The 55,197-nt window shown below is 69.9% G+C and carries 56 protein-coding genes, 3 tRNA genes and 1 other RNA gene (1 of these 60 only partly in view); 33 read left to right on the top strand and 27 right to left on the bottom strand.

Annotation, left to right across the window (positions count from 1 at the left end; all coding sequences use genetic code 11):
• From murA to L107_RS00470, 5 genes are all read left to right on the top strand, one after another.
• Positions 1-141: the end of a UDP-N-acetylglucosamine 1-carboxyvinyltransferase gene (gene murA / locus L107_RS00490; protein ID WP_219904114.1), read on the top strand. Its footprint begins 1,152 nt before the window's first position; 141 of the gene's 1,293 nt are visible here — the last part of the coding sequence; its start codon lies beyond the left edge, outside the window; its stop codon occupies positions 139-141.
• Between the two features lie 12 nt (positions 142-153).
• Positions 154-235, top strand: a tRNA-Leu gene (locus L107_RS00485).
• Between the two features lie 38 nt (positions 236-273).
• Positions 274-1,452 (top strand): aspartate aminotransferase family protein, encoded by a 1,179-nt coding sequence (locus L107_RS00480; protein ID WP_159816077.1) that lies wholly within the window; start codon positions 274-276, stop codon positions 1,450-1,452.
• Positions 1,453-1,463: 11 nt separating this feature from the next.
• On the top strand, positions 1,464-2,768 hold the full coding sequence (locus L107_RS00475) for a folylpolyglutamate synthase/dihydrofolate synthase family protein (RefSeq protein ID WP_159815944.1): 1,305 nt from the start codon (positions 1,464-1,466) through the stop codon (positions 2,766-2,768).
• On the top strand, positions 2,765-3,313 hold the full coding sequence (locus L107_RS00470) for a pentapeptide repeat-containing protein (RefSeq protein WP_159815943.1): 549 nt from the start codon (positions 2,765-2,767) through the stop codon (positions 3,311-3,313). The genes L107_RS00475 and L107_RS00470 overlap by 4 nt, the downstream gene beginning before the upstream one ends.
• Positions 3,314-3,331: 18 nt before the next feature.
• Here the strand turns inward: L107_RS00470 and L107_RS00465 are convergent, their stop codons facing one another.
• Genes L107_RS00465 through L107_RS00455 form a run of 3 tightly spaced genes read right to left on the bottom strand, consistent with a single transcriptional unit; the run spans position 3,332 to position 6,487 of the window.
• Entirely contained in the window at positions 3,332-4,732 is a 1,401-nt protein-coding gene (locus L107_RS00465; protein WP_159815942.1) for an FAD-binding oxidoreductase, read from the bottom strand.
• Positions 4,725-5,999: an amidohydrolase family protein gene (locus tag L107_RS00460; RefSeq protein WP_159815941.1), complete on the bottom strand. Its 1,275-nt coding sequence runs from the start codon at positions 5,997-5,999 to the stop codon at positions 4,725-4,727. Before L107_RS00460 ends, L107_RS00465 begins: the two co-directional genes overlap by 8 nt.
• A gap of 53 nt (positions 6,000-6,052) precedes the next feature.
• Positions 6,053-6,487 carry a DUF4359 domain-containing protein gene (locus tag L107_RS00455; protein WP_106220594.1) on the bottom strand — a complete coding sequence of 145 codons (435 nt, stop codon included), beginning with the start codon at positions 6,485-6,487 and terminating at the stop codon, positions 6,053-6,055.
• A gap of 46 nt (positions 6,488-6,533) precedes the next feature.
• Here L107_RS00455 and L107_RS00450 point away from each other — a divergent pair.
• Positions 6,534-6,606, top strand: a tRNA-His gene (locus L107_RS00450).
• 14 nt (positions 6,607-6,620) lie between these two features.
• Here the strand turns inward: L107_RS00450 and L107_RS00445 are convergent.
• Complete coding sequence (locus tag L107_RS00445; RefSeq protein WP_159815940.1) at positions 6,621-7,700, bottom strand: DUF1611 domain-containing protein; 1,080 nt, start codon at positions 7,698-7,700, stop codon at positions 6,621-6,623.
• The gene (locus L107_RS00440) at positions 7,687-8,766 is read right to left on the bottom strand and encodes a dipeptide epimerase (RefSeq protein WP_159815939.1); all 1,080 of its coding nucleotides are present in this window, start codon (positions 8,764-8,766) and stop codon (positions 7,687-7,689) included. The genes L107_RS00445 and L107_RS00440 overlap by 14 nt, the downstream gene beginning before the upstream one ends.
• 79 nt (positions 8,767-8,845) lie before the next feature.
• Here L107_RS00440 and miaB point away from each other — a divergent pair, with 79 nt between their 5' ends.
• The 5 genes from miaB (at position 8,846) to ftsZ (ending at position 14,007) form a co-directional block, all read left to right on the top strand.
• Positions 8,846-10,255: a tRNA (N6-isopentenyl adenosine(37)-C2)-methylthiotransferase MiaB gene (miaB, locus tag L107_RS00435; protein WP_159815938.1), complete on the top strand. Its 1,410-nt coding sequence runs from the start codon at positions 8,846-8,848 to the stop codon at positions 10,253-10,255.
• Between the two features lie 26 nt (positions 10,256-10,281).
• Positions 10,282-11,394, top strand: coding sequence for a D-alanine--D-alanine ligase family protein (locus tag L107_RS00430; protein WP_159815937.1), 1,113 nt, complete (start codon positions 10,282-10,284; stop codon positions 11,392-11,394).
• Positions 11,391-11,801: a hypothetical protein gene (locus L107_RS00425; protein ID WP_159815936.1), complete on the top strand. Its 411-nt coding sequence runs from the start codon at positions 11,391-11,393 to the stop codon at positions 11,799-11,801. The genes L107_RS00430 and L107_RS00425 overlap by 4 nt, the downstream gene beginning before the upstream one ends.
• Positions 11,798-12,691, top strand: coding sequence for a cell division protein FtsQ/DivIB (locus tag L107_RS00420; RefSeq protein ID WP_159815935.1), 894 nt, complete (start codon positions 11,798-11,800; stop codon positions 12,689-12,691). The genes L107_RS00425 and L107_RS00420 overlap by 4 nt, the downstream gene beginning before the upstream one ends.
• A gap of 227 nt (positions 12,692-12,918) precedes the next feature.
• Positions 12,919-14,007, top strand: coding sequence for a cell division protein FtsZ (gene ftsZ / locus L107_RS00415; RefSeq protein ID WP_015108978.1), 1,089 nt, complete (start codon positions 12,919-12,921; stop codon positions 14,005-14,007).
• Positions 14,008-14,077: 70 nt separating this feature from the next.
• Here ftsZ and ffs read toward each other — a convergent pair.
• Positions 14,078-14,174, bottom strand: an RNA gene (ffs, locus tag L107_RS00410) — signal recognition particle sRNA small type.
• A 45-nt stretch (positions 14,175-14,219) separates the two neighbouring features.
• On the opposite strand from ffs, the gene panB reads away from it, so the two are divergent.
• Positions 14,220-15,062, top strand: a complete 843-nt coding sequence (gene panB / locus L107_RS00405) for a 3-methyl-2-oxobutanoate hydroxymethyltransferase (protein ID WP_159816076.1) — start codon at positions 14,220-14,222, stop codon at positions 15,060-15,062.
• On the opposite strand, the gene hemW is transcribed toward panB, so the two are convergent.
• Positions 14,974-16,212 carry a radical SAM family heme chaperone HemW gene (gene hemW / locus L107_RS00400; RefSeq protein ID WP_159815934.1) on the bottom strand — a complete coding sequence of 413 codons (1,239 nt, stop codon included), beginning with the start codon at positions 16,210-16,212 and terminating at the stop codon, positions 14,974-14,976. The genes panB and hemW overlap by 89 nt on opposite strands.
• Positions 16,213-16,305: 93 nt before the next feature.
• Between hemW and L107_RS00395 the strand changes: the two genes are divergently transcribed.
• From L107_RS00395 to cbiB, 6 genes are all read left to right on the top strand, one after another.
• Positions 16,306-17,469 (top strand): PIN/TRAM domain-containing protein, encoded by a 1,164-nt coding sequence (locus L107_RS00395; protein WP_159815933.1) that lies wholly within the window; start codon positions 16,306-16,308, stop codon positions 17,467-17,469.
• 31 nt (positions 17,470-17,500) lie between these two features.
• Positions 17,501-18,172 (top strand): ATP-dependent Clp protease proteolytic subunit, encoded by a 672-nt coding sequence (locus tag L107_RS00390; protein ID WP_159815932.1) that lies wholly within the window; start codon positions 17,501-17,503, stop codon positions 18,170-18,172.
• Positions 18,173-18,247: 75 nt separating this feature from the next.
• Entirely contained in the window at positions 18,248-18,859 is a 612-nt protein-coding gene (locus L107_RS00385) for an ATP-dependent Clp protease proteolytic subunit (RefSeq protein ID WP_094587343.1), read from the top strand.
• Positions 18,860-18,912: 53 nt separating this feature from the next.
• Positions 18,913-19,908 carry a ketol-acid reductoisomerase gene (ilvC, locus tag L107_RS00380; protein ID WP_159815931.1) on the top strand — a complete coding sequence of 332 codons (996 nt, stop codon included), beginning with the start codon at positions 18,913-18,915 and terminating at the stop codon, positions 19,906-19,908.
• A gap of 10 nt (positions 19,909-19,918) precedes the next feature.
• The gene (locus tag L107_RS00375) at positions 19,919-20,971 is read left to right on the top strand and encodes a hypothetical protein (protein ID WP_159815930.1); all 1,053 of its coding nucleotides are present in this window, start codon (positions 19,919-19,921) and stop codon (positions 20,969-20,971) included.
• On the top strand, positions 20,968-21,987 hold the full coding sequence (gene cbiB / locus L107_RS00370) for an adenosylcobinamide-phosphate synthase CbiB (protein WP_159815929.1): 1,020 nt from the start codon (positions 20,968-20,970) through the stop codon (positions 21,985-21,987). The genes L107_RS00375 and cbiB overlap by 4 nt, the downstream gene beginning before the upstream one ends.
• Positions 21,988-22,006: 19 nt before the next feature.
• Here cbiB and L107_RS00365 read toward each other — a convergent pair whose 3' ends face one another.
• Positions 22,007-22,723 (bottom strand): sugar transferase, encoded by a 717-nt coding sequence (locus L107_RS00365; protein ID WP_106220581.1) that lies wholly within the window; start codon positions 22,721-22,723, stop codon positions 22,007-22,009.
• Between the two features lie 65 nt (positions 22,724-22,788).
• Complete coding sequence (locus L107_RS00360) at positions 22,789-23,982, bottom strand: glycosyltransferase (protein WP_159815928.1); 1,194 nt, start codon at positions 23,980-23,982, stop codon at positions 22,789-22,791.
• Between the two features lie 107 nt (positions 23,983-24,089).
• On the opposite strand from L107_RS00360, the gene L107_RS00355 reads away from it, so the two are divergent.
• Positions 24,090-24,332, top strand: coding sequence for a hypothetical protein (locus L107_RS00355; protein ID WP_015108989.1), 243 nt, complete (start codon positions 24,090-24,092; stop codon positions 24,330-24,332).
• 25 nt (positions 24,333-24,357) lie between these two features.
• Here L107_RS00355 and L107_RS00350 read toward each other — a convergent pair.
• Together L107_RS00350 and L107_RS00345 are read right to left on the bottom strand one after the other, a co-directional pair.
• Positions 24,358-24,442 (bottom strand) — tRNA-Ser (locus L107_RS00350).
• Positions 24,443-24,505: 63 nt separating this feature from the next.
• Positions 24,506-26,503, bottom strand: a complete 1,998-nt coding sequence (locus L107_RS00345) for a ComEC/Rec2 family competence protein (RefSeq protein ID WP_159815927.1) — start codon at positions 26,501-26,503, stop codon at positions 24,506-24,508.
• 128 nt (positions 26,504-26,631) lie between these two features.
• Between L107_RS00345 and L107_RS00340 the strand changes: the two genes are divergently transcribed.
• On the top strand, positions 26,632-28,302 hold the full coding sequence (locus L107_RS00340) for a mechanosensitive ion channel family protein (RefSeq protein WP_236550416.1): 1,671 nt from the start codon (positions 26,632-26,634) through the stop codon (positions 28,300-28,302).
• Here the strand turns inward: L107_RS00340 and L107_RS00335 are convergent, their stop codons facing one another.
• The 5 genes from L107_RS00335 to L107_RS00315 form a co-directional block, all read right to left on the bottom strand.
• On the bottom strand, positions 28,303-29,187 hold the full coding sequence (locus L107_RS00335; RefSeq protein WP_159815925.1) for a bile acid:sodium symporter family protein: 885 nt from the start codon (positions 29,185-29,187) through the stop codon (positions 28,303-28,305).
• Between the two features lie 5 nt (positions 29,188-29,192).
• The gene (locus tag L107_RS00330; RefSeq protein WP_159815924.1) at positions 29,193-29,579 is read right to left on the bottom strand and encodes a YidH family protein; all 387 of its coding nucleotides are present in this window, start codon (positions 29,577-29,579) and stop codon (positions 29,193-29,195) included.
• Positions 29,580-29,999 carry a DUF1622 domain-containing protein gene (locus tag L107_RS00325; protein WP_159815923.1) on the bottom strand — a complete coding sequence of 140 codons (420 nt, stop codon included), beginning with the start codon at positions 29,997-29,999 and terminating at the stop codon, positions 29,580-29,582. It abuts the gene before it with no gap.
• Positions 30,000-30,002: 3 nt separating this feature from the next.
• Complete coding sequence (locus L107_RS00320; protein ID WP_236550415.1) at positions 30,003-30,926, bottom strand: formylglycine-generating enzyme family protein; 924 nt, start codon at positions 30,924-30,926, stop codon at positions 30,003-30,005.
• Positions 30,927-31,024: 98 nt separating this feature from the next.
• Positions 31,025-32,530: an arylsulfatase gene (locus L107_RS00315; protein WP_159815921.1), complete on the bottom strand. Its 1,506-nt coding sequence runs from the start codon at positions 32,528-32,530 to the stop codon at positions 31,025-31,027.
• Between the two features lie 64 nt (positions 32,531-32,594).
• Between L107_RS00315 and L107_RS00310 the strand changes: the two genes are divergently transcribed.
• Positions 32,595-33,632 (top strand): helix-turn-helix domain-containing protein, encoded by a 1,038-nt coding sequence (locus L107_RS00310; protein ID WP_159815920.1) that lies wholly within the window; start codon positions 32,595-32,597, stop codon positions 33,630-33,632.
• Between the two features lie 26 nt (positions 33,633-33,658).
• A complete protein-coding gene (locus L107_RS00305) occupies positions 33,659-34,684 on the top strand; it encodes a hypothetical protein (RefSeq protein ID WP_201295752.1) in 1,026 nt (341 codons plus the stop codon).
• Positions 34,685-34,687: 3 nt separating this feature from the next.
• Here L107_RS00305 and L107_RS00300 read toward each other — a convergent pair whose 3' ends face one another.
• The 5 genes from L107_RS00300 to hisF form a co-directional block, all read right to left on the bottom strand.
• Positions 34,688-34,870 carry a hypothetical protein gene (locus tag L107_RS00300; protein WP_159815919.1) on the bottom strand — a complete coding sequence of 61 codons (183 nt, stop codon included), beginning with the start codon at positions 34,868-34,870 and terminating at the stop codon, positions 34,688-34,690.
• Positions 34,867-35,745, bottom strand: a complete 879-nt coding sequence (glyQ, locus tag L107_RS00295; RefSeq protein WP_159815918.1) for a glycine--tRNA ligase subunit alpha — start codon at positions 35,743-35,745, stop codon at positions 34,867-34,869. The genes L107_RS00300 and glyQ overlap by 4 nt, the downstream gene beginning before the upstream one ends.
• Before the next feature lie 99 nt (positions 35,746-35,844).
• Positions 35,845-36,546 (bottom strand): bifunctional demethylmenaquinone methyltransferase/2-methoxy-6-polyprenyl-1,4-benzoquinol methylase UbiE, encoded by a 702-nt coding sequence (gene ubiE / locus L107_RS00290; RefSeq protein WP_159815917.1) that lies wholly within the window; start codon positions 36,544-36,546, stop codon positions 35,845-35,847.
• A 33-nt stretch (positions 36,547-36,579) separates the two neighbouring features.
• Complete coding sequence (locus L107_RS00285; protein ID WP_159815916.1) at positions 36,580-36,903, bottom strand: hypothetical protein; 324 nt, start codon at positions 36,901-36,903, stop codon at positions 36,580-36,582.
• A 79-nt stretch (positions 36,904-36,982) separates the two neighbouring features.
• The gene (gene hisF / locus L107_RS00280) at positions 36,983-37,780 is read right to left on the bottom strand and encodes an imidazole glycerol phosphate synthase subunit HisF (protein WP_159815915.1); all 798 of its coding nucleotides are present in this window, start codon (positions 37,778-37,780) and stop codon (positions 36,983-36,985) included.
• A 43-nt stretch (positions 37,781-37,823) separates the two neighbouring features.
• Here hisF and L107_RS00275 point away from each other — a divergent pair, with 43 nt between their 5' ends.
• The 3 genes from L107_RS00275 to L107_RS00265 are packed head-to-tail and all read left to right on the top strand — an operon-like array spanning position 37,824 to position 41,252.
• The gene (locus tag L107_RS00275; RefSeq protein WP_159815914.1) at positions 37,824-38,036 is read left to right on the top strand and encodes a DUF2862 domain-containing protein; all 213 of its coding nucleotides are present in this window, start codon (positions 37,824-37,826) and stop codon (positions 38,034-38,036) included.
• A 13-nt stretch (positions 38,037-38,049) separates the two neighbouring features.
• Positions 38,050-39,066, top strand: a complete 1,017-nt coding sequence (gene chlG, locus L107_RS00270; protein WP_159815913.1) for a chlorophyll synthase ChlG — start codon at positions 38,050-38,052, stop codon at positions 39,064-39,066.
• Positions 39,063-41,252 (top strand): transglycosylase domain-containing protein, encoded by a 2,190-nt coding sequence (locus L107_RS00265; protein WP_159815912.1) that lies wholly within the window; start codon positions 39,063-39,065, stop codon positions 41,250-41,252. Before chlG ends, L107_RS00265 begins: the two co-directional genes overlap by 4 nt.
• On the opposite strand, the gene L107_RS00260 is transcribed toward L107_RS00265, so the two are convergent.
• Positions 41,249-42,679, bottom strand: a complete 1,431-nt coding sequence (locus L107_RS00260) for a 16S rRNA (cytosine(967)-C(5))-methyltransferase (RefSeq protein WP_159816075.1) — start codon at positions 42,677-42,679, stop codon at positions 41,249-41,251. The genes L107_RS00265 and L107_RS00260 overlap by 4 nt on opposite strands.
• 24 nt (positions 42,680-42,703) lie before the next feature.
• A complete protein-coding gene (locus tag L107_RS00255; protein WP_159815911.1) occupies positions 42,704-43,111 on the bottom strand; it encodes an MGMT family protein in 408 nt (135 codons plus the stop codon).
• A 333-nt stretch (positions 43,112-43,444) separates the two neighbouring features.
• Between L107_RS00255 and L107_RS00250 the strand changes: the two genes are divergently transcribed.
• From L107_RS00250 to trmH, 4 genes are read left to right on the top strand one after another with little or no spacing between them, the layout of a single operon-like run.
• On the top strand, positions 43,445-44,143 hold the full coding sequence (locus L107_RS00250; RefSeq protein ID WP_159815910.1) for a hypothetical protein: 699 nt from the start codon (positions 43,445-43,447) through the stop codon (positions 44,141-44,143).
• 11 nt (positions 44,144-44,154) lie between these two features.
• Positions 44,155-44,817: a hypothetical protein gene (locus L107_RS00245; protein ID WP_159815909.1), complete on the top strand. Its 663-nt coding sequence runs from the start codon at positions 44,155-44,157 to the stop codon at positions 44,815-44,817.
• Entirely contained in the window at positions 44,814-45,665 is an 852-nt protein-coding gene (locus L107_RS00240; protein WP_159815908.1) for a RimK family alpha-L-glutamate ligase, read from the top strand. The genes L107_RS00245 and L107_RS00240 overlap by 4 nt, the downstream gene beginning before the upstream one ends.
• Positions 45,666-45,685: 20 nt before the next feature.
• The gene (gene trmH / locus L107_RS00235; RefSeq protein WP_159815907.1) at positions 45,686-46,375 is read left to right on the top strand and encodes a tRNA (guanosine(18)-2'-O)-methyltransferase TrmH; all 690 of its coding nucleotides are present in this window, start codon (positions 45,686-45,688) and stop codon (positions 46,373-46,375) included.
• Here the strand turns inward: trmH and L107_RS00230 are convergent.
• Positions 46,317-46,595, bottom strand: coding sequence for a hypothetical protein (locus L107_RS00230; protein WP_159815906.1), 279 nt, complete (start codon positions 46,593-46,595; stop codon positions 46,317-46,319). The two genes, trmH and L107_RS00230, sit on opposite strands and share 59 nt — an antisense overlap.
• 60 nt (positions 46,596-46,655) lie before the next feature.
• Complete coding sequence (locus L107_RS00225; RefSeq protein WP_159815905.1) at positions 46,656-47,474, bottom strand: ABC transporter permease; 819 nt, start codon at positions 47,472-47,474, stop codon at positions 46,656-46,658.
• A 494-nt stretch (positions 47,475-47,968) separates the two neighbouring features.
• Here L107_RS00225 and L107_RS00220 point away from each other — a divergent pair, with 494 nt between their 5' ends.
• The gene (locus tag L107_RS00220) at positions 47,969-48,664 is read left to right on the top strand and encodes a response regulator transcription factor (RefSeq protein WP_106220558.1); all 696 of its coding nucleotides are present in this window, start codon (positions 47,969-47,971) and stop codon (positions 48,662-48,664) included.
• Positions 48,665-48,666: 2 nt separating this feature from the next.
• Positions 48,667-49,383 (top strand): response regulator transcription factor, encoded by a 717-nt coding sequence (locus L107_RS00215; protein WP_159815904.1) that lies wholly within the window; start codon positions 48,667-48,669, stop codon positions 49,381-49,383.
• On the opposite strand, the gene L107_RS00210 is transcribed toward L107_RS00215, so the two are convergent.
• A complete protein-coding gene (locus tag L107_RS00210; protein ID WP_236550414.1) occupies positions 49,352-50,797 on the bottom strand; it encodes a sensor histidine kinase KdpD in 1,446 nt (481 codons plus the stop codon). The genes L107_RS00215 and L107_RS00210 overlap by 32 nt on opposite strands.
• 248 nt (positions 50,798-51,045) lie before the next feature.
• Between L107_RS00210 and L107_RS16835 the strand changes: the two genes are divergently transcribed.
• On the top strand, positions 51,046-51,483 hold the full coding sequence (locus L107_RS16835; protein WP_304523528.1) for a type II secretion system protein: 438 nt from the start codon (positions 51,046-51,048) through the stop codon (positions 51,481-51,483).
• Positions 51,484-51,723: 240 nt separating this feature from the next.
• A complete protein-coding gene (locus L107_RS00200) occupies positions 51,724-53,835 on the top strand; it encodes a glycosyltransferase family 41 protein (RefSeq protein WP_159815902.1) in 2,112 nt (703 codons plus the stop codon).
• Between the two features lie 109 nt (positions 53,836-53,944).
• Here the strand turns inward: L107_RS00200 and L107_RS00195 are convergent, their stop codons facing one another.
• Positions 53,945-54,808, bottom strand: coding sequence for a hypothetical protein (locus tag L107_RS00195; protein ID WP_159815901.1), 864 nt, complete (start codon positions 54,806-54,808; stop codon positions 53,945-53,947).
• Positions 54,809-55,197: the final 389 nt, after the last annotated feature.

Below are 55,197 nucleotides of genomic sequence, written 5' to 3'. Positions count from 1 at the left end.
ATGGTGCTCGCCGGCCTGGCCGCCGACGGCATCACCACCGTGCGGGGCCTGGAATACCTCGACAGGGGCTACGCCGATCTGGAGGGCAAGCTCAACGCCGCCGGCGCCTCGATCCGCAGGCTGCCCACCGCCGCCGCCTAGAGTCCACCCTTCGGGAGCGTGCCGGAATTGGTAGACGGACTCGACTCAAAATCGAGCGCCTTCGGGCATGTGGGTTCGAGTCCCACCGCTCCCATCGAGCCCGCACCCGTGGCGCCGCTGGTCGCTCCGGTGATGGACACCTACGGCCGCTATCCCCTGGCGCTGAGCCGGGGCCGCGGCGTCTGGCTCTGGGATGACCAGGGACGGCGCTATCTCGACATGGTGGCCGGCATCGCCGTGTGCACCCTGGGCCACAGCGATCCGGTGCTGCAGCGGCGACTCTGCCGGCAGCTGGGCCGGCTCCAGCACGTCTCCAACCTCTACCGGATTCCGGAGCAGGAGGCCCTGGCCGCGGCGATCACCGCCCGCAGCTGCACCGACCGGGTCTTCTTCTGCAATTCCGGCGCCGAGGCCAACGAGGCCGCCATCAAGCTGGCCCGCAAGCACGGTCACCAGGTGCGCGGCATCGCCGATCCGCTGATTCTCACCGCCGAGGCCAGCTTCCACGGCCGCACCCTGGCGGCGGTGACCGCCACGGGCCAGCCCAAGTACCACCAGGGGTTCGAGCCCATGGTGTCGGGCTTCCGCTACTTCCCCTACAACGACACGGCCGCCTTCGAAGCGTTGCTGGCCTCCTGTGAGGCCGATGGGCCCCGGGTGGCGGCCGTGCTGCTCGAGCCGATCCAGGGCGAGGGCGGGGTCAACCCCGGCGATCCGGCCTTCTTCCGGCGCGTGCGGGAGCTCTGCGATGCCCACCGGATCCTGCTCATCTTCGATGAGGTGCAGATCGGCGTCGGCCGCAGCGGCCACTGGTGGGGCTACCAACAGCTCGGGGTCGAGCCCGACGCCCTGACCATGGCCAAGGGCCTGGGCGGCGGCATCCCCATCGGCGCCCTGGCGGTGAAGGCCGCGGCCGACCACTTCCGCCCCGGCGACCACGCCAGCACCTTCGGCGGCAACCCCTTCGCCTGCCGCGCCGGCCTCACGGTGATCGAGGAGATCGAACGCCGGGGCCTGCTGGAGAAGGTGGCCGCCCACGGTGCCCTGCTCCAGTCCCTGCTCCAGGAGCTGGTGGCCCGGCACCCCGGGCAGCTGGCCGGCGAGCGCGGCTGGGGCCTGCTGCGGGGCCTGGTGCTGAGCGAGGGCGGACCCACGGCTCCGGAGATCGTCAAGGCGGCCATGGCGGAGGGCCTGCTGCTGGTGCCGGCCGGCCCGGGGGTGGTCCGGTTCGTGCCGCCGCTGGTGATCAGGCCCCGGCACCTGCGCAAGGCGGTGAAGCGCCTGGAGAAGGCCCTGCGCAGCCTGGCCTGATCCCTCCGTCCGTGCCGTCCCCGCTGCTGCCCCCCCCGGTCGACCTGGGCGACCTGCTCCAACCCTTCGCCCGCCGCGGCGTCGACCTGGGCCTGGAGCGGCTGGCCGGGGCCCTGGCCGAGGGGGACCACCCGGAGCGGCGCTTCGCGGCCGCCCAGGTGGCCGGCACCAACGGCAAGGGCTCGATCTGCACCTTCCTGCACGCGATCCTGCGGGCCGCCGGCGTGCATGTGGGCACCTACCGCTCCCCCCACCTGGTGAGCTGGTGCGAGCGCATCCAGGTCGATGACGCCTGGATCCCCCCCGCCAGCCTGCGGGACGACCTGGCCCGCTGGCAGCCCATCGGCCGCCGCCACCGGCTCACCCCCTTCGAGCTGATCACGGCGGCGGCCTTCGATCACTTCGCCCGTGAGCGGGTGGATCTGGCGGTGCTGGAGGTGGGCCTGGGGGGTCGGCTCGATGCCACCACCGCCCACCCCCACCGCCCCGTGATCGGCTTCGGGACCATCGGCCTCGACCACCGCGAACACCTCGGCGACACCCTGGCCGCCATCGCCGCCGAGAAGGCCGCCGTGATGGGACCGGGCTGCCGGGCCTTCAGCGCCGCCCAGGAGCCCGAGGCCCGCCGGGTGCTGGAGGCGGAGGCACGCCAGCGCGGCGCCAGCCTGCAGTGGCTGGAGCCCCTGCCCGCCGTGGCCGACGGCGGGCCCCACCTGGGGCTGGCGGGGGAGCTGCAACGCCACAACGGCGCCGTGGCGGTGGCCATGGCCCGGGCCCTGACCGCCCCGGACGGCCCCCTGGCCGGCACGCCCCTGGACGCGGCGGCCATCCGGGCCGGCCTGGCGGCGGCCCGCTGGCCCGGTCGGCTGGAGCGGCACCGCTGGCGGGGCCGCGAGCTGCTGATCGATGGGGCCCACAATCCCCCGGCGGCGGCCGCCCTGCGCCGCGAACTCGACCGGCTTGAGGCTGGGCCGCGCCGCTGGCTGCTGGGCATCCAGCGCCACAAGGAGGGGGCGGTGATGCTGGAGCAGCTGCTGCGCCCCGGCGATCGGGCGGCGGTGGTGGCGGTGCCGGAGCATGTCAGCTGGACACTGGAGGAGCTGGCGGCCGCCTGTCCGGGGAAGGCCGACCAGCTCGAGCCGGCCGGCAGCCTGGCCGCCGGACTGGACAGCCTGCTGCCAGCCGGGCCGCTGCCGGTGGTGGCCGGCTCCCTGTTCCTGCTGGGGGCCGTGCTGCCCCTGTTCGACGCCCCCGAGGCTGACGAAGTCCCCGGGGCGGGCCAGCCTGGAGGGGTCCCCGGCAGCCCCGGTCCATGACGACGGCCCCCGCCTCCGATGCCCCCCCGCCCGCGGGCAGCCCCCGCCGGCCGGGCCTGTGGCTGGCCGTCCCGCTGCTGGGCCTGCTGCTGGGCCTGCTGCTGCTGGCCCCCTCCGGCGCCCTCGCCGACTTCCAGGACCGGGTGGACTACACCCTCACCAACCAGAGCGGCAAGGACTTCAGCGGCCAGCAGCTGGCCGGCAGCTCCTTCGCCGGGGCCACGGGCCGCCAGGCCCGCTTCCGGGACGCGGATCTGCACGGCGCGATCCTCACCCAGGCCGCCTTCCCGGAGGCCGACTTCCATGGCGCCGATCTCAGCGACGCCCTGATGGACAAGGTGGACATGAGCGGCACCGACCTCACCGGCGCGGTGCTGCGGGGAGCGATCGCCTCCGGCAGCAACTTCACCGGCGCCACGGTGACCGATGCGGACTTCACCGATGCCCTGCTCGACCGGGTGGACCAGCGCAACCTCTGCCGCCAGGCCCGGGGCACCAACCCGGTGACCGGCGCCGACACCCGCCTGAGCCTCGACTGCCGCTGATCTTGCACGGGGCGTTCCCTAGCCCGTCCAGCCCCGCAGCTTGCCCGGGTTCATCAGTCCGGCCGGGTCGAAGGCGGCCTTGGCCGCCACCTGATCGGCGTCCACCACCCCCAGGCCGCCATCCTCGACGGTGATCACGTGGGGATCGAAGGGCACCGCCCCCAGCGCGCGGCACTGGGCGACGAGGTCGGCCAGGGCCTCGGGCCCCCGCCAGCGCACCAGGGGCAGGGCCGTCAGGCGGGGCGCCCCCAGGTGGCGCACCGCCTCCAGGTGCCAGAGCACGTCGGTGCCCCAGCGCTCGCGCACGGCCTCCAGCAGGGGCGCCTCCGGCCGGGGCAGCAGCAGCTGCAGGTAGGTCCAGTCCGGTGCCTGGGCCCGCCAGTGCAGGGTGGTGTGGTTCCAGGTGAGCTCCCCCAGGGGCAGGCCCCGCCCCCGACCGGGCTCCGGCCGACGGCCCTGCCAGAGGATCCGGCCGCCCCGGGCCGCCAGCCAGCCCGGCAGGGCCTCGAGGCTGTCGGGGGCGGCATGCAGCAGCAGCCGGTGCTCGCCGGCACCGGCGGCGGGGCAGCCGGCGGGCCAGGGCATGGCCGCCGCCACCGGGGCCTCCAGCAGGCAGAGGGCGTTGAGCAGCAGGGCGGTGGTGGGCAGAGTCCGGGATGCCTCCAGGGCCTCCTGCCAGCGGTCGAACCCCACCACCAGCTGCTCCCAGGCCACGGCTTCGGTGCTGGCCAGCCGCAGGGCGGTGATGATGCCGTTGGTGCCGTAGGCGTGGTTGAGGGGCGCACTGGCGGCGGCGTCAAGCCGCAGCAGCCGCGGCTCGGCCTCCAGCGTCACCACCTCGAGCCCCAGCAGGTGGCCCGGATCCCGCAGGAAGCCCCAGCGCAGGGACCCCAGGCCGCCCGATCCCCCGGCGATGAAGCCCCCGAGGGTGGCGCTGCGGTAGGTGCTGGGCACCATCCGCAGGGCCCGGCCGTGGGCCATCAGCTGGCCATCCAGGTGGGCCAGGGTGCAGCCGCATTCCGCCTCCACCATGCCGGTGGCGGCCTCCACCGAGCGCAGCCGGTTCAGGCCGCCGATATCGAGCACCAGGCCCCCGGCCAGGGGCACGCACTGGCCGTAGTTGCCGGTGCCGGCGCCCCGCACGGTCAGCGGCACCCGGTGGCGGGCGCAGGCCCCGGCCACCGCCATCACCTGCTCCACACGCTCCACCTTCACCGCCAGCTGGGCACGGCGGCCCTTCAGCAGCGGCTCCAGGACGGGGGAATAGTCGTGGAAGTCGGCCGAGAGCCGGCCCAGCTCCGCCGCGGTGAGGATCGGGGTCAGGCCCAGGCCGCTGGCGGCGAGCTCGGCGGCCAGGGCCTGGATCCGTGCCGGATCGGGCGCTGCGGGGAGCTTCCCCGGAAAGGCGGTGTCAGGCATGGCAGGCGGCCAGGGGTGGGCAGGGGTCTTCGCAGGGGGGCGGATCCAGCCAGTGGCCGGCCCGCAGCACCCGCCGCCGGGGGGGGCGGGCCAGCAGTTCGGTCCAGGAGGTGGCCCCCAGCACGACGAGATCGGCCGGAGCCCCCTCCCGCAGCACCCCGTCCCACTCCAGGCCGAGCAGCTGGGCCGCAGCGGTGCTGAAGGGGCTGAGCCCCAGGCGACGCCAGGGCATCAGGTGGCTGGCGGCCAGGCTGAAGCGCAGCAGGGCGATGGGATCGAAATCCCCCCCCGGAAACCAGGGGTCCTGGACATTGTCGGCCCCCACGGCCACGGTCACGCCGGCCTCCTGCAGCTGGCGGATCGGGGCCTGGGGCCGCAGGGACGGGGTGCGGCGATGGTGCTTGGCCAGCAGCCAGAGATTGGTGCTGGGCAGGGCCACCACCCCCACCGCCGCGGCCGCCATCGCCTCCGCCAGGCGGCGGCAGGGCCGGTCGGCCAGCAGGCCCATGCTGCTGGCGTGGCTGCAGGTAAGCGGCACCGCGATGCGGTGCCGCAGCAGCAGCTCACTGACCAGGGCCACGCCCCGACCGTGGTCGTCGGCACTCTCGTCGACGTGCAGATCCACCCCGCAGCCGAGGCGCTCCGCCAGTCGCAGCAGGGCCAGCAGGCCGGCCCGGTCGGCCGGTGTGGAGCGGAAGGGGGCACCGAGCACCCCCCCCAGCAGGCCGCCGCGGGCGGCGACCCAGGCGGCGAAGGCCTCCCCCTCGGCGCTGCGCCAGTGGCCCACCGGCACCAGGGCCACCAGCTGCAGCTCCACCCGGCCGCGCCAGCGGTCGCGCAGCTCCAGCAGCACCTCCCAGCTGGGGGAGGCCCAGGGGCCGAGGCTGTCGATGTGGCTGCGGATCGCCCGCAGGCCGTAGCGCCAGGCCTGATCCAGGGCCCGCTCCCCCCGCCGCCGCACCGCCTCGGCCTGCCGGACGGCCGCCTCCCGGCCGTTCGCCGCCATGGCGCCCGCCATGGTCCCCTCGGGGTTGGGGAACGCCTCGCCGCTGAAGGCCTTGTCGAGGTGGGCATGGGGCTCCACCAGCGGCGTGAGCGCCAGGGGGGCCGCCGGGCCGCCCTCCCCCTCGCCGCCGGAGCCGGCGGCCAGCCCATGGATGGCGCGGATCCGTCCGTCGCCATGCTCCAGCCGCACCGTCACCAGCCCCTGGTCGTCCGCGGCCGGCAGGGGAAGACAGGGATCCAGCAGGAGCCTGGGGATCCGCATCGCTGGCAGGCGACCGGGCGGAAGGGGCGGGCGGCCGGGTGGCGGCGCCCCGCTCACGGCATCGGACTCCCGGGCGCGCTCTCACCGGCGCTGAGGAGCACGAAATGCCCCGCCATCGCCAGGGTGACGGCGTCGTAGCGGGGGATGCTCCAGTTGGGCAGCACCTTCTCACCCCCCAGCCGGGTGCCGTAGATGCTCAGCAGGCCGAAGTTGTAACGGCGTGAATGCTCCCGGGCCAGGCGGCCCAGCACCTTGCGCTGGGAGCGCACCAGCTCCGGACAGTTCTGGATCAGCAACCGGGCCAGCAGCGGCAGCCCCTCGTTGCGGCACAGCTCCTCGCTGGCCAGTTCGGTGAGCTTCTCGGCGGCGAAGTCCTCGAAGGCCGCCGGGCCGGGGTTGGTGACGGCAAGGCCGATCAGGCCCCCCGCGACGGCGGTGAGGCCCAGGAGGCCGGAAACGGTGCGGGTGGCGGTGGTCGGCGGTGGCAAGAGGGGGGGGCCGGCAGGCTCGCTTGATACATTGGCAAAGACCGCGGCGGGCGTCGCCAAGTGGTTAAGGCAGTGGCTTGTGGCGCCACCATTCGGGGGTTCGAGTCCCCTCGCTCGCCCTTCAGGCCCGGCGCTACGGCGTCGGGCTTCTTTCTTGGCTGAACAGCAGCTCCAGCAGGGCCTCGCCACCCTGCCGCACCGGATCGAGACAGGGGAGTCCCGTCTCCCTGGCAGTGGCCGCCAGCGCCGCCGCCGCCGAGGGCCCGTCCAGGTGGGCGGTGTTCAGGGCGATGGCGGCCACCCTGGGGGACGGAGCGGATCCCGCCGGCCGGCCCAGGGCCGCCAGCGCCTCGACGGCGGCGATCACCTGGGGCAGGGGGGGGAGGGGGAAGTCCGCCAGCCGCTGGATCGTGCGCTGGCCGGCACGGTGCACCAGCAGCAGATCGGTGGGCTGGCTGCCGCGGATCAGGGGCAGGGTGGCGCTCGAGCCGGGGTGGCAGAGGGAACCCTGCCCCTCGACCAGCACCAGGGTGTCCGGGCCGCCCCCCTCGGCGGCGGCCAGCACCGCCGCCTCCACCGCTCCGGCCGCGTAGTCGATGCGCACGGCATCGAGGGCCACACCGCCGCCGCTGATCAGGATGCCGGCCTGGCCGGTGCCGACGAAGCGGGCATCGCGGCCGCGGCGCCGGGCGGCGGCCAGCAGCTCCAGGCAGGCGCTCATCTTGCCCACCGACATGTCCGTCCCCACCGCCAGCAGCCGGCGGCCCGGCAGCGCCGCGGCCCGGCCGCTGCCGACACCCAGGCCGGGGGGCTCCCGGCGCAGATCCCAGATCCAGCGGCCCGGCCGCACCAGGGCCGCCAGGGCCGGATCGTCCGCCAGGCGGCTGTGCAGACCGCTGGCCAGCGACAGCCCCGCCGCCAGGGCGGCCGCCACGTCGGCGCCCATGGCCGGCGGCAGCCGGCCGCCGGAGGGGGCGAGGCCCACCACCGCCACCTGGGGGGCGAAGGGCAGGGCCTCCGCCAGGGACCCCACCACCGGCACGGCCCGCTCGATGCCGGTGAGCGCCCGCAGGTCGGCGCCGCGGTGGTCCGGGTCCACCACCGCCACGATCGGGCCGTGGCGGTAGCGCAGCATCGCCAGGCCCGTCTTGCCGCTCAGGTTGTCGAGGCCACCGTGCTGCAGCAGCACGATCGGGACATCAGAGCCGAGCAAGGCCCACCCCCAGTCCCGGGGACGCCCCGGGCACCAGCCGGTCGGCCACCAGGGCCGGACCCACGAACGGGTCGTCCACCAGGTTGAGGTGGCTGTCGAGGTCCGGCCAGCGCACCAGGGGCAGCAGCTGGGCGGCGGCCCCGTTGAGCAGGGCGCTGTCGGAGTAGCAGCCGAGCATCACCCCGAGGCCCAGGCGCCCCGCGGCCCTGGCCATCAGCAGGGCCTCCGCCAGCCCGCCGCTCTTGAGCAGCTTGATGTTCACCCCGTCGACGTAGGGGGCGAGCCGCACCAGATCGGCCAGGTTCCAGCAGCTCTCGTCGGCCACCAGGGCGATGGGGCAGTCGAGCTCCAGGGCGGCGAAGGCGGCGCAGTCGGCCTCCGGATCCTCCAGGGGGGCCAGGGGCTGCTCCACCAGCACCACCCCCTGGGCGTCGAGCCAGCCCAGCATCGGCAGGGCCTGCTCCAGGGTCCAGCCGCCGTTGGCATCCACCTGCAGCTCACCGGCCACCCCATGGCTCTGCCGGCGCCGCTCCAGCGCCCGGGCCACCGCCCGCACCAGGGCCCGGTCGTGGTCGAGACCCTCCGGGCTGCCGAGCTTGAGCTTGATGCGGCTGGCGGGCAGCTGCTGCCACCAGCGCTCCAGCCGCTCCAGCACCGCCGCCTCGCTGCCCAGCCCCAGGGTCACGCTGGTGGGGACGATCGCGCCCCCATCGAGGCCCCAGAGCCGCCACAGGGGCTGGCCCAGCCGCTGCCCCCACCAGTCGTGCAGGGCCAGATCGACGGCGCAGCGGGCCGGGGGCGACAGCGTCTCCAGCAGCGGGGCGAGGGCCTGGAACGGCTCCGGGGTGACGCTCTCGAGCGCCGGCAGGACGGCCTCCAGCTCGGCGGCCAGGTCGTCGCTGCGGAAGGACCGGTGGCCGGTGTCGAAGCCGCCGGTCTCGCCGCGGCCGGTGAGGCCGTCGTGCTCGAGTTCCAGCAGCAGATGCTCGACAGTGGCCGTGGTGCCGCGGCTGATGGCCAGGGGCACCGCCTTGGTGAGGGGAAAGCGGCTCAGGCGGCAGCGCATGCCAGAAAGGGGCCGGGAGGTTCACGCTGCCACAGCCGCCGCGTTGGCGCCGGTGGGGCGATAGCGGAAACTGGATCCCATGACAGCCACCGTTTCCGGCCCCCAGGCCGACCAGGCGCCGTCGGCACGGCGCGGCAGCTATTGGATCACCACCTTCGGCTGCCAGATGAACAAGGCGGATTCCGAGCGCATGGCCGGCATCCTCGAAACCATGGGGTACACCCCCGGCAACGACGAGCACAGCGCCGATCTGGTGCTCTACAACACCTGCACGATCCGGGACAACGCCGAGCAGAAGGTCTACAGCTATCTGGGGCGGCAGGCCCAGCGCAAGCGGGCCAATCCCGGCCTCACCCTCGTGGTGGCCGGCTGCGTGGCCCAGCAGGAGGGGGAGTCCCTGCTGCGGCGGGTGCCGGAGCTGGATCTGGTGATGGGCCCCCAGCACGCCAACCGCCTCGAGGCGCTGCTCACCCGGGTGGAGACCGGCCAGCAGGTGGTGGCCACCGACGAGCACCACATCCTCGAGGACATCACCACCGCCCGGCGGGACAGCGCCGTCTGCGCCTGGGTGAACGTCATCTACGGCTGCAACGAGCACTGCACCTACTGCGTGGTGCCCTCGGTGCGGGGCCGGGAGCAGTCACGCCTGCCCGAGGCGATCCGGCTGGAGATGGAGGGTCTGGCGGCCCGGGGCTACCGGGAGGTCACCCTGCTGGGGCAGAACATCGATGCCTACGGCCGCGACCTGCCGGGCATCACCGCCGAGGGCCGGCGGGCCCACACCCTCACCGATCTGCTGCGGTCGGTGCACGATGTGCGGGGCCTGGAGCGCATCCGCTTCGCCACCAGCCACCCCCGCTACTTCACCGACCGTCTCATCGACGCCTGCGCCGACCTGCCCAAGGTCTGCGAGCACTTCCACATCCCCTTCCAGAGCGGCGACGACGACGTGCTGCGGGCCATGGCCCGGGGCTACACCGTGGAGCGCTACCGGCGGATCATTGATCGCATCCGCCAGCGCCTCCCCGATGCGGCCATCAGCGCCGATGTGATCGTGGCCTTCCCCGGCGAAACCGAGGCCCAGTTCCGCCGCACCCTGGCGCTGATCGCCTCGATCGGCTTCGACCAGGTCAACACCGCCGCCTACTCGCCGCGGCCGGGGACGCCGGCGGCCGACTGGCCCGACCAGCTGCCGGAGGCGGTGAAGGTGGAACGGCTCCAGGAGCTCAACGCCCTGGTGGAGCGGGTGGCCACGGAGCGCAGCGCCCGCTACCTGGGGCGGCGGGAGCAGGTGCTGGCCGAGGGGGTCAACCCCCGCGACCCGGCCCAGCTGATGGGTCGCACGCGCACCAACCGGCTCACCTTCTTCGCCGCCGACCCCGGCGATGGCCGCCCCTTCGCCCCCGGCGACCTGGTGGACGTGGAGATCGAGACGGTGCGGCCGTTCAGCCTCAGCGGCCGGCCCCTGGGCCGGGGCGGGATTCGCTGATACGTTTGGCCCTCTTCCCTGTGCCGATGGCTCCCTCCCCCACCCGCGTCGGCCTGGTGTTCGGGGGGGCCTCCGGCGAGCACGCCGTCTCGATTCTCTCCGCCCGCACCGTGCTCCGGGGACTGCGCAGCGGGGCCAATGGCGAGCGGTACCGGGTCAGCAGCTTCTACATCGATCGCGGCGGCCGCTGGTGGCCCGGCGCCGTGGCCACCGCCGTGCTGGAGCGGGGAGTGCCGGCCGAGCCCGGGGATCTGCCGGGAGCGGCGCTGCCGGGGGGCTTCCGGGGTTTTCCCGAGGGCGCCCTGGAGATCGAGGTGTGGTTCCCGGTGCTCCACGGCCCCAACGGGGAGGACGGCACGATCCAGGGACTGTTCACCCTGATGGGGGTGCCCTACGTGGGTTCCGGGGTGCTGGGATCGGCCCTGGGGATGGACAAGCAGGCCATGAAGGCCGCCTTCGCCGCCGCCGGCCTGCCCCAGGTGCCCTACGCCTGCGTCGCCGCCCACGAGCTGGGCGCCGCCGGCGGTCCGGAAGGCCTGCTGGAGCGGCTGGAGAGCAGCCTCGGCTACCCCTGCTTCGTCAAGCCGGCCAACATGGGCTCCTCGGTGGGCATCAGCAAGGCCAGCGACCGTGCCGGCCTGCTGCGGGGTCTTGAGCTGGCCGCGGACCTCGACCGGCGCCTGGTGGTGGAGCAGGGCGTCCAGGCCCGGGAGCTTGAGTGCGCCGTGCTGCGGCGGCCCGGGGGCCCGGGCGACGGCCTCAGCGCCTCGGTGCTGGGGGAGATCCGCTTCGACGCCGACTGGTACGACTACGTGACCAAGTACAGCGAAGGCCACAGCCACACCGTCATCCCCGCGCCCGTGGACGAGGCGGTGAGCGAGCGGGCCCGGGCCATGGCGCTGGCCGCCTGCCGGGCGGTGGACGCCGGCGGGCTGGCCCGGGTCGACTTCTTCTACGACGAGGCCACGGGCGATCTCTGGCTGAACGAGATCAACACCCTGCCGGGCTTCACCAGCCAGAGCATGTACCCGATGCTGTGGGAAGCCAGTGGATGTCCTCTCCCCGACCTGGTGCACCAATTGGTGCTGGGCGCGGGAGGATCGGGGCTCCGGATGAACGTGGAAGGAACGGCGCCGTGATCCATGGCCTGCTCTGGCTGCCCCTGCTGGGCGCCTTTGTGCTTCTGGTGGCCCTCGGCTGGGTCGAGCGGCGGCGCCAGCAGCTGTTCCGCGAGTGGGCCAGCGGTGCCGAGCTCGCCAAGCTGGACGGCTGCGGGGCCGCCCGGCTGGTCGACGGGGAGCTGAGCTGGAGCCGGTTCGTGGCCGGCAGTTTCCAGCCGGTGGGACGCTTCACCATCAAGCAGCTGGAAATGGTCGAGCTGCTCTCCCTCAGCTCCGGGGAGGCCCCCCTGACCGAGGAGAGCGAAGGGGCCTGCCGCCTGCGGCTGGTGGGGGGCGGCCAGCAGGAGGAGCTGCCCTTCTCCGATGCCCGCCGGGCGCGCACCTGGATGGATGAACTCATGGCCCGCTCCCGCTGCGAGCTGTGAAGCGGATCCCCTCTTCGCGGGGAGCCCCCCCCTCACCGGGAGCTCCGCTGCCGCCAGGGGTCCTGCGCCGCAAGGAACTGCGCCGTCAGCGCCGCAGCGAGCGGCTGCGCCAGCTGTGGCGGATCCTGGTCTTCAGCGCCATGTCCGTCGGCCTGGGCTACGTGCTGCTGCGGCAGGGCTGGACCCTGCGGGAACCGAACCAGGTGGAGGTGCTCGGCAGCGCCGTGGTCAGCCGCGACCAGGTGATCGCAGCGGCGGGCCTGCGCTTTCCCCAGCCCCTGATGGGCCTCCAGCCCCGCCTGGTGGCCAGTGACCTGATGGGGGCCCTGCCGGTGGAGCAGGTGAAGGTGAGCCGGCTGATGCTGCCGCCGCGGCTGCGGGTGGAGCTGAAGGACCGGGAGGCGGTGGCCCGGGCGGTGCGGCGCACCGACCGCGGCCCGGAGATGGGCTTCGTCGACGGCCTCGGCAACTGGATCAGCATCCGCCAGCACATGGGCATCCGCAGCCAGGGGGACCTGTCCCTGCTGGTGGTCGGCTGGAACGCCCGCCACCGGGCCGTGCTGGCCCAGGTGCTCAAGGAACGGGAGGTGCTCGGCCCCGGCCTGAGGGAGATCCGCTTCGAGCCGGACGGCAGCCTCTGGCTCACCACCACCCAGCTGGGCCGGGTGCGGCTGGGCCCCCCGGACGCCCGGCTGCCCCGGCGACTCGAGGTGGTCGCCCACCTCAGCCGCACCCTGCCGGCCACCATGAAGGGCGCCCGGCCCCAGCTGATCGACCTGACCGACCCGGAGCAGCCGGAGCTCAGCCTGGGGGCCCGGGGGGCAAGCGGCGCAGCGGCCCGGCCGGCACCTCCCGCTGCCCCGGCGCCCCGTCCCGCCGGCACCCAGTGAGACCGCCGCTGGAGCCGGCGGCACCCCCACAGGCCGCCAGACAATCCTCACAGGCCGTTGCGCCCTGCTGAGATTCGGTCCAATGTGATCTATCGGCAACTCTGGCTGAGCTGGCCACCGACATAATGCAGCCGCAGATCAACGGCCACACTCCCCCTCCCGCGATGTCGCGCGATCAGGACCGCCCTTACCACGTCGATCTTTCGTCCCCGCAGGAGCCCCACGCGATGAGCCAGATCTCGCCCAGCAGCAACGGGATCGTCCCGAGCCAGTCGGCCCGGATCGAGGTGATCGGCGTGGGGGGAGGCGGCAGCAACGCGGTCAACCGGATGATCGCCACCGACCTCAACGGGGTGGGCTACCGGGTGCTCAACACCGACGCCCAGGCCCTGCTGCAGTCGGCGGCGGGCCAGCGCATCCAGCTGGGCCAGAAGCTCACCCGGGGGCTGGGGGCCGGCGGCAACCCGGTGATCGGCCAGAAGGCGGCGGAGGAGTCCCGGGCCGACCTGCAGCAGTCCCTGGAGGGGGCCGACCTGGTCTTCATCGCCGCCGGCATGGGCGGCGGCACCGGCACCGGCGCGGCGCCGATCGTGGCCGAGGTGGCCAAGGAGTGCGGCGCCCTCACCGTGGGCATCGTCACCAAACCCTTCGGCTTCGAGGGCCGCAAGCGGCTGCGCCAGGCGGAGGAGGGCATCGCCCGCCTGGCCGAGCATGTCGACACCCTGATCATCATTCCCAACGACCGCCTGCGGGACGCCATCGCCGGCGCGCCGCTCCAGGAGGCCTTCCGCGCCGCCGACGATGTGCTGCGGATGGGCGTCAAGGGCATCACCGACATCATCACCAGGCCCGGGCTGGTGAACGTCGACTTCGCCGACATCCGCTCGGTGATGGCCGATGCCGGCACCGCCCTGCTGGGGATCGGCGTGGGCTCCGGCCGTTCCCGGGCCATCGAGGCGGCCCAGGCCGCCATGAGCAGCCCCCTGCTGGAGTCGGCCCGCATCGACGGGGCCAACGGCTGCGTCATCAACATCAGCGGCGGCAAGGACATGACCCTGGAGGACATGACCACCGCCTCGGAGGTGATCTACGACGTGGTCGATCCCGACGCCAACATCATCGTGGGGGCGGTGGTGGACGAATCGCTGGAGGGGGAGATCCACGTCACGGTGATCGCCACCGGCTTCCAGAGCGGCGGTCACTACCGGCCGGAGCGTCCCGCCGCCAGCTTCGCCGACACCCTCACCCACACGCCGGAGGAGCGGGGAGCCATGATCCCGCCCTTCCTGATCAACCGCCAGAACCGGGTCGACTGAGCCACAAGCTGGCCCCGAAGCCGGTCAGGGCGATGGTTCAGCGCGGCTTGAAGGGGGCCATTGTGAAGAGGGTGACCCGGAATCCACGCCTGCCCTGAGCATCCCGTGTGGCTGCTCCCTTCCGGTCCTGACCAGATTTGGGCGTCAGAGCCGCGTGGGTCCGAGTCGGGTCGATGCTAGCAATGCCCCCTGCGATCCCCCGTGCCGTGCCCCTGCGACCCGCTGATCTGACACGGCGCAAGCAGGCGGGCCTGCCGATCACCGTGCTCACCGCCTGGGATGCCCTCTCCGCCGCCGTGGTGGCCGGCGCCGGGGTGGATGCGGTGCTAGTGGGCGACTCCCTGGCAATGGTGGTGCTCGGTCACGCCACCACCCTGCCGGTGACGCTCGAGGAGATGCTCCACCACTGCCGCGCCGCCGGCCGGGGCCTGGCGGCGGCGGCCCCCCAGGATCCGCCCCTGCTGATCTGCGACCTCCCCTTCCTCAGCTACCAGTGCGGCGCCGATGCGGCCGTGGCGGCGGCGGGCCGGGTGCTGAAGGAGACCCCCGCCGTGGCGGTCAAGCTGGAGGGCGCCGAACCCGAGACCCTGGCGGTGATCGACCGGATGGTGCGCAGCGGCATTCCGGTGATGGGCCACCTGGGGCTGACCCCCCAGTCGGTGCACCAGCTGGGCTACCGGCGCCAGGCCGGCGATCCGGTCAGCCAGGAGCGGCTGCGGCGGCGGGCCCGGGCCCTGCAGGAGGCCGGCTGCTTCGCCCTGGTGCTCGAGCACGTGCCGGCGGAGCTGGCCGCGGAGCTGAGCGGCGAGCTGGCGGTGCCGGTGATCGGCATCGGCGCCGGCGACGGCTGCGACGGCCAGGTGCGGGTGACGGCCGACCTGCTGGGGCTTACCACCCGCCAGCCCCCCTTCAGCCCGCCGCTGATGCAGGGCCGGGCCCTGGCGGTGGAGGTCCTGGGCCGCTGGGTCAGGGAACAGGGGCCGGCTGCGCCCGGGGCGAGGGCCGTTCCAGCTCCTGCCACCAGGCCAGCATCTCCCGCAGCACCCCATTGCTGAGGGCCAGCCCCTGCGGATCCGCCAGCCGCCAGCGGGGCCCCTCGACGCGCAGCAGGCCGCGCCGCTCATAGTCCCCGAGCCGCGCCCGCAGCCCGTCGAGGAGCGCGGGGGCCAGGCGCTCCTGGCGGGCGAGCCGCTCCAGGTTCACCCCCTCCCGGCAGCGCAGGCCCACCATCAGGCGCTCGTCGAAGGGCATGCCCTCCCCCTCCTCGCCCCCCGGCTGCACGCCTCCCTGCGCCGCGCCCCCTTCCCCGGCGCCGACCGCCTCGGCGTAGCCGGCCCGGGTGCGGGGATGGGCCCGGCGGCGACCGCGGGGGGCGCCGGTGGCGCCCATGCCGAACCCCCACCAGCCGGCACCGCTCCAGTAGACGCGGTTGTGGCGTGAGGCGTGGCCGGGCAGGGCGTAATTGGACACCTCGTAGTGGCCGTAGCCGGCGGCACTGAGCCGGCTCCAGGTCAGGTCCATCAGGTCGGCGGCCAGATCCTCCGGTGGCAGCTCGAGCTGCCCCAGGGCCAGACGCCGCTCGAAGACGGTGCCCGGCTCGATGCTGAGGTCGTACACCGACAGGTGGGGGGGCTCCAGGGCGATGGCTTCGGCCAGCTGGCCGTCCCAGTGGCCCAGGCCCTGCCGGGGCAGCCCCTGGATCAGGTCCAGGCTCCAGCTGGCCAGCTCCCCCCGGCGCCGGGCCTGGCGCAGCCAGCCGGCCGCCTCCCGCAGGTCCACCCCCCGGTGGCGCCGGCCCAGGTCCGCCAGCACCCGGTCATCGAAGCTCTGGCCCCCCAGGCTGACCCGGTTGATGCCGGCGGCCAGGTAGTCCGCCAGGCGGTCCTCATCGAAGCTGGCCGGATCCAGCTCCAGGCTGAGCTCCGCCCCCGGCGCCAGTCCGTAGCGACGCTCCAGCGCCTCCAGGATGCCGGCCACCTGGGCGCCGGTCAGCATCGAGGGGGTGCCGCCCCCGAGGTAGACGGTCGCCAGGGGTGGGCCGGCCGGGGAGCCGGCGATCTCCCGGTGCAGCAGAAGCAGGTAGGCGGCGATGGAGCCGGAGGAGGCCCCATCGGCCCTGTCGCCGAGGGGCACCACCGGGAAATCGCAGTAGAAGCAGCGGCGATGACAGAAGGGAATGTGGACGTAGGCGGATCGGGGATCCATCACGGGCGGTAATCCCTGGGACCCAAACGGCGGAAGATCGGCCAAGCTTCTTTCCATACCTGCCGGGCGGCCGAGGCGTCGGGACTTCGAAGCATGGTGGACACCCTCATCTTGCTGCTGTTCCTGATCTCAGGGGCAGCCACCGGCTGGCTCGGGGTTGACCTGCTGCCGGAACAGCTGCTGCTGGAGGTGACCAACCAGGAGGGCCTGCGTTCGGTGATGGGGGGCTTCGGCGGCTTCTTCGGCCTGATCGCCGGCATCTTCTTCCAGCAGCTGCGGCGGCGCCTGATGGCCCAGGTGCGCAGCATGCCCACCGACCTGCTGATCAGCCGGGCGGTGGGCCTGATCCTGGGCCTGCTGGTGGCCAACCTGCTGCTGGCGCCGATCCTGCTGCTGCCCCTGCCCTGGGAAGTGGTGCTGGTGAAGCCGCTGGCGGCGGTGCTCAGCAACGTCTTCTTCGGGGTGCTGGGGTACAACCTGGCGGAGGTGCACGGCCGCACCCTGCTGCGCCTGTTCAACCCGGCCAGCACCGAGGCCCTGCTGGTGGCCGACGGGGTGCTGCTGCCCGCGACCGCCAAGATCCTCGACACCAGCGTCATCATCGACGGCCGCATCCGGGGCCTGCTGGCCTCCGGGCTCCTGGAGGGTCAGGTGATCGTCGCCCAGGCCGTGATCGATGAGCTCCAGGCCCTGGCCGACTCCTCCAACGGTGAGAAGCGGGCCAAGGGGCGGCGGGGGCTGAAGCTGCTCACCGAGCTGCGGGAGAACTACGGCCGCCGCCTGGTGGTCAACAGCACCCGCTACAGCGGCAACGGTGCCGACGACAAACTGCTCAAGCTCACCGCCGACACCGGCGGCACCCTGCTCACCGCCGACTTCAACCTGGCCCAGGTGGCCCAGGTGCAGGAGCTGCGGGTGCTGAACCTCAGCGAACTGGTCATCGCCCTGCGGCCCGAGGTGCAGCCGGGCGATGGCCTGCAGCTCAAGATCGTGCGTGAGGGCAAGGAGGCCGACCAGGGCGTCGGCTACCTGGAGGACGGCACCATGGTGGTGGTGGAGGATGCCCGGCGCCGCATCGGCGAGCGGCTGCCCGTCACCGTCACCGGCGCCCTGCAGACCCCCACCGGCCGCATGGTCTTCGCCCGCTGCGACCGCAGCCCCGAACGGCCCGCCGAGCGGGGCAACGGCCGGGCTGCCGACAAGCAGGGCGGGAAACCCGTCGCCCTGCAGGAGCACCAGCCTCCTGGCCCCGGCTAGGCTCCTGCCTCACGACTGCTGGTGAGCGCGGATGACGGTGTCGGCCCCCTATTACGGCGATTCCGCGGTGATGCGCACACCGCCGCCGGATCTGCCGTCCCTGCTGCTCAAGGAGCGGATCGTCTATCTGGGGCTGCCCCTCTTCTCCGACGACGACGCCAAGCGCCAGATGGGCATCGACGTCACCGAGCTGATCATTGCCCAGCTGCTCTACCTGGAGTTCGACAACCCGGAGAAGCCGATCTTCTTCTACATCAACTCCACCGGCACCAGCTGGTACTCGGGCGATGCGATCGGCTTCGAGACCGAAGCCTTCGCCATCTGCGACACCCTGCGCTATGTCAAGCCGCCCGTGCACACCATCTGCATCGGCCAGGCCATGGGCACCGCCGCCATGATCCTCTCGGCCGGCACCAAGGGCCAGCGGGCCGCCCTGCCCCACGCCTCGATCGTGCTGCACCAGCCCCGCTCCGGTGCCCGCGGCCAGGCCAGCGACATCCAGATCCGGGCGAAGGAAGTGCTGCACAACAAGCACAGCATGCTGGAGATCCTCTCGGAGAACACGGGCAAGAGCATCGATGAGCTCTCCCGCGACTCCGACCGCATGACCTACCTCACCGCCGAGGAGGCCATGGCCTACGGCCTGATCGACCGGGTGCTGACCAGCCGCAAGGACCTGCCGACGCCCGCCCCGGTGGGCTGAGCACCGCCCCCCGGCCTCCGGCCACCCCTCTCCACCTCCTCCCTCTCTCCGGCTCCGAACGGGAGCCTTCCCGCCATGCCCATCGGCACCCCCAGCGTTCCCTACCGCCTCCCCGGCAGCCAGTACGAGCGCTGGGTCGACATCTACACCCGCCTCGGGGTGGAGCGGATCCTGTTCCTGGGCCAGGAGGTGACCGACGGGATCGCCAACAGCCTGGTGGCCCAGATGCTGTACCTCGACTCCGATGACAGCTCCAAGCCGATCTACCTGTACATCAACTCGCCGGGTGGCTCGGTGACCGCCGGCCTGGCGATCTACGACACCATGCAGTACGTCAAATCCGACGTGGTGACGATCTGCGTCGGGCTGGCGGCCTCCATGGGCGCCTTCCTGCTGGCGGCCGGCACTAAGGGCAAGCGGCTCGCCCTGCCCCACAGCCGGATCATGATCCACCAGCCCCTGGGCGGCACCAGCCAGCGCCAGGCCAGCGACATCGAGATCGAGGCGCGGGAGATCCTGCGCATCAAGGACATGCTCAACCAGTCCCTGGCCGGGATGTGCGGCCAGTCCCTGGAGAAGGTCACCAAGGACACCGACCGCGACTACTTCCTCAGCGCCGCCGAAGCCAAGGAGTACGGGCTGATCGACCGGGTGATCGCCCACCCCTCGGAGGCCTCCGGCGGCTGAGGCCCGTGCGGACGCACACCTAAAGTCTGCGTTTGCCCTGCCCGCCGCCCGGAATGGCCCAGCTCTTCTACGACTCCGACGCCGACCTCGGCCTGCTGACCGGCAAGACGGTGGCCATCATCGGCTACGGCTCCCAGGGCCATGCCCATGCCCTGAACCTCAAGGACAGCGGCATCAACGTGGTGGTGGGCCTCTACGACGGCAGCCGCTCGGCCGCCAAGGCCCGGGCCGACGGCCTTGAGGTGCTGAGCGTGGCCGACGCCTGCGCCAAGGCCGACTGGATCATGGTGCTGCTGCCGGATGAGGCCCAGAAGGCCGTCTACGCCGCCGAGATCGCCCCCCACCTCAGCGCCGGCAAGGTGCTGAGCTTCGCCCACGGCTTCAACATCCGCTTCGGGCTGATCGAGCCCCCCGCCGATGTGGACGTGGTGATGATCGCCCCCAAGGGCCCCGGTCACACCGTGCGCTGGGAGTACCAGAACGGCCAGGGCGTGCCCGCCCTGTTCGCCATCCAGCAGGACGCCTCCGGCCATGCCCGCGAGCTGGCGATGGCCTACGCCAAGGGCATCGGCGGCACCCGCGCCGGCATCCTCGAAACCAACTTCAAGGAGGAGACCGAAACCGACCTCTTCGGTGAGCAGGCGGTCCTCTGCGGCGGTCTGAGTGAACTGGTGAAGGCCGGTTTCGAGACCCTGGTGGAAGCGGGCTACCAGCCCGAGCTGGCCTACTTCGAATGCCTCCACGAGGTGAAGCTGATCGTCGACCTGATGGTCAAGGGCGGCCTCACCGCCATGCGCGACTCGATCTCCAACACCGCCGAGTACGGCGACTACGTCAGCGGCCCCCGGCTGATCACCGCCGACACCAAGGCGGAGATGCGGCGCATCCTGGCCGACATCCAGGACGGCACCTTCGCCCGCAACTTCGTGGCCGAGTGCGAGGCGGGCAAGCCCGAGATGGCCAAGGCCCGCGAACGCGATGCCGCCCATCCGATCGAGCAGGTGGGCAAGGGTCTGCGCTCCATGTTCAGCTGGCTCAAGGCGGCCTGATCCCCAGCCCATGCGCCGGCGCCTGCTGACCCTCGCCTGGAGCAGCGGCCAGGCCAGCGGCACCCTGGCCATCGGCGCCACCGCCTGGCTGCTCAGCGGCCTCACCCCGTCGCCGCTGGTGAACGGGGTGCTGCTGGCCGTGGCCACCCTGCCGCTGCTGCTGCCCCTGCCCCAGCGGATCCGGCCCGGCTACCTGCTCCAGCTGCTCGGCCTGCTGCTGCTGCTGGCGGTGGCGACGGGCCTGCTGGGCCGCTCCGTTCTCGCCCCCCTGCTGGCCATCGCCCTGCTGGCGGTGGGGCTGCGGCTGGCCCAGGACCCGCTGCAACGCCAGATCCATGGCCGCTGGGCCGTGCCGAACGGCGAGCTGCGGGCGGGAGCCGAGGCGGGCCGCCTGGCGGGCAGCCTGCTGACGGCCCTGCTGTTTCCCATCGGCAAGGCCCTGCTCCAGTTCGGCGGCGCCCTGGTGCTGCTGCTGCCCCTGGCGCCGCTGGTCGGGGCCCTGCGGGCCGGCGGCCACCCGGAGGAGCGGCGGCACGAGGGTGAAGCGGCGGAGCCGGCCCCCTGGCGCCTGGAGCCGGGCGGGGTGCTGCAGGGGCTGCTGCTCGGGGGCCTGTTCGCCCTGCTGCCCCTGTGGGTGCGCCAGCAGGCGGCGGGCAGCTGCTTCGATTTCGGCCTGCTGCTGACGGCCTACGGCCTGGGGCGGACCGGCGCCGAAGCCTGGGGCCTGCGGCTGCCGCCGCGCCTGCCCTACCTGCTGATGGCCGCCCTGCTGCTGGCGACCCAGTTCGTCGGCGGCTGGGGGGCCGTGCTGCTGTTCGTGCCCTTCGGCCTGCTGGCGGCCGTGGCCGATGCCCGCCTGGCCCTCGGCGTCGATCCGGCCGGCGACCTGCAGCAGAACTGGAGCGTCCTGGAGCGGTCCTCGGCCCTGGGGGGCCTGGCCGGCAGTCTGGGGATGGGCCTGATCGCCCAGCTGATCGGCCTGGGCGGCAGCCTGCCGATCCAGCTGGCGGCCTTCCTGGGGGCAGGTCTGCTGCTGCCCCTGCTGCAGCGCCGCCGGCCTTGAGCCTCGCCCTGCTTGTGCTGCTCGCCTGCGGGCTCGACCGGCTGCTGGGGGACCCCCTCTGGTCGCCGCACCCCGTCCAGGTGATGGGCGTCGCCATCACCGGCCTGCGCCGGGCGGTGGAGGCCTGGGCCGGCGACGCCCCCCGACGCCTGCGGCTGGGGGGTCTGCTGCTCACCCTGCTGGTGGTGGGCGCCAGCGGCCTGGCGGGCTGGGGCCTGGAGGTCCTGGCCCGGCGGATCCCTGCCGTCGGGGTCCCCCTGCTGGTGCTGGGCCTGGCCAGTGCCCTGGCGGGGGGCAGCCTGGGGCGGGCGGTGCGGGCCGTGCTGGTGGCCCTGCCCGACCTGCCCCTGGCCCGCTCGCGCCTGGCCCGGATCGTGGGCCGCCAGGTGAGCCACCTGCCGGAGGCGGAGATCCTGCGGGCCGCCGCCGAAACCGCCGCCGAAAACGCCGTTGACGGCCTGTTCGCCCCCCTGTTCTGGATGCTGGCCGGGGCGGCCCTGCTGCAGCTGGGGCCGGCCCCGCCGGCGTCACCCCTGCCGGGCCCCCTGGCCCTGGCCTGGGGTTTCAAGGCCGCCAGCACCCTGGATTCGATGCTGGGTTACCGCCACGGACGGCTGCGCTGGCTGGGCACCGCCGGTGCCCGCCTCGACGACCTGCTCACCTGGCTGCCCACCCGGCTGGTGGCCCTCAGCCTGCCCCTGGCGGCGGGCCGGCCCGGGCGGACGCTCCCCTGGCTGCGGGCGGCCCTGCGGGACGGGGCCCCTGACCCCTCCCCCAACGCCGGCGTCTCGGAGGCGGCCTTCGCCCACGCCGCCGGGGTGCGCCTGGGCGGGGCCAACGCCTACGCCGACGGGGTGCGCATCAAGCCGATCCTGGCCGCGGCAGGGCGCCCCGCCGACCGGGAAGGGGTGGAGCGGATCCTGACCCTGGGCGATCGGCTGGAGCTGCTGTGGCTGCTGCTCACCCTGCCGGCCCTGGCCCTGCTCGGCGCCGGATGGCCACCCTCGCTGCGGTGAAGGGACGGAGCTCCGGCGTTCAGTAGGCGCCGCGGTCGCGGGGGTCGAGCATGACGCCGATGGTGCGCAGGATGATGCGCAGATCCATCAGCAGGGTGCGGCGGCGGGCGTAGCGCACATCCAGCCGGACCCGCTCGGGGTAGCTGAGGTTGTTGCGGCCGGACACCTGCCACAGGCCCGTCAGGCCGGGACGCACCGACAGCACTTCATCCATGCGGCTGCCGTAGCGCTCCAGCTCGCTCTTCACGATCGGACGGGGGCCCACCACGCTCATCTCACCGCGGAGCACATTGAGGAACTGGGGCAGTTCATCCAGGCTGGAGCGGCGCAGGAACTTGCCCAGGCGGGTGATGCGCGGGTCGTTCTTGAGCTTGAAATCGTTGCGGTACTCCTCATCCAGATCCGGGGATTCGGCCAGCAGCTTGGAGAGCAGGCGATCGGCATCCCGCCGCATGGTGCGGAACTTGATGCAACCGAAACTGCGATAGTCGCGGCCCACCCGTTGCTGCACGTAGAACACCGGCCCGCGGGAGGTGACCTTCACCAGCAGGGCCAGGGCCAGCAGCACCGGCGAGCCGAGGGTCAGCACGGTGAGGGAGAAGAGGATGTCACCGGAACGCTTGACGATGCGATCGCGCTTGGACTGGAAGGCGATCAGCTCTTCCGCGGTGAGCACCTGCGCCGGAGCCGTCACAAGCTGCCCAGAGGCGTAGGGGGTCCCGATGGAAGAGAGCATGGGGGACGGGTTCGTTAGAAGAAGTTAAGGATCAGCCCGTGCGGAACTCCAAGCCGCGGGGCCACTCAGATCAGAGGCACAGGACGGCGAAGGCGGCGACGGTGCTGCTGCCACAGCTGGTCGAGCAGCGTTTCCATGCGGCGCCGGAACACCGGGGGAGCAAAGCTCTCCGCCCAGCGCCGCTGCCCTTCCGCCGGCAGGGAGCGCCACAGCCGGCCCGCCTCGAAGTGCTCCAGGGCCGCCGCCAGGCTGGCGGGGGTCTGCTCCGGAAACAGCAGGCCGGTGGGGGCCGGTTCGCCCTCCTGGAGGCAGCGCACGCTGTCGCGCACCCCCCCCTGGCCGAAGGCGATCACCGGGGCACCGGCCGCCATCGCCTCCACCGGCGCGATGCCGAAATCCTCCAGGCCGGCATACACGTAGGCCCTCGCCCGCTCCAGCCAGGCGGCGGTCTCCCGGTCCGGCAGGCGACCGAGGAAGCGGGTGGCCGGACCCGCCATCGCCTCGAGCCGGCGCCGCTCGGGACCATCGCCCAGCACCACCAGGGGCAGGCCGGTGCGCCGGAAGGCCTCCACCACCACATCCACCCGCTTGTTGGGCACCAGCCGGCAGAGGCTGACGTAGACGTCATCCCGGGGCTGGTCCCAGCGGAAGCGCCCCACCGCCACGGGGGGCGGCAGCACGTGGGCGCGCCGGCGCCAGAAACAGCGGATGCGGCGGGCGGTGAAACGGGAGTTGGCCACCAGCGCATCCACCCGGGCGCTGCTGACCACGTCCCACTGGCGCAGCTGGTGCAGCTGCAGCCGCACCAGGGGGCCCAGGGGCCCGCGGGCCAGGGCCGAGCGGGCCAGGTAGGTGTGCATCTGGTCCCAGGCGTAGCGGGCCGGGGTGTGCACATAGCTGACGTGCAGCTGGTCCGGTCCGGTGATCACCCCCTTCGCCACCAGGTGGCTGCTGCTGATCACCAGGGGATGGCCGGAGAGGTCGAGCTGCTCGATCGCCAGGGGCAGGAGCGGCAGATACTGCTGCACGTGGCTCACCCCCCAGGGCAGGCGCTGGATGAAGCTGGTGCGGACGGGGCGGCCGGTCAGCCAGCTGCCGGGGCGGGAACTCTCGCCATCCACCAGGGCGAACAGGGCTGGCGGTGCTCCCCAGCCGCCCAGCAGCCGGTCGAGTTCCTCCACCACCTGCTCCGAGCCACCCACCGAACGGGGGGTGAACCACTCGTGCACCAGGGCGACTGGGCTGGGGAAGGCCTCCATGGCAGGCACCGTAGGCGCCAGTATCACGAAAACTCTCAGCCGATTGCCCTGGCCGGGGTCTCTGCCGAAGCTAAGGCGACGACTGGGATGGCGAGAGCCGGGACACGATGGCGATCCGCGAGCTTCTCGAAGACGCCCTGCAGGAGCCTTCCATCGGGACCACCCCCTGCTTCCGCTGGCATGCCACCTCCGTGGGGATTGCGGCCCTCTGGTGTGACGGCAAGCCGCCTCCGGCGCCGCCCTTCGATGTGGCGCTCAAGGAGGGTCTGCAGGTGGGACTCGACCTCAGCCGGGAGGAACGGGAGTTCCACCAGGTGAAATCCGGCCTGGTGCTGCTGTTCCATTCCTGACGCGCGCAGGCCAGGCCTGACGAAACGGAGAGGGTGGGATTCGAACCCACGGAAGGTTGCCCTTCAAACGATTTCGAGTCGTTCGCTTTCGACCACTCAGCCACCTCTCCAGACCCTGGTGCCCTGACGCACCGCCGCAGCGGAACCATCCGGTCTCCAGGGATCGGCTCACTTTACGGAGCGGTCAGCGCACCGCTGGCCCCACTGGCCCGCCACCCCCGCGGCAGGGGGGCGCCGGTCGGCACGGCACCGCTGAGCCACACCCGGGGCGGGCCGCGCTCCAGCAGGGCCCGCTGCTCGGCGGGCCGGGGCCGGACCCCGAGCCACACACCCTCGCCGGCGGCCGGACGGTCCAGCCGCCAGGTGGTCAGGGCCTGGCGGTCGGGCAGCAGCAGCCAGCGGTGGCGCCCCAGCTGCAGGCGCAGGGCATGGCTGTCCATGGCCAGGGCCTCCACCGCCAGCCCCCGGCTCGCCAGCCGCTGGCCGGCGGCCAAGGGGGCCGCCCCGCCCCCGTAGGCCAGCACCCGCCCGGCCTGGCGGCTCCAGCAGGCCGGATCGTCAGCGGCCACCGGATCCAGCAGCAGGGTCCAGTCGAAGCGGGCCACCCCCAGGGCCTGGGCCAGCTGGCCGGCCTGGCGGCAGCTGAACCCGTCGGCGCGGGTGCTGACCAGGGCGGCGCGGCCCCGGTGCCGGGCCAGCAGCAGGTCGCGGGGGGGACCACCCTCCCCCTGGTGGACCAGCAGCAGCTGGTCGCCGCCCAGCAGCACCAGGTGGACCACCAGCACCCCCACCCCCAGGCCCGCCGCCAGGAATCGCAGGCGCCGGCCAGTCCCCGGCAGCACCAGGGCCAGCAGGGCCAGGGTGAACAGGAGCACCAGCAGGGGCAGGGGCCGGCCGCTCTGCCACTGGGCCAGGGGCAGCCCGGCCACCCCATGGGCGAGCAGGAGCAGCAGCTGGGCCAGCCAGCCCAGGGGCACCAGCAACGGGGCCAGCAGGGGCGGCAGCAGCAGGGCCACGGCCGCCAGGCCCATGGCCCCGAGGGTGAGGGGCGTGAGCAGGGGGGCGGCCAGCAGGTTGGCGGGCACGGCGTAGAGGGGCACCACCCCGAAGTGGAGCAGCTGCAGGGGCAGGGTCCAGAGGCTGGCCGCCACCGGCACCGCCAGGGCCGGGGCCAGCCAGCTCCGCCACCAGCCCGCCGCCCCGGGGGGGCCACCGGGGAGCCGCCGGGCCAGGGCCTGCTCCAGGGGCCGGGCCGTCAGCACCAGGCCGGCGGTGGCGGCGGCGCTCAGCTGGAAGCCCACGTCGTGCAGCCAGGCCGGCCGCAGCAGCAGCATCCCCGCCAGGCTGAGGCCCAGGATCCCCAGGGGCCGTCCGCGGCGGCCGCTCTCCAGCAGCACCAGGGCGATGGCCCCCATCAGGACCGCCCGGATCACCGAGGGCTGGGGCCCCGCCAGCAGCAGGAACACCACCATCGCCCCGGCGCCCAGGGCCAGCCGCGCCCAGCGGCCGAGCCTCCGGCCGATGGCCAGCACCGCCCCCAGCAGGACCGTGAGGTGGAACCCCGAGGCCGCCAGGGCGTGGGACAGGCCGGCAACGCGAAAGTCGGCACGCAGCTCGGCGGGCAGGGGCACCACGGCGCTGCCCAGCACCAGGGCCGCCAGCAGGCCGCCCCGCTCCGGACCCGCCGCGGCCACGAAACGCTCGGCGATGCCGCGGCGCAGATCGGCGATCGGGGTGGCGGGCCGGTGGAGCACCTCCAGCCGCTCCACCGCCAGACGGGTCCAGGCCCCCTGGCGGGCCAGGCGCTCCGCCGGCCCCGCCAGCAGGGGGTGGGGGGCCGGCCGGGGGCGGCGCAGCAGCCCCGTCACCCGCACGCCCCAGCCCTCCCGCAGAGCCGGACAGGCGGCGAAGCCCAGCTCGCTGCGGCCCCCCGCCGTCTGCAGCAGCACCCGGCAGGGACCCGGGCCCGCCGCCACTGCCGCCGGGGCCGCCGCCGGCCTCGCCGTCACCGGGTCGGCCAGCAGACGCCCCTGCAGGATCACCGGCTGGGGCCCATCGCCAGCGGCGAGCAGCCGCAGCGGATCGGCCGGTCCCGGCTGGAGCGGGCGCAGCTGGGCCTGGACCAGCACCACGAGCAGCAGCACCAGCGGCAGCAGGGGGGAGCGGAGCATGCTCCAGGGTTCCCGCCGGCGGCCGCGGGCCCCCGGCGCCATCGACACCGGTGGCAACGCCGCGGGACAATCCCCTCGGCGGATCCCGGGGATCGGTGATGCAGCGGCAGAGATTCACGTGGAGGCCGTTGACCCTCGGACGGCGGATCGCCCTGCTGACGCTGCTGCTCTGCCTCGCGCTTGGTCCTGGGACAGGGCTGGGCCTGGGCCTCGATCCGTCAAGGCCAGCCTGGGCCGGCGAGGAAGGCGCCACGGCGGCCGCGCAGGGCTGTGCGACCACCCCTCTGTTCATCGGTCTCGATGGCCGCCGCGACCTGGAGATCCGCCGGGCCCCCGCCGCCCAGCGGCTCGACGACTACGTGCGCCGCGCCAACGCCCGCCTGCTGGAGCTGGCCCAGGATCACACCGTCCAGCCCCACCAGCTCGTGGTCCAGGACGAGGCCCCCTTCTCCCTGGTGGGCGTCAGGGAGCAGGACGGTCGTTTCCTGCCCGAACTGGCCGTGGGTGATCGCGCGGCGGCCTGCTTCGGGTTGACGCGGCAACAGCTGGCCGTGCGCTACCGGGACGGCATGCGGCGGGCGATCACCAGCTACCGGGGCAGCCACACCCTCGCGTCCTGGTTGAGGGGAACCGCCCTGGCGGCGCTGGTGCTGGGGTTCTACATCCTGTGGCTGCGGGTGCAGGGGGGGCTCAACAGGCGGGTCGAGCGGCACTTCGCCGAACGCCCCCGCTTCGTCATGCAGGAGCTGAGTCGCCTGGGCCTGGGCGGGTTCGTCGAGCTGGACCATGTGCGACAGCTCATGCAGTGGCTGCGCCAGGTGGTGCACTGGTCGCTGGTGCTGGTGATCAGCTACCTGCTGATTCCCCTGCTGCTGGGTTTCTTCCCACCCACCGAAGCCATCGCCGAAGGTCTGCGGGGACAGATCAGGACGGTGGTGCTGGGTTTCCTCGGCGGCATCGTGCAGGCGATCCCCAATCTCGTCTCGATCGGGGTGATCCTGGTCATCACCGTGCTGGCGATCCGGGCCAGCCAGTCCTGGTTCCGGGCCATCGACCACGGCCGGATCCGGCTGCCCGGTTTCTACCAGGAATGGGCCCTGCCGACGGCCCGGCTGGTGGCGATCCTGCTCTGCCTGGCCGGCCTGGCGGCGGCCTTCCCGTACATCCCCGGCTCCGGCAGCAAGGTGTTCCAGGGGGCTGGACTGTTCATCGGCGCCCTGGCCGCCCTGGGCTCCAGCGCCATCGCCAGCAACATCATCAGCGGCCTGATGCTCATCTACACCCGGGCCTTCCGGGAAGGCGACCGGGTGGAGATCAACGGGGTGGTGGGGGTGGTGCAGGACCGGGCCCTGCTGGTGACCCGCCTGCAGACACCGCGCAACGAACTGGTGAGCATCCCCAATGCCAGCGTGATCGGCGCCTCGGTGGTGAACTACAGCTTCTCCCGCCGGGAGATCGGCCAGCCGGTGGCGATCGCCACCACGATCACCATCGGCTACGACGTCCCCTGGCGCCAGGTGCAGGAGCTGATGCTGGCGGCGGCGCGGAGCGTGTCGGGCATCACCGACGAGATCGAACCGTTCGTGCTCCAGACCTCCCTCAATGACTTCCACATCAGCTACGAGCTCAATGCCTTCGTGCGCGAGCCGGGCACCTACCGCCAGACCCTCTCGCAGGTGCTGGCGGCGCTGCAGGATCAGTTCGCCGCCGCCGATGTGGAGATCCTCTCGCCCGGCTATCACGCCATCCGCAACGGCAACCGCAGCACCGTGCCGAAGACCGGCGACCCGAACGGCTGATCAGCCGGAGGGCGCCAGCTCCCGCTGCTGCCAGCACAGGAACAGGGTGGTGACGATCACGGTGATCAGCACGTAACCCAGGATGCCGGGGATCAGACCCGGGAGCGCCCTGCCGTAGGTGAGGGCCAGCTGGGCGGCCAGGCCCGTGTTGCGCATGCCCGTCACCAGGGCCACGGTGCGGCGCTCCAGCGGGTCGGGTCCGGCCAGGCCGTAGCCGATCGCCAGGCTGAGCACGCTGAGCACCGCCATCACCGCCAGAGCCACCAGGTTCTGCTGCAGGAAGGGCAGCAGCTGCTTGCCGCCGAGCAGCAGCAGGGCCACCAGCATCACGATCAGCAGCAGGGTGGCCAGGGCCCCGAGGGTCCGGCTGCAGCGGCTTGCCAGCTCGGGCTGCCACTGCCCCAGCAGCACCCCGGCCACCACCGGCAGCACCTGCACCTTCAGCACCTGGCCCGCCACCTGGGCCGGAGTGATGCCCCACTCGACCATCTCCCAGCCGCGCAGTCCGGCGCCGGCACGGAACACCATTTCCAGCAGCGGCACCGTGACGATCGCCAGCAGGGCCGCGCCGATCTGCAGCCGGGCGGCCAGCTCGGCGGTGCCGCCAGTGCTGCGCACCCGGAACAGGATCAGGGGGGCGCTGGGGCAGGCCAGCATCAGGGCCATGGCCACCCAGGCGGGCCGGCTCAGCAGGCCGTGCAGAGGGAGCAGCACCAGAGCCAGTCCGGCCAGGGGCACCAGCACACAGGTGCCCAGCAGCACGCGCCAGAGAAAGGCGGAGCGATCCCTGAGCAGCCGAAACGGGTAATCCTTCAGCCCCAGCCCCAGGCTGAACATCAGCGTGACGATGGTGGCCGTGACAACAAAGGAGGCGGCTTGGGGCATGGACATCAACCGAGAGGGGAACCCATCACCAGCAGCACAAAGGCGAACGCACCGATGACGGTGAGTGCGATCGCCGTGATGGTGCTGATCGAACGCTGATCGGCATAGAGAAAGTCGTCGCGCCGGATCAGCTTGAGGGTGCGCAGGTGCTGGCGGGTCGCGGCGGCCATCGCCAGGATGCCGACGAGCACGAAGCCCATGGACACCAACCGCACACTCAGGCCGGCATGGGCGCTGCCATCGAAGCGGCTCCTGTTGATGGCGCCGATGATCTTGTCGAGCCCGAAGCCGAAGCTGATCAGCGAGAGGCAGGTGCGGATCCAGGCCATCAAGGTGCGCTCCGCGGCCGCCCGGTTGCGCTCCTTGGCCAGTTCGTTGTTGAGGTTGGCCATCTAGGGCGAAAGGGATTCGGTGGTGGAACGCGGCTCACGCTGCTGGCGCTGGGTCTCCTCGAACTTCTGCTCCAGCTCCACTTCACGGCCCAGGAAGACGTTGAGGAAGGTGCGGATCACGGCGATGACACCCAGCTGGATCAGGTTCTGGTTGGAGGGGGCGGTGGTGGTGGCGACGATGTCGGCGGCCAGCTGGAACTCCAGGGCCATCGACAGCCAGCTGCCGAAGGTGAGCCGGAGGCCGTTGAAGCGCCGGCTCATGGGTTCGCGGCCTCGGCTGGGGCCCAGCCGCTGGCGCACGGCCAGGCGCAGGGTGGCCGCGAAGCCCAGCGCCACGCACACCAGCGACACGCCCTCGAGCAGGAAGCGGAGGCCGACGGCGAACCGATCGAGCCACTCCACCAGGGGCAAGGCCGGCATGGATCAGCCCCTCACGACGCAGCGGAAGCCCATGTGGCAGGTGGAGGTGTCGATCCCCTGGGCCATGCGCGCCGCGGGTCGGTAGCGGCGGCAGTAGCTGGGGGCGCACAGAAAGGAGCCACCCTTCACCACCTTGCGCGGCTGGTTCCCGTGCTGGGAGCCCGGATCGATGCTGGCCTCCCGCTCCGCCCCGCGGGGGCTGTCGATGGTGCAGCAGCCGCCGGCCCGCTTGTGCCCCAGCACGACGGCCGCATGGCCGCCGTACCAATCGTCGGTCCACTCCCAGACGTTGCCGATCATGTCGAGCAGGCCGTAGCCGTTCGGCGGGAAGGCCCCCACCGGCGAGGTGCGCTCCCAGCCGTCGAGGAGGCTGTTGTGGTGCGGGAAATCCCCCTGGAAGGTGTTGGCCATGGGCCGGCCGCCGGGGTGGAGCTCATCCCCCCAGGCGAACTCACCCCCCTGGCGGCCGCCACGGGCGGCCCGTTCCCACTCGGCCTCGCTGGGCAGCTGCTTGCCGGCCCAGGCGGCGTAGGCCGCCGCGTCCCCATGGGCCACGTGCACCACGGGGTGGTGCTCCCGGGTCCGGATGGAACTGCCGGGGCCCTCGGGATGGCGCCAGCAGGCCCCCGGCCGGTACTGCCACCAGCGGTAGGGATCACCCGTGCCGATCGGCCCGGGCGGCGGCACGAACACGATCGAAGCCGGCGACAGCAGCTCCGGCAGGGCTCCCGGATAGTCGGCCGGATCGGCCGGCCGTTCCGCGAGGGTGATGTGCCCCGTGGCCTTCACGAACTTCTGGAACTGGGCGTTGGTGATCGGGGTGCGGTCGATCCAGAAGCCCCCCAGCGCCACCCGGTGGGCCGGGGCCTCCTCCGGGTAGTGGACGTCGGAGCCCATCTCGAAGCTGCCCGGGGGAATCCAGACCATGTCCCGCGCCGGCGGACGCCCCGGCCTCCCGGCCGGGGCGGATCGCGTCGGGGAGGGGGAGCGCTCCGGGGTCATGGGGGGCGGCGGCGGCGAGCCCCTCAGTGGCCGCCGCTGGCGGCGGCGGTCATCTTCTCGATCACATCCTCCAGGGAGAAGCTGGCCGCCTTCTGGCGGGGCGGATAGGCCTGGAACGTGGCCAGGAACCGGCTCGCGATCACCTGGGCCGGCACAAGGGCGAAGGCGTGGTCGAGCATCCAGTCCCAGTAGGTGTTGGAGGTGATGTCGGCCCGCTCGTAGGGATCGGTGAGCAGGTTGAAGATCTTCGGCACCCGCAGCGGCGTGAAGGGCTCGGCCCAGACCTGCAGGGTGCCGGTGGCGCGCTGCTCCATGAACACGAACTTCCAGTTGTCGTAGCGCAGGCCGGTGAGGTCGCCATCGTCGGAGAAATAGAAGAATTCCACCCGGGGGCTCTTCTCGCTCTGGCCGGTCCAGTAGTCGAGCATGTTGTAGCCATCCAGGTGGATCCGGAAGGTCTTGGAGCCCACCGTGTGGCCCTCCAGCAGCTTCTCCTTGATCTGTGGCTCCCCGGCGGCGGCCAGCAGGGTGGGCAGCCAGTCGAGGTGGCTGACGATGCCGGTGTAGAGCGTGCCGGGGGCGATCCTGCCGGGCCAGCGCACCAGGGCCGGCACCCGGTAGGCCCCTTCCCAGTTGGAGTTCTTCTCGTTGCGGAACGGGGTCATGCCGGCATCGGGCCAGCTGTTCATGTGGGGCCCGTTGTCGGTGCTGTACATCACGATCGTGTCATCGGCGATGCCCAGCTCATCGAGCAGGTCGAGCATCTCGCCGATGCAGTTGTCGTGATAGATCATCACGTCGTGGTACTCCGACTGCCAGCGCCCCGCCTGGCCGATGTCCTGGGGACGGGCATGGGTGCGGAAGTGCATGTGGGTGGTGTTGAACCACACGAAGAAGGGCTCACCGGAGGCCACGGCGTCACGGATGAAGCGCTTGGCCTCGGCGAGGAACTCCTCATCGCAGTTCTGCATCCGCTTCTTGGTGAGCGGGCCGGTGTTCTCGATGCGCTGGGTGCCATCACCGTTGGCCCAGGTGTGCAGAACGCCGCGGGGGCCGAAGTTCTTCTGGAAATCGGGAAAGTCCTCCGGCTTGGGATAGTCGGGCAGTTCCGGCTCCTCCTCGGCGTTGAGGTGGTAGAGGTTGCCGAAGAACTCATCGAAACCGTGCATCGTCGGCAGATGCTCGTCGCGGTCGCCGAAGTGGTTCTTGCCGAACTGGCCGGTGCGGTAGCCCAGCGGCTGCAGCAGTTCGGCGATGGTGGGATCCTCGGCGCGGTAGCCCAGCTCGGCGCCCGGCAGGCCCACCTTGCTGAGGCCGGTGCGGAACACGCTCTGGCCGGAGATGAAGGCCGCCCGGCCGGCGGTGCAGCTCTGCTCGGCGTAGTAGTGGATGAAGCGGCCGCCCTCGCTGGCAACCCGATCGATGTTGGGGGTCTGGTACCCCATCAGGCCGTCGCTGTAGCAGCTGAGGTTGCTCTGGCCGATGTCATCGCCCCAGAGGATGAGGATGTTGGGCTGGCCGTTGGGCATGGCGGGGAACACCCGGCGGGTGGGGGAGTGGGGTAGGAAGAGGGTTCAGGGCCCCCTTTGTCACGTGACGGTCGCCACGGATCCGGAGGACACGCCCCCAAAGGATGCACAGAGCGGAACGATCCGAACACTCAGAAAGTGCGCTTCCGCCGCCCCCGTCTCCCGCTCCGTCCAGGACATCGCCCGTCTGGAGGGGGTGCTCAACCCCCTGCTGCCCGTGCAGCTCACCCAGCTGGCCGGAGGCCTGCTGAGCAGTGAGCTCCTGGCGATCGACCTGGGTGAGCTCCAGGTCCTGCGGCTGCACCTCGATCGGCCCCTGCACGGGGGTGGGGCCAAACCCGCCGGCCGCCAGCTGATCGCCCTCGACCTGGAGGAGACCCCGGGCCGCCCCGTGATCCGCTCCCACGGCCTGGAGCTGCCGGCCACGGCGTTCTTCGGCCTGGCCGCAGGCGGTGAGATCCACCTCACCACCCCCGAGCGCTGCAGCCTGGCGGTGCTCAGCCTGGAGCGGGACCGGTTCCTGCGGTGGGCCCGCGAGCTGGGCGGACCCGGGCTGGAGGAGCCGCTGGACGGTGTCAACTGGGAGGCGATCGATCCGCTGCGCTTCCAGGGGGTGAGGGCCTGCCTGGGCCGGATCTTCCGCCTGGCCGAGCGGTCGCCGGCCCTGATGGCGGATCCGGCGCTCCGCCGGCGGCTGGGCGGGGATCTGGTGCCCCTGCTGGTGGAGGCCCTGGTGCACCGCACCGGCCATGGCGAGCGGCTGGCCCGGCCGCCGGCCCGGATCGAGCTGGTGAAGGCGGCCCAGGCCTGGATGGCGGAGCATCCCCAGGAACCGATCAGCCTCGATGGGCTCTGCCGCCAGGTGGCGGTCGGCCGGCGCAGCCTGCTGCAGGGGTTCCGGGAGCACCTGGGGATGGGTCCGATGGCCTACCTCAAGATCCGCCGCCTGCACGGGGTGCGGCAGGCCCTGCTGGCGGCCGATCCCCGGGCCACCACGATCGCCGAGCTGGCCGCCGCGTGGGGATTCATGAACGCGGGGCACTTCGCCCGCGATTACCGCGGCCTGTTCGGCGAACATCCCCGCACCAGCCACCGGGCCTGAACGTCCTGACCAACCTTCCCTACCCCATGAACGCGCCCACGCCCCTCCCGCTGCCCGTCCTGGCCGGCCTGGCCCTGGTGCTGCCGGTCCTGGGGCCGGCGGCCAGCCTGGCCGACCCGGCCCGGGGCCGGGCACCGGAGGCCCCCTGGATCGGCCAGGAGCTGCGACTGCCGCCACCGGCCCCGGCCGTGGCCCAGGCGCCGCCGGCCGCGGCGGGAACAGCCCCGGCGGAGACGGTGCCCGACCCCGCCTGGAGCGGCACCGTCGAGCTGTACGGCTTCGCACCGCTGCGCACCACCGGTTTCACCACGATCCGCGGCCGCCAGGCCGATGTCGACCTGGGGCTGGGGCAGATCCTGGACGCCCTGCGCTTCAACGCCTCCGCCCGCGGCAGCATCGAGAAGGGCCGGCTGGGGCTGCAGGCCGATCTCTGGTACGTGAGCCTGGCCGACCAGTCGGGACGTCTGGACCTCCCCAGCCGACAATTCCTGGGCGCGAGCGCCAGCGTGGGCCAGACACTGGGCATCTACGATCTCGCCGTGCGCTACCGGTTCGGCGAGCGGGAATCGGCCCTCGGCCGGCCCGGCGCTGTGACGGTGATTCCCTATGCGGGTGTGCGGCTGATCTCCGGCCAGCTGAGTCTGGCGGCCGGCGTCGAGGGGCCCTTCGGGCGGACCCTGCTCGAGCCCACGCGCGACTTCCAGCGCACCTGGGTGCAGCCGCTGGTGGGCACCCAGGCCACGGTGTTCCTGTCGCCGCGCCTGCGGGCCTTCGCCCGCGGCGACATCGGCGGCTTCGGCCTGGCCGGCCAGCAGGACCTCAGCGGCAACGCCCAGGTGGGCCTGGGCTACGCCATCGGTGACAACACCGACCTGAACCTGTCCTGGCGCCTGATGGGCCTGACCTGGGCCAACGGCGGCGACCCTGCCAACGCATTCGCCACGTACCAGAACGGCATCGAGGTGGGGGTGAAAGTCTTCTTCGGCGGCGCCCCCCGGGGCCTGGCGGTGGCCACCGCCCCGACCACCGAGCCCACGCCCACGGCGCCCTGAGCCTCAGAAACTCGGCAGCTTGAGCATCAGCTCACAGAGCTGGGGGCTGGGGAGCTCCTGACCCAGCAGCGGCGCGACCAGGGCGGCCAGGGGCCGCAGCCGGCAGGGCCAGATGGCCCGCTCGGTGAGGCGGCCGGCCTGGAAGGCGCCAAGCACCAGCACGGCCACCAGCAGGGTGCGCTTCACGCCGGCGGGGCGTCCAGCAGGGGGAAGCCCAGGGCGCGGCGCTCCTCCAGCCAGGCCTCGGCCACCTGCCGCGCCAGGTGGCGGATGCGGCCGATGGTGGCGGTGCGTTCGGTCACCGAGATCACGCCGCGGGCCTCCAGCAGGTTGAAGGTGTGGCTGCACTTGAGCACATGGTCGAGGGCCGGGGCGGGCAGCCCGGCCGCCACCAGATCGGCGGCCTCGGCCTCATGCAGGGCGAACAGCTGCAGCAGGCGTTCGGGGTTGGAGGCCTCGAAGTTGTAGGTGCACTGCCCCTTCTCGAACGGCAGCCAGATGTCGCCGTAGCTGCGCTCGCCGTTCCAGCGCAGGTCCCAAATGCTCTCCACATCCTGGAGGTACATCGCCAGCCGCTCCAGGCCGTAGGTGATCTCGATCGACACCGGCCGGCAGTCGATCCCGCCGCACTGCTGGAAATAGGTGAACTGGGTCACCTCCATGCCGTCGAGCCACACCTCCCAGCCCACGCCCCAGGCGCCGAGGGTGGGGGATTCCCAGTTGTCCTCCACGAAGCGGATGTCGTGGTCGGCGGCGTGGATGCCGAGGGTCTCGAGGGAAGCCAGGTAGGTCTCCTGGATGGCGTCCGGGGAGGGCTTGATCAGCACCTGGTACTGGAAGTAGTGCTGGGCCCGGTTGGGGTTGTCGCCGTAGCGGCCGTCGGTGGGACGCCGGCAGGGCTCGGGGTAGGCCACCGCCCAGGGCTCCGGGCCGATCGCCCGCAGCACGGTGTGGGGGCTCATGGTGCCGGCGCCCTTTTCCGTGTCGTAGGGCTGCAGGATCAGGCAACCCTGGTCGGCCCAGAACCGGTTGAGGCTGGCGATGATGTCCTGGAAGAGCATGGTGCGCCGGTCGGGTACGGGCCAGGACGGCAGGGAAGTCGGCTTGATGCTGCCAGATCGGTGATCGGCGATCACGGCGGCCAGGCCGCCGGAGGGGCCTCAGACCTGCAGCTCCAGCAGCCCCATCAGGCCGCCGGCCAGGGGGCGATGGCGGGCCGCGGCGAAGCCGGCGGCGCGGGCCAGGTCCTCCTGGGCCGGACCGGTGGGGAAGCGGGCCAGGCTCTGCTCCAGCCAGGCGTACTGCTCGGGCAGACCCACGGCACGGGCGGCCGGCACCACCAGCCGGCGCAGGTAGAAGCGCTGGAAGGCCGCCGGGGCTGAAGCGGGGTCGGGCCGGTTGAAATCCAGCACAACCGCCCGCCCGCCGGGCCGCAGCAGGCGCCGCAGCTCCACCAGGCCGGCGGCGGGATCGGCCAGGTTGCGCAGGCCGTAGGCCATCACCGCCCCGTCGGCCCAGCCATCGGCCAGGCCCGTGGCCAGGGCATCCCCCTGCCGCCACTGCAGGGGCAGCCAGGGCTGGCGCGCCGCCCGGCGCTCGGCGATGGCCAATGGGGCGGCGGCCGCATCCAGGCCCAGCACCAGCCCGCCGGGCCTGACGCGGGAAGCCAGCAGCAGGGCCAGGTCGCCGGTGCCGCAGCAGAGGTCGAGCAGGCGCTGGCCGGGGCGGGGGCCCAACCAGAGCAGGGCCTGCCGCTTCCAGAGCCGGTGCAGTCCCAGGCTGAGCAGGTCGTTCAGCTGGTCGTAGCGGGGGGCGATGGTGTCGAACAGATCGCTGATCTGCCGGGGATCAACGGTGGCCAAATCGGGCAGAACGGGGGACGGCGGAATAGGGCCTCAGCCCTCGCCCTGCAGGGTCAGGGAGTCGTCCCAGGGCAGCACGATCGCATCCAGGCTGACGCCGGAGAGCTCCGGCTCGGGAGCCGCCAGACCACGGGCCTCTAGCCGCACCGGGCTGGTGAAGGTGAGCACCATCACGGTGGCCAGGCCCACCGCCGCCGAGCACACCATGCAGCCGGCCAGCATCAGGGAGAACTCGCGGCGGTCGGTGGCGGCCTGCATCAGCTGGAGGGCCCAGGCCACCAGGGCGATCACCACCAGCACCACCACAAGCGCGATCACGGTGAACAGGGGCGTCGGCAGCAGCAGGAAGGCGTTCACCGATGCACCACGAACCACGAACGTTTCCCAATGTTACGGCGAGTGAAGCAAGCGGTGCGATCGCCGCGGCCCGGGCTGCTCAACCCACTGCCAGGCCCGTCAGCAGGGGTCGCAGCGGCAGGCCCCGGCGCAGCAGGTCGGTCTTGATCTCCTCGACGGTGAGCACCCCGTCATGGAGCAGGGAGGCCAGCAGGGCGGCCGAGGCACCGGCGACCTCGAGGGCCTCGGCGATGTGATCGATGCAGCCGGCGCCTCCGGAGGCGATCACCGGCACCTCCACCGCCTCGACCACCGCCCGGGTCAGGGCGAGATCGTATCCCGCCTGGGTGCCGTCCCCGTCCATGGAGGTGAGCAGGATCTCCCCGGCCCCGAGGGCCACCACCCGCCGCGCCCAGGCCACCGCATCGAGGCCGGTGTTCTCCCGCCCCCCCTTGACGAACACATCCCAGCCGGGAGGCTCCTCACCGGCGGAAGGCCGGCGGCGGGCATCGATGGCCACCACGATGCACTGGCAGCCGAAGCGGTCGGCGCCGGCCGTCACCAGCTCGGGGCTGCGGACCGCCGAAGAGTTGAGACTCACCTTGTCGGCGCCGGCCCGCAGCAGCTCGGTGATGCCCTCGACGCTGACGATGCCGCCACCCACCGTGAAGGGGATCGTCACCGCCTCGGCGGTGCGGCGCACCATGTCGACGAGGGTGGCGCGGCCCTGGTGGCTGGCGGCGATGTCGAGGAAGACGAGCTCATCGGCCCCGGAGGCGCTGTAGCGACAGGCCAGTTCCACCGGGTCGCCGGCGTCGCGCAGCCCGACGAAATTGACCCCCTTCACCACCCTGCCGTCGGCCACGTCGAGACAGGGGATGATCCGCTTGGCTACCACGGGTTCGCTGTTAGGGTTGCGCGACTTTCTAATCGCGCCGGACATGACCCAGGCTGGCATCACCATCGGTTCGAAGGTGCGGGTCACCCGCGTGCGCGATCGGATTCCGGCCGATCTGGTGGCCGCCCTCAAGGCCGATGCCACCGGCACGGTGAAGGATTTCCGTGTCACCGACGGCACCGGCATCGGTGTGGTGGTGGAGCTCAGCGGCGGCACCACCACCTGGTTCTTCGACGACGAGATCACCCCTGCCTGAGACGGCCCAACCCATGAGCCAGAGCCCCGAACCCAGCGCCGGCTCCCCAGGCGTCTCCGGTGGCGCCCGTCAACTGCTCGGGATGAAGGGGGCCGCCGGCACCTCCAACATCTGGAAGATCCGGCTGCAGCTGATGAAGCCCGTCACCTGGATCCCCCTGATCTGGGGGGTGATCTGCGGCGCGGCGGCCTCCGGCAACTTTCACTGGACCCTGCCGGAGGTGGGGGCCTCCGTGGCCTGCATGCTGATGAGCGGGCCGCTGCTGGCCGGCTACACCCAGACCATCAACGACTACTACGACCGCGAGATCGACGCGATCAACGAGCCCTACCGGCCGATTCCCTCCGGGGCCATTCCCCTCGACCAGGTGCGCCTCCAGATCATCGTGCTGCTGCTGGCCGGGCTGGCGGTGGCCTGGGGCCTGGATGTCTGGGCCGGCCACAGCACCCCGGTGCTGCTGCTGCTGGCCCTGGGCGGCTCGTTCGTGAGCTACATCTATTCGGCGCCACCGCTGAAGCTGAAGCAGAACGGCTGGCTCGGCAATTATGCCCTGGGGGCCAGCTACATCGCCCTGCCCTGGTGGGCCGGCCAGGCCCTGTTCGGCCAGCTCACCTGGACCACGGCCCTGCTCACCCTGGCCTACAGCCTGGCGGGGCTCGGCATCGCCGTCGTCAACGATTTCAAGAGCGTCGAAGGGGACCGGGCCCTGGGACTGCAATCACTGCCGGTGGTGTTCGGAGTCCAGCGGGCCAGCTGGATCAGCGCCGGGATGATCGACATCTTCCAGCTGGCGATGGTGGCGGTGCTGATCGCCATCGGCCAGCACTTCGCCGCCGTGCTCCTGGTGCTGCTGATCATCCCCCAGATCACCTTCCAGGACATCTGGCTGCTGCGTGATCCCGTCGCCTTCGATGTGAAGTACCAGGCCAGCGCCCAGCCGTTCCTCGTGCTGGGGATGCTTGTCACCGCCCTGGCGATCGGCCACAGTGACCTCACCCCTATCGCTGCGCTGACGGCACCGCTGCCATGACCAGGGTGGGCCTGTCCACGGCCACCACCGGCCCGCGGCAGCCCGGTGAGCCTCCGCCCAGCCGCCCTTCCAGAAGCTCCGGCTGGCGCCTGCTCGCCCCGGCCGTGGCGGCCACCGCCGTGGGCGGGCTCGTCGCCCTGGGGCAGACCACGCTGGTGCGCGCCCTCGACGGGATGCTGCCCGATGCGGGCCGCATCACCAGCTTCAACCGGCCGGGGACGATCACGATCCTCTCCTCCGACGGCCAGGTGGTGCTCAAGAAGGGGCCGGCCACCCGGGAGAAACTGCCCGCCGGCAAGATGCCGCTGCTGATCCAGCGCGCCTTCGTGGCCGCCGAGGACCGGCGCTTCTACCAGCACGACGGCATCGACCTGTTCGGCATCAGCCGCGCCGTGCTGCGCAACCTCCAGCAGGGGGCCGTGGAGGAGGGCGCCAGCACGATCACCCAGCAGCTGGCCCGCACCGTGTTCCTGAGCCAGGACCGCACGATCATGCGGAAGCTCAAGGAAGCGGCCCTGGCCGGAAAGATCGAGCGCCAGCTGAGCAAGGAGCAGATCCTCGAGCAGTACCTCAACTACGTGTACCTGGGCTCCAGCGCCTACGGCGTCTCCGATGCGGCCTGGATCTACTTCTCCAAACGTCCCGACCAGCTCACCCTGCCGGAGGCCGCCCTGATCGCCGGCCTGCCGCCGGCCCCTTCGGTGTATTCGCCGCTGGTGAATCCGGAGGTGGCGCTGCGGCGGCGCTCGATCGTGCTGCAGCGCATGCGTGAGGCCGGCTTCATCGACGATGAACAGCTGCGGCGCGCCGAGGCCGCCCCCCTGGCACTGAAGCCGGCGGAACCGAAGTTCTTCTACAACCCGGCTCCCTGGTACACCAGCTGGCTGGAACAGGAACTGCCCAAGGTGCTCAGCAAGGAGCAGCTGGAGGTGGGCGGGCTCACGATCCGCAGCGGCCTGAATGCGGCCTGGCAGGCGGAGGCCCAGAAAACGATCGACTCCTACGCCACCGGCAGCATGGAGGGGGCCCTGGTGGCCATGGAACCCGGCACGGGGCTGGTGCGGGCGATGGTGGGCGGCAAGGACTGGGAGAAGACCCAGTTCAACCGGGCCTCCCAGGCGCTGCGTTCCCCGGGCTCCACCTTCAAGCTGTTCGTCTACCTGACGGCCCTCAAGCTGGGGATGAAGCCGGAGGACACGGTGCTGGATTCGGCCCGCTGTTTCGGCAAGTACTGCCCCAGGAACTTCGGCAACCGCTACATGGGCCGGGTGAGCCTGGCCACCGCCCTGCAGAATTCCCTCAACATCGTGGCGGTGGGGCTGCTGCAGAAGCTGGGCTACGACCCGGTGATCGCCACCGCCAAGAGCCTCGGCATCCACCGGGAACTGGGCCGCTACCTGTCGATGGCGATCGGGGCCAATGAACAGACGGTGCTCGACATGACCGCCGCCTATGCGGCGCTGGTGAACCGCGGCGTCTACATCCAGCCGCTGCCCTTCGAGGAGATCTACGGGCCGGAGGGGGAACTGCTCTGGTCGCGCCGGGCCAACGGCCCCCGCGGCACCCGGGCGGTGAGCAGCGACATCGCCGATGCGATGGTCTGGATGCTGCAGCAGGTGGTGCGGGGCGGCACCGGCGGCGGCGCCGCCCTGGCCGACCGGGCGGTGGCCGGCAAGACGGGCACCTCCGAGGGGGGTCGGGACCTCTGGTTCATCGGCTCCATCCCCCAGCTCACCACCGGCGTCTGGCTGGGGTACGACAACAACCGCGAGACGGGCACCACCAGCGTGCTGGCCACCTACGCCTGGCGGACCTTCATGGAACCGGTCACCAAGGGGATGCCGGTGAAGGCGTTCCCCCCCAAGCCGACCCTCACCGGCAGCTTCAAGCCGGTGCCGGGCAAGAGGAGCACCGAGCGCGATGCCCGGCCCCAGGACAGCGGCAGCCGCGAGACCCCGGGCTGGCAGGCGCCGGATCAGGAGCCCAGCCGCCTCACTCCCCCCGACCGGGAGCCGCCCACCGAGCAGCCGCCCTCCCAGGCCGATCCGACCCAGACGGCACCCCCGAACAATCCCGTCGCCGCCCCCCGCTCCCGCGACGCGGCCATCCCGCCGCCGGCGCCGCCGGCGGAGCCCGCCGCCCCCCTGCCGCCACCGCCCCCCGTCGCCGCCCCGCCGCCGCCCTAGGCGGTGTCCGGCCCCCGCAGCAGGGCGGCGTAGAAGCCGTCGCCGCCACCGCACTCCGCCGCCGCAGGGGTGGGCCACCACTGACGCTCCTCCAGCAGGCTCCAGTCCGGATGGGCCGCCAGCAGCGCGGCGATCAGGGCGCTGTTCTCGCGCGGTTCCACCGTGCAGGTGGCATAGAGGAGCCGGCCGCCGGGGGCCAGCAGCGGCAGCATCGCCTCCAGCAGCTGGCGCTGCAGGATCACCAGCCCGTCGATGGCCTCAGGGGTGATCCGCCAGCGGGCGTCGGGGTGGCGGGCCAGGGTGCCGAGTCCCGAGCAGGGGGCATCCAGCAGGATCCGCTCGAAATGGCCCCGCCAGTGGGGCTTCAGCTCCCCGAGGCCGGTGGCGTCGGCGGCCAGGGAACGGATGGTGGTGAGCCCCAGCCGTTCGGCGTTGCGATCCAGCCGCCGCAGGCGGGCTTCGGAGCGATCCAGGGCCCACACCTCGCCCCGGTCACCGATCAGCTCGGCCAGGTGGGTGCTCTTGCCCCCCGGGGCGGCGCAGGCATCGAGGATGCGCTGGCCGGGCCGGGGGTCGAGCAGGGGGGCGATGGCCTGGGCGCTGCGGTCCTGCACGCACCAGAGCCCCTCGCCGTAGCCCGGCAGCTCGCGGGGGTCCCCCACCCGCTCCAGCAGGGTGAGGCCATGGGGGGCCCCGGGCAGGGCGCGGGCGGCCACACCGGCCTCTTGGAAGCGCAGCAGCAGGGCCTCCCGGCTGGTGCGCAGGCCATTGACCCGCAGGTCGAGGGGGGGCACCGCGTTGCAGGCCAGGGCGAAGGCCTCGGCCCGCTCCGGCGGCAGCCAGTCGAGCAGCCCGGCGCTGAGCCAGGACGGCAGGGAGCGGCGCAGGGCCAGGGCGGCGGCGGGGTCGGCCGGCAGCGGCAGCCCGTCCCAGGGCTCCAGACAGGCTCCGGCGCCGGGCTGCCGTTCGCGCCGCCGCAGCAGGGTGCGCAGCAGGCCGTTCACCACCGGCGCCAGGCGGCCCAGGCCGGCGCGCTTGGCCAGGGCCACCGTGGTGCTCACCGCCGCCGCCGCCGGCACCCGGTCGCTGAACAGGAGCTGGTAGAGCCCCACGTGCAGCAGCCAGCGCAGGGCCGGGGGCTGACGCTGGGCGCTCACCTTGCCGAGGGCATCGATCCAGCCGTCGAGCAGGATCCGCTGGCGGATGGCCCCGTAGGCGATCTCGGTGGCCAGGGCGCGGTCGGCCGGCGACAGACCACCGCCGGCGCGGGCCAGGGAGGCCAGCTCCCGCTCCAGGGCGGCATCGGCGTAGGCCCCGGCCGCGACAGCCTGCAGCACCTGCCAGGCCAGCTGCCGGGAGGCCAGGCCGGGGACGACGTCGCTGGCGTGAATCGGCGGGCTCCCGGGACGGTTCCATCCTTTGTACAGGAGCGCAGGGGTGGGCACGGGGGCTCAGGGGGGCCAGGCGTCTCCGGCCGCCGGCAGCAGCGCGGCGGGCGGATGCCAGCGGTGCCGGGCCAGGGGCAGGCGGCCGTCGGGGGCCACGGCGATCCCCTCGGCCAGCAGCAGCTCCCGCTGCATCCAGTCGCTGCCCTCGCGGCCGGGGCTCATGGCGATCCGCCCCTGGGCATTCACCACCCGCTGCCAGGGGACCTCGGAGGGCAGGGGCAGGCGCCGCAGGGCCCAGCCCACCTGGCGGGCGCAGCCCCAGGCCCCGATAAGCTCGGCCACCTGGCCGTAGGTAGCCAGCTGCCCGGCGGGGATGTGGGCCACCATCGCGTAGACGCGCTGGTCGAAGGAAAGGGGCGCGGCGGGAGTGGCGGCTTCTGAAGGGTGGAAGGACACGGCGTGCCGAAGCATGGAGCACAGACTAGTCGCCGTGGAATCCGGACTACGGAGCCATGGAACTCATCAAGCAACTTGATGTCACGCGAATCACAGCAAGGAATGCGGGCAAAGACAGGGGGTCTGTGTTCAACGGCATACATTGCATCTGTCCACTCCTGACAACGTTCGGCAGACGGCAGTTGTCAGCTCACTGTCTGGAATCCAACGATCATGCTTGTTTCCACTTTTGAGCTCCTCTTCAAGGCCACCACACCGGCCAATCCACCTCTGGTGCGCGTCCCCGGGGCCGCACGGGGAATCCTTCAAGGCTACTTTCTGACGATTGCCAACCCGTCAACAACCTCGTTGACCTTTCTGCTGACCTTCAATGCCACCACGCCAGCCATCAATCTGGCGCAGACCGTTCAGGTCACCGACGTGACGGGAGGCAATTCCTTCGGGCCCCTGACCGCAACCGCCGATCCCAATCGCTTCACCCTGAGCGTGAGGGTTCCGGCCAGGGACACCGCCCTGGTGATTCTTCAACCCAACGTGACGTTGTCGAATCTGCCTGACTCGGTGGAGTTCCGCGGCTTCGTGGAGATCGAGATCACCACCCGCACCTTCCAAGGGCAGAGCTTTGATGTGCTGCTGACGCCCGAACATCGGGGCACGTTCCTGCCCAACAACTTCTCCTTCGCGCCGCCACCCGCGCCACCCGCCAACAACAGCGGCAGGGACTTCGACCAGTTGATCGTGGCCCTGCCCACGGCCACCGGCAGCGCCCTGTTCCGCCTGCCATCCCCGGTGCGGGACCTCAAGCCCCTGATCGACAACACCAACCCGATCCCCTTCCCGGGACGCCCGCTGCCGTCCCTGCCCGAGGTGCTGCCGGGTCCGGTGCCCCCCGGGCCGGTGCCGCCGATCGCCGGGGCGGTGGCGGATCCTGACCTGAGGGCCACACTGGAACGGCTCCAGGACGGTCTGAGCCTGATGGCCCGCAGCATTGATGCGCTCTCGGGCGGAGCGGCAGCGGGCGACTCCTTCGTGTCCCCGGAACCCTGACGGGCCTGCGCGTGATCCTGGCGAGCGCCCACGACGGCGACGCTCGCCGCCTGCAGGCGGCCTGGGCACCCCGGGCCGTTCTGCTGACCCCGCGCGACCTTTCGCAGCCGGGGTGGCGTCTGGTGGTGGAGAAGCCCGGGGAAGGGCGCTGGGCCTGTCAGGGGGTGGACCGGCCTGATGGGGCGATCAGCGCGGTGCTGACGCGGCTGGTGCAGGTGGATCCGCTGGAGCTCACCTGGATCCAGCCCCCCCGACGGCCGTTCGTGGCCGCCGAGATGACCGCCTTCCTGCTGGCCTGGCTGGAGGGGCTGGGCTGCCCGGTGATCGATCGGCCCAGTCCAGGCTGCCTCTGTGGCCGCAACTGGGGCTGGTCCCACTGGGCAGCGCACGCCTCCGGCTGCGGCATTCCCGTGCGGGAGCGGGGCCCGGATCCAGGCGGAACCCGGCTCGTGACCCTGGTCGGCGACACGGTGATCGGTGCAGGGGCAGACGGGGAGGCGGCTTGGGCGCGCCGGCTCTCTGCGGGGGCCGGCCAGGAGATGGCCAGTTTCCACTTCCAGGGAGAGGGAGCGGAACGGGCCCTCGTCCAGGCGCGGGTGGGATTGAAGCGAATGGGAGCGGCGGAAATGGACGCACTCGATCGGCTGCTGGAGACGCGGGAGGAAGCCCGATGAGCGTGCTGTTGCTGGGGGCGGTGAACGATCCGGTCCTGCAGGGGGTGGCGGTGGCCCTGCGCCGCCGGGGAGTGGCGCCGCGGATCGGCCCCTGGAGCGCGGGACTCCGGCCCGCGGAGCTGCGGCGCTGGCAGGCGGAGATCAGCGCGGTGCTGGTGCGGCCCACCGGTGCGGCGGCGGGCCTCGACCCCGTGGCGGAGCATGCCCTGCAGAGCTGGCTGGATCTGACACCGGCGCTGGTGTTGAACCGCCCCTCGGCGGCGGCGATCTGCGCCTCGAAACCCGCCCAGCTGCGCTGGCTCCGCCGCTGGGGCTGGGAGGTGCCGCCCACCCTGGTCACCACCTCGGCCGCGGAGGCCCTGGCCTTCCGCGAGCGGCACGGGGAGGTGATCGTGAAGGCCGTCGGCAGCAACCGCAGCCGCGTGCGTCGCTTCGACGGGGAGAACGACCCGCGGCTGGCGCTGCTGTCCTGGTGTCCGACCCAGTTCCAGCGGCGGATCGCGGGCGTCGACCACCGTGTCCACGTGGTGGGGGAGCGGGTGTTCGGTTGCCGGATCGAGAGCGAGGCGGTCGACTACCGCCTGCCGGCATCCGGCGGCGCGGCGCCGCGGCTGATGGCGCAGCCGCTGCCGGAGGAGGTGGCGCAGCGCTGCCGCCACACCTGCCGGCGGATGGGGCTGGGGCTGGCCGGCATCGACCTGCGGCTGACGCCGGACGGGCGATGGGTGATCTTCGAAGTGAACGCCATGCCGGGGTTCACGGTCTTCGAGACCGGGACCGAGGGCGCGGGCGACGCCCCGATCAGCGAAGCGGTGGCGGAGCTGCTGACGGGGCGGGTGCTGGAGTGATGGACCGCCGCTGAGCACCGATGCCGCTGCTGCCCCGCCGTTTCGAGCGCCTGTGCGCGGTGCTCGATCGCCGCATGGGGGATCTGACGCTGCTGCTGGAGCAGGTGGACAAGCCCCACAACCTCTCGGCGATCCTGCGCAGCTGCGATGCGGTGGGGGTGCTCGAAGCCCATGCCGTCAGCCTCCCCGGGCGCACGCCCACCTTCAACAGCACGGCCCTGGGCAGTCAGAAGTGGGTGGCGCTGCACCGGCACGGGCGCAGCAGCGACGCCATCGACCGGCTGAAGGCCGATGGCTTCCGGCTCTACGGCACCCACCTGGGGGCCCGGGCGGTGGACTACCGCGACTGCGACTTCACCGGGCCCACGGCCTTCGTGCTGGGGGCGGAGAAGTGGGGGCTGAGCGAGGAGACGGCCGCGGCGATCGACCAGGCGATCGTGATTCCGATGGTGGGCATGGTGCAGTCGCTCAACGTGTCGGTGGCGACGGCGATCCTGCTGTTCGAGGCGCTGCGGCAGCGGCAGGCGAAGGGCTGCCTGCCGACCCGGGGCGAAGGGCTGGCGCCGGAGCAGTACGCCCGGCTGCTGTTCGAATGGGCCTACCCGGAGGTGGCCGCCTGGTGCCGGCACGAGGGGCGGCCCTATCCGGCCCTCAGCCCCGAAGGCGCCATCCTCGAGGAGCTTCCGCGGACCGTGCGACTTCGCTGTTGAGGGGGCCACCGTCGAAGCGGGAGGCGCTCGGCAGCCAGAAGGTGAGCGCGAGGGCCAGGATCTCCAGCAGCAGCTGGCGGCCGCCCAGCAGCACCACCACCACCGCCACGAAGGACAGAAACTTCTGGAAGACGCTCCAGACGTCGTCGGGCGTGTTGCCAGCTTTCTGCCAGAGGGCAACGGCCAGGGCCAGCAGGGCCAGATCCAACCACCAGGGCATCGCCGGAACCACGCTTCCCTGGAACGCTACCCCAGGCCTTCGGTGCCGGCCCGGGGGCGTTCAGTCGCGCGCGGCGGCCGGAACGCCGCTCAGCCAGTTCTCCAGGCCCTCGCCCAGGAACGACAAGCCGAGCACCAGGACGAACATGGCCAGCCCCGGGAACAGGGCGGTCCACCAGATGCCGGTTGGCAACGCCGTTAACGCCTGCTGCAGATCGCTGCCCCACTCGGGGATCGTCTCCGGCAGGCCGAGGCCGAGGAAGCCGAGCCCCCCCAGCACCAGAACCGCGTCGGCGGCATTGAGGGTGAGCAGCACCGGCACGGAGGTGATCACGTTGCGGAACAGGTAGCGGCGCAGGATCCAGGCGGGGCCGGCCCCCAGGGAGCGGGCCGCCTCGATGAACAGCTCCGCCTTCACCTGGGCCGACTGGTTGCGCACCACCCGGAAGTACTGGGGCACGTAGACCACGCAGAGGGCGGCGGCGGCGTTGGGCAGCCCTCGGCCCAGCAGGAAGGCGAGGACAACGGAGAGGAGCAGCACCGGCAGGGTGTAAAGGGTGTCCATCAGCAGCACCAGCAGGCGGTCGACCCCGCCGCCGAGGTAGCCGCTCACCATCCCGAGGGGAACGCCGATGGCCAGGGCCAGCACCAGGGCGCTCAGCACCACCTGCAGGGCCACGCTGCTGCCGGAGAGGGTGCGCACGCAGACGTCACGGCCGAGGCGATCGGTGCCGCACCAGTGGCCGAAGGAAGGCGGCGCGTAGATCGGATTCTCCAGGCCCGCATTGGGATCGCTCAGCAGACCCCCGTGCACCAGCAGCGGGGTGGCCAGGGCGATCAGCCCGTAGACGACCACGATCACCAGGCCCCAGCGCGCCATGCGCTGCGCCAGGGTGGATCCACCGACTCCGGGGGGCGGTCCGATCCGGTCGGCCTTACCAGAGGACTTCCGTATCACAAGTTGACTGTCACGGCCAGGATTCGTGGGTATCTGTACTGAAACAGACGGGGATCGGGTTCGCCAGAAGAGTAACCTCAGGGGTTGCCGATATGGCGGCTGCGGGATCAGCGAGACTGCCTTACGTGGCCGCCGATCCGTGGGGCGGCCATCGCTGGCGGCCATGAAATCCGGCGGAATTTATGCCTCTGAAGGCGCGGGCGTCAAGCTGGGCCGCGGTTCCCGCTTCGGTACGTACTCACCGGATCAACCGGAAGCTGGCAGCGAAGCAATGGATTTGAACCGAGTTGCAAGAGAGCCCGCACGTGTGCTTGCAGGTGAATTCTCACGCTGGTATAATGTGCATCATATGCGCCACTCAACTCCAGAGTGCTGACTTCCATCGTGGCCGAGCGTCATTCAGCCTTCCCGATCAGATGACCAGCGCCCGCCTCCTGATCGTCGACGACGACCCTGAAATGCGCGGCTTCCTCACCTCCGAGCTGGCGGTCGAGGGTTACGAGTGTGAAGAAGCGGCCTGCGGTCAGCAGGCCCTGGGCCGGATCCGCAGCCAGACCTGGGATCTGGTGCTCCTCGACTGGAATCTGCCTGATTTCAGCGGTGTCGAGGTGTGCCGGCGCATGCGCAAGGGGGGCATCTCCACCCCCGTGCTCATGCTCACCGCCCGTGATGAGGTGCAGCAACGGGTCGAGGCGCTCGATTCCGGCGCCGACGACTACCTGATCAAGCCGTTCTCGATCGAGGAACTGCTGGCCCGGGTGCGGGCCCGTCTGCGTCGCAGCGGCATCGATGAGCAGGAAGGCGGTGTCCTGCGGATGGCCGATCTGGAGGTGAATCCCGCCAGCCGGGAAGTGGCCCGGGGCGGTGAGTCGATTCACCTCACGGCCAAGGAGTTCGATCTGCTGATGCATCTGCTGCGCCACCCCAATCAGGTGCAGGAGCGGCGCGCCATCCTCGATGCCCTCTGGGGTGAGAACTGGCTGGGCGACGACAACCTCCTGGATGTCTATGTCCGCTACCTGCGCCGCAAGCTTGAGCCGGCCGGCCAGCCCACCCTGATCCAGACGGTGCGCGGTGTCGGCTTCATGCTGAAGGAAGGGCCGCCCCGCTGAGAATGGCGGAGGCCCCATCCAAGTCGCGGCTGCTGGTTGTCGAGGATGACCAGCGGATGCGCACGTTCCTGGCCGGGGAACTCAACTGCGAGGGCTACGACGTCACCGAAGCCGAGGACGGCCAGGGGGCGCTGATGCACCTGAGGGACGCCCGCACCGACTTGGTACTGCTCGACTGGACGCTGCCCGACTTCAGCGGCGTCGAGATCTGCCGGCGGCTGCGCTCCAGCGGCGACATCACCCCCGTGCTGATGCTCACCTGCCACGACGACATCCGCGACCGTGTCGAAGCACTCGATTCCGGCGCCGACGACTACATCCTCAAACCCTTCTCGATCGAGGAGCTGCTGGCCCGGATCCGCGCCCAGCTGCGCCGCACCGCCTACTGGCGCGGCGTGGCGGAATCCGATCTGCTGCGTTGCGCCGACCTCACCGTGAACACCGCCACCCGGGAGGTGATGCGGGCGGGGCAGGCGATTTTCCTCTCCGTGCGCGAGTACGACCTGCTGCTCTGCCTGCTGCGCGGCACCGGCCGGGTGGTGGAGCGCGAGCAGATCCTGCGGGAGGTGTGGGGCGAAAACCACTTCGGCGACGAAAACCTCCTGGGCGTCTACATCCGTTATCTGCGCCGCAAGCTCGAACCGGAGGGGCTTCCCACCCTCATCCAGACGGTGCGCGGCGTCGGCTTCATGCTCCGTGAAGGGGAGCCGCGCCCTTGAGGCGCAACTGGAAATCAGCTCCCCCCTCCGGCCCATCCGCCACCGTCACGCTCCCCCCCATCGCCTCCATCAGGGCCCGTACCACCGCCAGACCCACGCCGCTGCCGGGGATGGCGCCGGTGTGGCGACCCCGGCCGAAACGCTCGAAGATCAGGGTCTTCTCGCGGTCGGGAACGCCCGGGCCGGCATCGATCACATGCACCACCACACGATCAAGGCTGGCATCGAGCCGCAGCTGAATCGGGCCGCCACTGGGATCGTATTTCTGGGCGTTTTCGATCAGATTCGCTAGGCACTGCTCGAAGCGGTCGGCATCGCCGAGCGCGAAGGTGCGTGAGCCCTGGGTGGCACCGGGGCAGATCCGCAGGCGACCGTGGCAGCGCGAGCGCAGCCGCTCCGCCACCCGCTCGATCGCCTGGGCCACATCGAACGGCTCGAAGGGCATCAAGGTGCGGTTGGCATCAATGCGGGTGAGGGCCAGCAGATCCGTCACCAGCTTCCCCATCCGGCCCGCCTCCTCCTCGATCAGGGCCAGCTGGGCGGCCTCCTCCTCCGTGAGCCCGTGAGAGCGGCGCCGCAGGCGGCCGGCGTAGTTGCGGATCAGGCTGATGGGGGTGCGCAGTTCATGGCTCACCCCATTGGCGAAGCCCCGCTGGCGCTCCCAGGAGGCCGAGAGACGATCCAGCAGATCGTTGAAGGCCACGGCGATCGGTGCCAGCTCCCGGGGCTGGGCCGCCACCAGCACCCGCTGGCTGTCGAGGGTGTCGGAACTGATCGCCTGCATGCGCAGCCCCAGATCATGGAGGGGGGCCAGGCCCCGCACCAGCACCGGCCGCAGCAGCAGGCCCGTGAACAGGGTGGCCAGGCCGGCGGCCACGATCAGAAGCGTCAGCAGCAGCCGCTGCTGAGCCAGCTTGGGCGTGATGTCCTCCAGGAAGCGAAGGCGCACCGTGCCAGCCCCGAGATGGATCTCTTCTGAGCTGGTGAGATAGGTGAGCCCTCGGAACTGCAGAACTGCCACTTGGCCGTAGCCGTTCCGCTGAGCCGGCAGTCGCGCCAGGGGAACACCGGTAGGAATGGAGAACAGCCGGATCTGGTCGGCCGCGCCATAGGGAACGCCTTGCTCGGTTTCGACCCAGCCAAGGAAGTTGGGGCTGACCAGTCTTGCCAGGGCATCGCTGATCTCGTCCAGAGTGCCTGGCACGGGCCGGCGTGAGAGAAGCACCTGGCGCACGCTGGCGACTGTGGCACGGTGCTGGTCACGTCGCTCCTGGCTGGCCAGCAGGGCGGTGGCCCCGATCAGGAGGGCATAGCCACCCAGAACGGCCAGCAGACTGAGCCCCAGCAGGCGCCGGCGGATCGAAAACGCGCCTGGAGAACCTCGGGACGATCCCAGAAGCCTAGAAAAGACCATCAGTTTCATTAGAGGGATATTAGACCTCGGCAATACACCGCTCCAACCGGATCGTAGGAGACAATGAAAGAGGCCCCATCCTGATCCGCGTACGAAGGGCCAGATGCCTGCAGATGCCAGCGGGTGCAGGGGATCTCAACCTTAGGAGCTGTAACAGGCCGTCAACCCACCTCCTATCGCCCATCCCGTGGACTTTCGGCCGTCAGTTGCTTAAAGTGTTGAGAGTCACGAGCTGCTCAGCCTCTCCCATGAACATCTCCAGCAAGACCAAACTTGCGCTTATGCGCAGCCTGCGCGAGAAAAAGTCCAAGGCGGCCCAAGGCTTCACCCTGATTGAGCTAATGATCGTGGTGGCGATCGTTGGCATTCTGTCCGCCGTAGCCCTTCCCAACTTCTTGGGAGCCCGGGCGGCCGCCTCCGCCGGTGCTGCGGTTGGTGAAGCAATTGGCTTGGCAAAGGAATGTGCAACATTCATCGCTTCTGGAGGCGTAGGAGCTACCCCCACTGGTGCTGGTGTGACTTGCAGTTCGACAGCAGGAGGGACAGTTGAGAAAACCTTTACCGCCGGCGCTAACGGGGTCCGCTGCTTGGGGGTGACCTCTACTTCTACAAACACGAAAGCCACTGTCACCATCGTTGGTGGTACAGCTACAAACATCGGCTCAATGACTTGTGCTTTCGGTTAAGCACCGATAAATCTTCCTTTATGGTCATTGCGGAGGTCATTCCTCCGCTTTTTTTTGAGCATTGACATGTTTGTCATACAACCTCGATCTCTTGTATCACTTCAGTCTTTTCATCCACTTCTGAAAGCATTGACATTTCATGACGTCTATTCGCGCCGAAACAGCTCATATCATTTAGTCGATGACAACTAACGAGATTTCCGATAGTCTACAGTCAGAGCCACTTTGAATATCTTCATAATGGATAAAGAAGAGCTTTTTACTCTCTATCAAGAAGCCAAAAAGCTGTATGAGAATAAGCAGTATACTGACGCGATTCCCCTCCTAGTCACTCTAAAGCATCATAGCGAGTATCGGCTAAAAGCTAACACGAACATAGGAGGATGCCTTCTCCAGCTGGGGCACATCAAGGCTGGACTTAAGTTCATCTCCCAGGCCCTTGAACAAGACGATCAATATGTTCCTGCTCTGATTAATAAAGCAGAAGCCCATCTTGCATTGTCCGATCCAAAAATTGCTATAGAAATCTATACTAGGTTGACTCAGAGATGTCCTAAGAATTGGCCACTTTTCTATGGTCTTGCCAAGGCGCTTCATGCATCTAATCATGAGCAAGATGCACTAGATGCGCTGAGCGAATATCTCACGTACTCGCCTTCAGATACCTCTGCGATTATTCTTTATGGAGAAATACAGTCAAATCTCAATGACCATGTTTCCGCAATCAAGACATTTGGCAAAGCTCTAGATCTTGAGCCCAAAAATCAAAAGATATACTCGAATCTTGGAGTAGTCATGATGCGAAGAAACAACTTCACCCTCGCATTGAGATATTTTGAGATTGCCCTCAAGATTCTCCCTGACTGTCTAGCCGATTTGCGCAGAATTGCGTTGGTACATTACACCTTATCAGAAACCAATGCTGCTAGAGATTACTTTTGCAAAGCTTTTGCACTTGACCCTACGTCTACTTCGCTTTTTCTCTCAAGATTTCTGCTTCTTCCCAGCATTCCATTATCTGCAAATGAGATCGAGCAAGCAAGAAAGAGATTTGTACATGGCCTTAATCTAGCCGAGAAATCAGCGTCTACACTAGTACTAGATACTCAGAATGAATCAATCCCCCATCTTTTTTATCTTGCCTACCATGATAAAGATGATAAGCTTATCATAGAGCGTTATATACGACTTGCCAGAAGACTTGCAAATGCCTTCCTTCCTGCGAACAGGACAAGCAATATACAGCCGAAAGAACAGAATCCGAGAAGATCTCAGCGCATTAAGATAGGCTTCCTTTCTAGTTATTTTTCAACACACAGCAATTGCTTTGCCTTTGAAGGATTGATTCGCAACCTCAATCGAGAGCTTTTTGAGATTTATCTCATACATACATCACTATCACAAAAAGATGGCACACGTGACCGACTTGATTCGTTATGCGAACATTCTATCCAGCTATCCAATAACCTTCAAGAAATCTCTGATTGCCTTTGCTCACTTGATCTTGATATGCTCTACTTTACAGATCTAGGAATGAATGCGTATGACTATCTTATTCCTTTTCTCAGGTCTGCTCGAATCCAAATCACTGGGTGGGGAATCCCACATACATCTGGGATAGAAGAAATTGATTACTATATCTCATGCGAAGGGCTTGAGCCTCCGGACGCAAGCAGGCTGTATACGGAAGAATTAGTCATGATGCCTGGAGGGGTTCCATGTTGTTTTCTTGACGACACATTAACCCTATATAAGCTTCCCAGAGAGTACTTTATTCTTCCGCCTGAGGGGCTCTTAGTTGGATGCCTCCAAAGCCTACATAAGCTCCATCCAGACTTTGATTTCATTCTTGAGGAAATCGCAAAAATGAATCCTGAGCTAGGTTTCGTCTTTGTTGAGGACAGAATACCTGAGCGAACGAAAAGATTTATCGACCGGCTTGAACGCAACGCGCCCCTTGTTCGTGAACGGATGGTCACGCATGCCTTAATGAATCGAGCTGAGTATCATTCATTATGCAACTGCATTGATCTCTTGCTCGATCCGATATACTACGGTAGTGGAATCACTTTTTTTGAGGCTTCCTTCGTAGGCACCCCGATAGTTACAATTGAGGGGAAGTTCTTGCGCTCTAGAGTTGTTGCAAGCTGCTATCGAGAAATGCAACTTACAGATCCTCCAATTGCAGATAATTGGAGCGAATACATTGAACTGGCCACGGATCTCCTTCAGAATTCAGCGAGACGTCAAGAGCTTAAAGCTGATATCTTGCGCAAGAAGCATCTTGTCTTTAACCGTGTCGACTATGTCCGAAACTTTGAATCCTTTTGCATTCAGGCGCTACATCAATAATCATTTTCATTGTGTACACGGAAGAAATATCTTCAATCCATAATCTCACAACATTTTTACTCGGCCAAAGCCATCAAGTCAAAATAAGTTGGCGAGGTGTAAACATCCATTAAAACCTGCGGATTGCCTCTTGGTGCGGATAATTGTGATCATCCAGATTATCAACGCTTCGCTTGGTAATCACAACACAATTACGCGAAAATTCGATACTTTCAAAATTCTGAACAGTAGCAGGATCTAAGCCTACGGCCAAAAGACGATATTCAATTAGACTTTTATCTTCTGGAGAAAGAAATCTTCGATTAACATAGTCTACGGCCAGCTTTAACACCTCAATTGTTGACCATGGATCGTGGAGCCCATATGCAACACTATATCCATAGATACTACCTCTGCGCCAATACGATGTTTCAATATCTTCTATGATATAAACACCTCCTTGAGCCAATAAACCTTCGAAGAGAAACGTCAACGAGGTTAACTGATGCGCTGGCATGTGAGAGCCGTCATCAACAATAATGGAAATTTGTCGAGATATCTTATCGATCCCGGCCTCAAGGCTTCCAAGATCAGACTGGTCGACTTTAATAACAGTATTATTGACATTATCTATCAATTCAACATCTCTATCGAAACAGTACAGGTGGCATCCCGGAAAAACTGTAGTCCAGAACTTGACTCCGCAACCGCTCCCATATCCAATCTCCAACACACCTAAGTTCTGTTGATCACGAAATCGCTCGAGATGCCTAGCATAAGTATGTTCATAGTGATGGGCAAAGATCTTATCGGTGGACGAGAATTGACCAGCACTCACAAGATCATAAATAAAATCTGTCATGTAAGTTGTTGTTTGTTTCGGTCTTTCCAGACTATACCCCATCTCCGCCCCGCGAGATTGCCTTAACGGTCCAAGCAGGGCAAACAGTTGGCACGAGACGGACGCGACAAAAACCCTTATGGAATCCTTCATGGATCGAAGTTTAGATTTTCACGGATCCATATATATGACTACTTCATACCACCTACTACTGCAACTGCAAATTAATCAATTATCGAGATTGTAGCTATAACTACATGCCATGGTCGAACTGGAAGGCTGAGCCAGTCATCAATACACCCAGGATGGTAATCTATGTTCAAGTGTTCTAGTTGATCTCACATACCATGATTTTTGGATTGCGTTGAGGCCATTGCGGTGTCACCTCCGGCTCATACTCCTCCCGCCAAATGTCCGCCTTAGGAGGCTGCTGAAATATCCAGCCAGCCGCGGGAGAATGTCCCAACGGCATTGAGCGGATGCGCGGCCAGCAGGAGAGGACCGGCCCCCTGTTCTCCTACGTCTCCACCGAGGAGCGGATC

It is taken from the genome of Cyanobium sp. Copco_Reservoir_LC18, from assembly GCF_009834675.1.
GTDB lineage: Bacteria > Cyanobacteriota > Cyanobacteriia > PCC-6307 > Cyanobiaceae > Cyanobium > Cyanobium minutissimum.
This window is presented reverse-complemented; position numbering and strand designations above follow the sequence as displayed.

Coding starts and splice junctions, on each gene's coding strand:
- L107_RS00480 (WP_159816077.1), top strand. CDS start 274: ATGGACACCTACGGCCGCTATCCCCTGGCGCTGAGCCGGGGCCGCGGC.
- L107_RS00470 (WP_159815943.1), top strand. CDS start 2,765: ATGACGACGGCCCCCGCCTCCGATGCCCCCCCGCCCGCGGGCAGCCCC.
- L107_RS00465 (WP_159815942.1), bottom strand. CDS start 4,732: ATGCCTGACACCGCCTTTCCGGGGAAGCTCCCCGCAGCGCCCGATCCG.
- L107_RS00460 (WP_159815941.1), bottom strand. CDS start 5,999: ATGCGGATCCCCAGGCTCCTGCTGGATCCCTGTCTTCCCCTGCCGGCC.
- L107_RS00440 (WP_159815939.1), bottom strand. CDS start 8,766: ATGCGCTGCCGCCTGAGCCGCTTTCCCCTCACCAAGGCGGTGCCCCTG.
- miaB (WP_159815938.1), top strand. CDS start 8,846: ATGACAGCCACCGTTTCCGGCCCCCAGGCCGACCAGGCGCCGTCGGCA.
- L107_RS00430 (WP_159815937.1), top strand. CDS start 10,282: ATGGCTCCCTCCCCCACCCGCGTCGGCCTGGTGTTCGGGGGGGCCTCC.
- ftsZ (WP_015108978.1), top strand. CDS start 12,919: ATGAGCCAGATCTCGCCCAGCAGCAACGGGATCGTCCCGAGCCAGTCG.
- hemW (WP_159815934.1), bottom strand. CDS start 16,212: ATGGATCCCCGATCCGCCTACGTCCACATTCCCTTCTGTCATCGCCGC.
- L107_RS00395 (WP_159815933.1), top strand. CDS start 16,306: ATGGTGGACACCCTCATCTTGCTGCTGTTCCTGATCTCAGGGGCAGCC.
- L107_RS00390 (WP_159815932.1), top strand. CDS start 17,501: ATGACGGTGTCGGCCCCCTATTACGGCGATTCCGCGGTGATGCGCACA.
- L107_RS00385 (WP_094587343.1), top strand. CDS start 18,248: ATGCCCATCGGCACCCCCAGCGTTCCCTACCGCCTCCCCGGCAGCCAG.
- ilvC (WP_159815931.1), top strand. CDS start 18,913: ATGGCCCAGCTCTTCTACGACTCCGACGCCGACCTCGGCCTGCTGACC.
- L107_RS00375 (WP_159815930.1), top strand. CDS start 19,919: ATGCGCCGGCGCCTGCTGACCCTCGCCTGGAGCAGCGGCCAGGCCAGC.
- L107_RS00365 (WP_106220581.1), bottom strand. CDS start 22,723: ATGCTCTCTTCCATCGGGACCCCCTACGCCTCTGGGCAGCTTGTGACG.
- L107_RS00360 (WP_159815928.1), bottom strand. CDS start 23,982: ATGGAGGCCTTCCCCAGCCCAGTCGCCCTGGTGCACGAGTGGTTCACC.
- L107_RS00355 (WP_015108989.1), top strand. CDS start 24,090: ATGGCGATCCGCGAGCTTCTCGAAGACGCCCTGCAGGAGCCTTCCATC.
- L107_RS00345 (WP_159815927.1), bottom strand. CDS start 26,503: ATGCTCCGCTCCCCCCTGCTGCCGCTGGTGCTGCTGCTCGTGGTGCTG.
- L107_RS00335 (WP_159815925.1), bottom strand. CDS start 29,187: ATGCCCCAAGCCGCCTCCTTTGTTGTCACGGCCACCATCGTCACGCTG.
- L107_RS00330 (WP_159815924.1), bottom strand. CDS start 29,579: ATGGCCAACCTCAACAACGAACTGGCCAAGGAGCGCAACCGGGCGGCC.
- L107_RS00325 (WP_159815923.1), bottom strand. CDS start 29,999: ATGCCGGCCTTGCCCCTGGTGGAGTGGCTCGATCGGTTCGCCGTCGGC.
- L107_RS00320 (WP_236550415.1), bottom strand. CDS start 30,926: ATGGTCTGGATTCCCCCGGGCAGCTTCGAGATGGGCTCCGACGTCCAC.
- L107_RS00315 (WP_159815921.1), bottom strand. CDS start 32,530: ATGCCCAACGGCCAGCCCAACATCCTCATCCTCTGGGGCGATGACATC.
- L107_RS00305 (WP_201295752.1), top strand. CDS start 33,659: ATGAACGCGCCCACGCCCCTCCCGCTGCCCGTCCTGGCCGGCCTGGCC.
- glyQ (WP_159815918.1), bottom strand. CDS start 35,745: ATGCTCTTCCAGGACATCATCGCCAGCCTCAACCGGTTCTGGGCCGAC.
- L107_RS00275 (WP_159815914.1), top strand. CDS start 37,824: ATGACCCAGGCTGGCATCACCATCGGTTCGAAGGTGCGGGTCACCCGC.
- chlG (WP_159815913.1), top strand. CDS start 38,050: ATGAGCCAGAGCCCCGAACCCAGCGCCGGCTCCCCAGGCGTCTCCGGT.
- L107_RS00265 (WP_159815912.1), top strand. CDS start 39,063: ATGACCAGGGTGGGCCTGTCCACGGCCACCACCGGCCCGCGGCAGCCC.
- L107_RS00255 (WP_159815911.1), bottom strand. CDS start 43,111: ATGCTTCGGCACGCCGTGTCCTTCCACCCTTCAGAAGCCGCCACTCCC.
- L107_RS00240 (WP_159815908.1), top strand. CDS start 44,814: ATGAGCGTGCTGTTGCTGGGGGCGGTGAACGATCCGGTCCTGCAGGGG.
- trmH (WP_159815907.1), top strand. CDS start 45,686: ATGCCGCTGCTGCCCCGCCGTTTCGAGCGCCTGTGCGCGGTGCTCGAT.
- L107_RS00230 (WP_159815906.1), bottom strand. CDS start 46,595: ATGCCCTGGTGGTTGGATCTGGCCCTGCTGGCCCTGGCCGTTGCCCTC.
- L107_RS00225 (WP_159815905.1), bottom strand. CDS start 47,474: ATGGCGCGCTGGGGCCTGGTGATCGTGGTCGTCTACGGGCTGATCGCC.
- L107_RS00220 (WP_106220558.1), top strand. CDS start 47,969: ATGACCAGCGCCCGCCTCCTGATCGTCGACGACGACCCTGAAATGCGC.
- L107_RS00215 (WP_159815904.1), top strand. CDS start 48,667: ATGGCGGAGGCCCCATCCAAGTCGCGGCTGCTGGTTGTCGAGGATGAC.
- L107_RS00210 (WP_236550414.1), bottom strand. CDS start 50,797: ATGGTCTTTTCTAGGCTTCTGGGATCGTCCCGAGGTTCTCCAGGCGCG.
- L107_RS16835 (WP_304523528.1), top strand. CDS start 51,046: ATGAACATCTCCAGCAAGACCAAACTTGCGCTTATGCGCAGCCTGCGC.
- L107_RS00200 (WP_159815902.1), top strand. CDS start 51,724: ATGGATAAAGAAGAGCTTTTTACTCTCTATCAAGAAGCCAAAAAGCTG.
- L107_RS00195 (WP_159815901.1), bottom strand. CDS start 54,808: ATGAAGGATTCCATAAGGGTTTTTGTCGCGTCCGTCTCGTGCCAACTG.